The 41,480-nt window shown below is 74.3% G+C and carries 40 protein-coding genes; 19 read left to right on the forward strand and 21 right to left on the reverse strand.

Going from position 1 to position 41,480, the window contains the following annotated elements:
• Positions 1 to 154: 154 nt before the first annotated feature.
• A complete protein-coding gene (locus tag ACFVGO_RS03785; RefSeq protein WP_359904015.1) occupies positions 155 to 904 on the reverse strand; it encodes a site-specific DNA-methyltransferase in 750 nt (249 codons plus the stop codon).
• 1,128 nt (positions 905 to 2,032) lie between these two features.
• Between ACFVGO_RS03785 and ACFVGO_RS03790 the strand changes: the two genes are divergently transcribed.
• Positions 2,033 to 2,806, forward strand: a complete 774-nt coding sequence (locus tag ACFVGO_RS03790; protein ID WP_380544848.1) for a methyltransferase domain-containing protein — start codon at positions 2,033 to 2,035, stop codon at positions 2,804 to 2,806.
• A gap of 237 nt (positions 2,807 to 3,043) precedes the next feature.
• Here ACFVGO_RS03790 and ACFVGO_RS03795 read toward each other — a convergent pair whose 3' ends face one another.
• The 4 genes from ACFVGO_RS03795 to ACFVGO_RS03810 all read right to left on the reverse strand — a co-directional run bounded on the left by ACFVGO_RS03795 (position 3,044) and on the right by ACFVGO_RS03810 (position 6,778).
• On the reverse strand, positions 3,044 to 4,261 hold the full coding sequence (locus ACFVGO_RS03795; protein WP_359904010.1) for a glycosyltransferase: 1,218 nt from the start codon (positions 4,259 to 4,261) through the stop codon (positions 3,044 to 3,046).
• Positions 4,258 to 5,079, reverse strand: coding sequence for a MerR family transcriptional regulator (locus ACFVGO_RS03800; RefSeq protein ID WP_380544843.1), 822 nt, complete (start codon positions 5,077 to 5,079; stop codon positions 4,258 to 4,260). Before ACFVGO_RS03800 ends, ACFVGO_RS03795 begins: the two co-directional genes overlap by 4 nt.
• 114 nt (positions 5,080 to 5,193) lie before the next feature.
• Positions 5,194 to 6,312, reverse strand: a complete 1,119-nt coding sequence (locus ACFVGO_RS03805) for a DUF6745 domain-containing protein (protein WP_380630777.1) — start codon at positions 6,310 to 6,312, stop codon at positions 5,194 to 5,196.
• 139 nt (positions 6,313 to 6,451) lie between these two features.
• A complete protein-coding gene (locus ACFVGO_RS03810) occupies positions 6,452 to 6,778 on the reverse strand; it encodes a hypothetical protein (RefSeq protein WP_359904002.1) in 327 nt (108 codons plus the stop codon).
• A 201-nt stretch (positions 6,779 to 6,979) separates the two neighbouring features.
• Between ACFVGO_RS03810 and ACFVGO_RS03815 the strand changes: the two genes are divergently transcribed.
• The 7 genes from ACFVGO_RS03815 (at position 6,980) to ACFVGO_RS03845 (ending at position 13,906) form a co-directional block, all read left to right on the forward strand.
• Positions 6,980 to 7,957: an STM4015 family protein gene (locus ACFVGO_RS03815; protein ID WP_380630778.1), complete on the forward strand. Its 978-nt coding sequence runs from the start codon at positions 6,980 to 6,982 to the stop codon at positions 7,955 to 7,957.
• Positions 7,958 to 8,041: 84 nt separating this feature from the next.
• Positions 8,042 to 8,977, forward strand: a complete 936-nt coding sequence (locus ACFVGO_RS03820; RefSeq protein ID WP_359903996.1) for an STM4015 family protein — start codon at positions 8,042 to 8,044, stop codon at positions 8,975 to 8,977.
• Positions 8,978 to 8,992: 15 nt separating this feature from the next.
• Entirely contained in the window at positions 8,993 to 10,117 is a 1,125-nt protein-coding gene (locus ACFVGO_RS03825) for an STM4014 family protein (protein ID WP_380630779.1), read from the forward strand.
• Positions 10,118 to 10,248: 131 nt separating this feature from the next.
• On the forward strand, positions 10,249 to 11,091 hold the full coding sequence (locus ACFVGO_RS03830) for an STM4013/SEN3800 family hydrolase (protein ID WP_380630795.1): 843 nt from the start codon (positions 10,249 to 10,251) through the stop codon (positions 11,089 to 11,091).
• Positions 11,088 to 12,422, forward strand: coding sequence for an STM4012 family radical SAM protein (locus ACFVGO_RS03835; protein WP_380630780.1), 1,335 nt, complete (start codon positions 11,088 to 11,090; stop codon positions 12,420 to 12,422). The genes ACFVGO_RS03830 and ACFVGO_RS03835 overlap by 4 nt, the downstream gene beginning before the upstream one ends.
• A gap of 11 nt (positions 12,423 to 12,433) precedes the next feature.
• On the forward strand, positions 12,434 to 13,333 hold the full coding sequence (locus tag ACFVGO_RS03840; protein ID WP_380630781.1) for an STM4011 family radical SAM protein: 900 nt from the start codon (positions 12,434 to 12,436) through the stop codon (positions 13,331 to 13,333).
• Positions 13,334 to 13,525: 192 nt separating this feature from the next.
• Positions 13,526 to 13,906: a VOC family protein gene (locus ACFVGO_RS03845; protein ID WP_359903984.1), complete on the forward strand. Its 381-nt coding sequence runs from the start codon at positions 13,526 to 13,528 to the stop codon at positions 13,904 to 13,906.
• Positions 13,907 to 13,981: 75 nt separating this feature from the next.
• Here ACFVGO_RS03845 and ACFVGO_RS03850 read toward each other — a convergent pair whose 3' ends face one another.
• Positions 13,982 to 14,692 (reverse strand): rhomboid-like protein, encoded by a 711-nt coding sequence (locus tag ACFVGO_RS03850; RefSeq protein ID WP_380630782.1) that lies wholly within the window; start codon positions 14,690 to 14,692, stop codon positions 13,982 to 13,984.
• Positions 14,693 to 14,997: 305 nt separating this feature from the next.
• Here ACFVGO_RS03850 and ACFVGO_RS03855 point away from each other — a divergent pair, with 305 nt between their 5' ends.
• The 3 genes from ACFVGO_RS03855 to ACFVGO_RS03865 all read left to right on the forward strand — a co-directional run bounded on the left by ACFVGO_RS03855 (position 14,998) and on the right by ACFVGO_RS03865 (position 18,234).
• On the forward strand, positions 14,998 to 15,657 hold the full coding sequence (locus ACFVGO_RS03855) for a rhomboid-like protein (RefSeq protein WP_359903978.1): 660 nt from the start codon (positions 14,998 to 15,000) through the stop codon (positions 15,655 to 15,657).
• Between the two features lie 211 nt (positions 15,658 to 15,868).
• Positions 15,869 to 17,281: an argininosuccinate synthase gene (gene argG, locus ACFVGO_RS03860; protein ID WP_359903975.1), complete on the forward strand. Its 1,413-nt coding sequence runs from the start codon at positions 15,869 to 15,871 to the stop codon at positions 17,279 to 17,281.
• Positions 17,282 to 17,565: 284 nt separating this feature from the next.
• Complete coding sequence (locus ACFVGO_RS03865; protein WP_380630783.1) at positions 17,566 to 18,234, forward strand: GAP family protein; 669 nt, start codon at positions 17,566 to 17,568, stop codon at positions 18,232 to 18,234.
• Positions 18,235 to 18,347: 113 nt separating this feature from the next.
• On the opposite strand, the gene ACFVGO_RS03870 is transcribed toward ACFVGO_RS03865, so the two are convergent.
• The 3 genes from ACFVGO_RS03870 to ACFVGO_RS03880 form a co-directional block, all read right to left on the reverse strand.
• Complete coding sequence (locus tag ACFVGO_RS03870) at positions 18,348 to 19,157, reverse strand: hypothetical protein (protein ID WP_359903970.1); 810 nt, start codon at positions 19,155 to 19,157, stop codon at positions 18,348 to 18,350.
• A complete protein-coding gene (locus ACFVGO_RS03875; protein WP_359903967.1) occupies positions 19,154 to 19,726 on the reverse strand; it encodes a sigma-70 family RNA polymerase sigma factor in 573 nt (190 codons plus the stop codon). Before ACFVGO_RS03875 ends, ACFVGO_RS03870 begins: the two co-directional genes overlap by 4 nt.
• 355 nt (positions 19,727 to 20,081) lie before the next feature.
• Positions 20,082 to 20,555, reverse strand: a complete 474-nt coding sequence (locus ACFVGO_RS03880) for a MarR family winged helix-turn-helix transcriptional regulator (RefSeq protein WP_380630784.1) — start codon at positions 20,553 to 20,555, stop codon at positions 20,082 to 20,084.
• A 169-nt stretch (positions 20,556 to 20,724) separates the two neighbouring features.
• Here ACFVGO_RS03880 and ACFVGO_RS03885 point away from each other — a divergent pair, with 169 nt between their 5' ends.
• Positions 20,725 to 21,135, forward strand: coding sequence for an organic hydroperoxide resistance protein (locus ACFVGO_RS03885; RefSeq protein ID WP_355266881.1), 411 nt, complete (start codon positions 20,725 to 20,727; stop codon positions 21,133 to 21,135).
• Between the two features lie 177 nt (positions 21,136 to 21,312).
• Here the strand turns inward: ACFVGO_RS03885 and ACFVGO_RS03890 are convergent, their stop codons facing one another.
• Entirely contained in the window at positions 21,313 to 21,651 is a 339-nt protein-coding gene (locus ACFVGO_RS03890; RefSeq protein ID WP_380351588.1) for an SHOCT domain-containing protein, read from the reverse strand.
• Between the two features lie 152 nt (positions 21,652 to 21,803).
• Between ACFVGO_RS03890 and ACFVGO_RS03895 the strand changes: the two genes are divergently transcribed.
• Positions 21,804 to 22,370, forward strand: coding sequence for a hypothetical protein (locus ACFVGO_RS03895; protein ID WP_380630785.1), 567 nt, complete (start codon positions 21,804 to 21,806; stop codon positions 22,368 to 22,370).
• Positions 22,371 to 22,454: 84 nt separating this feature from the next.
• On the opposite strand, the gene ACFVGO_RS03900 is transcribed toward ACFVGO_RS03895, so the two are convergent.
• From ACFVGO_RS03900 to ACFVGO_RS03915, 4 genes are all read right to left on the reverse strand, one after another.
• Positions 22,455 to 23,105, reverse strand: a complete 651-nt coding sequence (locus ACFVGO_RS03900) for a beta-glucanase (protein ID WP_359903956.1) — start codon at positions 23,103 to 23,105, stop codon at positions 22,455 to 22,457.
• Between the two features lie 140 nt (positions 23,106 to 23,245).
• Positions 23,246 to 23,872: a CBS domain-containing protein gene (locus tag ACFVGO_RS03905; protein WP_359904120.1), complete on the reverse strand. Its 627-nt coding sequence runs from the start codon at positions 23,870 to 23,872 to the stop codon at positions 23,246 to 23,248.
• 295 nt (positions 23,873 to 24,167) lie between these two features.
• Entirely contained in the window at positions 24,168 to 25,250 is a 1,083-nt protein-coding gene (locus ACFVGO_RS03910; protein ID WP_380630786.1) for a substrate-binding domain-containing protein, read from the reverse strand.
• A gap of 266 nt (positions 25,251 to 25,516) precedes the next feature.
• Positions 25,517 to 26,725 carry an FAD-dependent monooxygenase gene (locus ACFVGO_RS03915; RefSeq protein ID WP_380630787.1) on the reverse strand — a complete coding sequence of 403 codons (1,209 nt, stop codon included), beginning with the start codon at positions 26,723 to 26,725 and terminating at the stop codon, positions 25,517 to 25,519.
• 121 nt (positions 26,726 to 26,846) lie between these two features.
• Here ACFVGO_RS03915 and ACFVGO_RS03920 point away from each other — a divergent pair, with 121 nt between their 5' ends.
• Together ACFVGO_RS03920 and ACFVGO_RS03925 are read left to right on the forward strand one after the other, a co-directional pair.
• Entirely contained in the window at positions 26,847 to 27,560 is a 714-nt protein-coding gene (locus tag ACFVGO_RS03920; RefSeq protein ID WP_359903948.1) for a TetR/AcrR family transcriptional regulator, read from the forward strand.
• A gap of 121 nt (positions 27,561 to 27,681) precedes the next feature.
• Positions 27,682 to 28,482: a HEAT repeat domain-containing protein gene (locus tag ACFVGO_RS03925; protein ID WP_359903945.1), complete on the forward strand. Its 801-nt coding sequence runs from the start codon at positions 27,682 to 27,684 to the stop codon at positions 28,480 to 28,482.
• 63 nt (positions 28,483 to 28,545) lie between these two features.
• On the opposite strand, the gene ACFVGO_RS03930 is transcribed toward ACFVGO_RS03925, so the two are convergent.
• The gene (locus tag ACFVGO_RS03930) at positions 28,546 to 28,911 is read right to left on the reverse strand and encodes a hypothetical protein (protein ID WP_380630788.1); all 366 of its coding nucleotides are present in this window, start codon (positions 28,909 to 28,911) and stop codon (positions 28,546 to 28,548) included.
• A gap of 271 nt (positions 28,912 to 29,182) precedes the next feature.
• Between ACFVGO_RS03930 and ACFVGO_RS03935 the strand changes: the two genes are divergently transcribed.
• Complete coding sequence (locus tag ACFVGO_RS03935; RefSeq protein ID WP_359903939.1) at positions 29,183 to 29,452, forward strand: GlsB/YeaQ/YmgE family stress response membrane protein; 270 nt, start codon at positions 29,183 to 29,185, stop codon at positions 29,450 to 29,452.
• A 77-nt stretch (positions 29,453 to 29,529) separates the two neighbouring features.
• Here ACFVGO_RS03935 and ACFVGO_RS03940 read toward each other — a convergent pair whose 3' ends face one another.
• Entirely contained in the window at positions 29,530 to 31,431 is a 1,902-nt protein-coding gene (locus ACFVGO_RS03940; protein ID WP_359904117.1) for an amino acid transporter, read from the reverse strand.
• A gap of 460 nt (positions 31,432 to 31,891) precedes the next feature.
• On the opposite strand from ACFVGO_RS03940, the gene ACFVGO_RS03945 reads away from it, so the two are divergent.
• Positions 31,892 to 33,484 (forward strand): N,N-dimethylformamidase beta subunit family domain-containing protein, encoded by a 1,593-nt coding sequence (locus ACFVGO_RS03945; RefSeq protein WP_380351597.1) that lies wholly within the window; start codon positions 31,892 to 31,894, stop codon positions 33,482 to 33,484.
• A gap of 10 nt (positions 33,485 to 33,494) precedes the next feature.
• Here the strand turns inward: ACFVGO_RS03945 and ACFVGO_RS03950 are convergent, their stop codons facing one another.
• Complete coding sequence (locus ACFVGO_RS03950) at positions 33,495 to 34,301, reverse strand: hypothetical protein (protein WP_380630789.1); 807 nt, start codon at positions 34,299 to 34,301, stop codon at positions 33,495 to 33,497.
• A gap of 158 nt (positions 34,302 to 34,459) precedes the next feature.
• On the opposite strand from ACFVGO_RS03950, the gene ACFVGO_RS03955 reads away from it, so the two are divergent.
• Positions 34,460 to 35,194 carry a polyprenol monophosphomannose synthase gene (locus tag ACFVGO_RS03955; RefSeq protein WP_359903933.1) on the forward strand — a complete coding sequence of 245 codons (735 nt, stop codon included), beginning with the start codon at positions 34,460 to 34,462 and terminating at the stop codon, positions 35,192 to 35,194.
• 99 nt (positions 35,195 to 35,293) lie between these two features.
• A complete protein-coding gene (locus tag ACFVGO_RS03960) occupies positions 35,294 to 36,544 on the forward strand; it encodes an aromatic acid exporter family protein (RefSeq protein ID WP_359903930.1) in 1,251 nt (416 codons plus the stop codon).
• Positions 36,545 to 36,621: 77 nt separating this feature from the next.
• Here ACFVGO_RS03960 and ACFVGO_RS03965 read toward each other — a convergent pair whose 3' ends face one another.
• The 4 genes from ACFVGO_RS03965 to ACFVGO_RS03980 all read right to left on the reverse strand — a co-directional run bounded on the left by ACFVGO_RS03965 (position 36,622) and on the right by ACFVGO_RS03980 (position 41,128).
• Positions 36,622 to 37,071, reverse strand: a complete 450-nt coding sequence (locus ACFVGO_RS03965) for an SRPBCC domain-containing protein (protein ID WP_380351600.1) — start codon at positions 37,069 to 37,071, stop codon at positions 36,622 to 36,624.
• Positions 37,072 to 37,075: 4 nt separating this feature from the next.
• On the reverse strand, positions 37,076 to 37,549 hold the full coding sequence (locus ACFVGO_RS03970) for a VOC family protein (protein WP_359903924.1): 474 nt from the start codon (positions 37,547 to 37,549) through the stop codon (positions 37,076 to 37,078).
• A gap of 90 nt (positions 37,550 to 37,639) precedes the next feature.
• A complete protein-coding gene (locus ACFVGO_RS03975; protein WP_380630790.1) occupies positions 37,640 to 39,649 on the reverse strand; it encodes a phosphocholine-specific phospholipase C in 2,010 nt (669 codons plus the stop codon).
• A gap of 45 nt (positions 39,650 to 39,694) precedes the next feature.
• Positions 39,695 to 41,128, reverse strand: a complete 1,434-nt coding sequence (locus tag ACFVGO_RS03980; protein WP_380351604.1) for an endonuclease/exonuclease/phosphatase family protein — start codon at positions 41,126 to 41,128, stop codon at positions 39,695 to 39,697.
• Positions 41,129 to 41,480 lie beyond the last annotated feature (352 nt).

Below are 41,480 nucleotides of genomic sequence, written 5' to 3' on the forward strand. Positions count from 1 at the left end.
GAGAAGAAACATCTTCGTGGGGGGACGGGGAGAAGGCGGTTCTGTGGGTCCGGGGGGTGGTCGGGGAGTCCGGAGGGACGGAGAAGGGCGGCTGGAGTTTGGTGCTCCAGCCGCCCTTTCGCGTCTGCGGGCCGTCGACCGGGACGGCCTCATGTCACGCCTCCGGTCCGGCGAGGGCGAAGTCGTCCTGGGTCAGCTCTGCTTGCAGGCGCTGTTCGGCGATCTCGGCGTAGTGCGGGGAGAGTTCGACGCCGACGAAGCGCCGGCCTTCGCGCAGGGCGGCGACGCCGGTGGAGCCGCTGCCGGTGAAGGGGTCGAGGACGGTGCCGCCTTCGGGGCAGATCTGGACAAGCTGCTGCATGATCTCCAGCGGCTTCTGGGTGATGTGGACGCGGTCCTTGCGGGGCTGGCTGGCGATGAAGTGGCCGGGCAGGTAGAGGTTGCGGCGGTTGTCGAGGGTGCCCTTGACGCCCCAGGTGATGAACTCGGCGGACTGCTTGAAGCCGCCCTTGCGAGGCCGGCTGGCGGGCTTGATCCACGGGATGGTGCCCTGCCAGGTCCAGCCGGCCATCTGGAGGGCGTCGCTGGTGGTGGGTTCCTGCCTCCAGTCGGAGAAGACCATGGCGACCGCGTGCTCGGCGCTGGCCCGGTAGGCCTCGGTGAGGAGTTCGGTGAGCCAGGAGCGGTAGGAGCGCTGGTCGCGGTTCTCGCCGGGGAAGGTCTTGAGGTCGTGGGCGGAACCGCTGGTGACGTACTTGGCGCGGGCGTCGCGGCTGGTGCGCTCGGAGCTGGTCCGGCCGCCGCTGTTGTACGGCGGGTCTGTGATGACCGCGTTGACGGATTCGTCGGGGAGGGTCTTCAGCACGGTGAGGGCGTCGCCTCGGTGGAGGGTGAAGTCGTTCACAGGGGCCTTCCTCGGGCAGGGGTGAGCCGACTCCGGGCGCACACCGTGGCGGCCGCCGGGAGTGCCGGTGGAGGGGACGGTAGTCGCGATCGGCGGCCGCGCCTAACGGCTGGCGCAAGGACATCGGGGCTTGTCGGGGCTCGTTTGGTGCGGCCGGAGTTCGCGTCTACTGTCTCGCCATGCCAACCGGGCAGCAGGCCAAGTCGGCCCGGCCCGAGGCGCATTGGCCCGCGCTGTCTCATCCAGGCGAGACCGCGCGACGGAGTGCGCGAACCTTCCCTACACCCCGAAGAGGGCCTCGTGTTCCAGCTGAGATCACGAGCGCGGCCGGCTGCCGCGCGTGACCCGAGACCGGCGTCCGGGAGCTACCGACTCCCCTGACCCGGGCCCGCCCTGAACGAGGGCGGTTTCACCACCGGCGCGGTGCCGGCGACTTCTTCGCACGAGGGGCCGGCACCGCGCTGTCCTACGAATCCCGCAAGGAGCCGCTGCGATGCAGCATGCCCTGGCACACCTGTGCCCTCATCCGCCTCCGCCGTCGTCCCAGTCCCGGTTCGGTGATTGGCGGGCGTCGTGAAGAAGGCGTTCGGCGTGCTCGTCGGGTTCGTCGCCTGCGGGCCGCTGACGCTGGCCCTGCCAGTGGTGATCGCCGGCGCGGGCAACGCTTCGGCGACGTCCGCCTCGTGTCCGCCCGGTGGCGGTCCGCAGGGTGTGGACAGCTCGGCCGTCGCAGCGCAGGTCGAGGCGATCCTGAAGGGCTCCAGTCCGCTCAGCGCTCCGAGCGTGGCGGGGCTGAGCAAGCCCGACGAGCAGATCCCCAATGCGAAGACCATCCAGGCCACCGGTGTCGCGATGCGCTCGCGCTGGCCGGGCCGGGCCGGGCCGGGCCGGTCGCCGCCGTCGCGGCGGAGCGGCAGAACCGGCAGGACCAGCGGAACCGGCGGCGGTCCGTCCGACCGGGCGTCACCGTCCGGTGTCCGTAACCTGCCCGCCCCTCGGTGGCCCCGGAAAACCGGTACTCCGTGCCAGTGTGCCCGGGCGAGGATAGCGCCGTGGCGGACGTACCGGTCGCCGCGCCCGCGCCGCGCCCACCTCCCGCCTCCCGCCTCCCTTGGAGACCCTGACGCCATGACCGACTCCGCCCTCGGCCGCTTCTACGACGCGTTCGCCGACGACTACCACCTCCTCTACGCCGACTGGAACGCCTCCGTCGCCCGCCAGGGCGCCGCGCTGGACGCCCTGATCCGCCGACACCTCGGTGACCGCCCGGCCGAGGTGCTGGACTGCGCCTGCGGCATCGGAACCCAGGCGATCGGCCTGGCCGCGCTCGGCCACCGCGTCACCGGCAGTGACCTCAGCCCGGTCTCCGCCGCCCGCGCCACCGCCGAGGCCGCCGAGCGCGGTATCCGGCTTCCCACCGCCGCCGCCGACATGCGGGAACTCCCCTTCCCGGACAGGCGGTTCGACGTCGTCGTCTGCGCCGACAACGCGCTGCCCCACCTGCTCACGGCCGAGGACGTCCGCGCCGCGCTCGGTGAGATGCGACGGGTCCTGCGTCCCGGCGGACTGGTGCTGGTCACCACCCGCCCGTACGACGAGCTGCGCCGCACCCGGCCCGCCTCCACCTCGCCGCAGACCGCCGACTACGAGGGCCGACGGTCGGTCCTCTTCCAGCTCTGGCAGTGGCGGGAGGACGGCGAGCGGTACGACCTGGAGCTCTTCCGTCTCCTTCCGGACGACGCCGGCGAGTGGCAGGTCGCGGTTCGCCGCTCCACCTACTGGGCGCTCACCCAGGACCAGCTGAGCGCCTTCGCCGCCGAGGCGGGCCTGTCCGGCATCCGCTGGGAGCAGCCCGTCGACACCGGCTTCTTCCAGCCCGTCCTGATCGCCCGGGCACCCTGACCTCCCGAAAGGCTCCGGTACGGTCCCCGGCGGCCGCAGCACGAGCGGCATCCCGACCATCCGCGCCACTCGGGCCTCGAACCCCCTCTCACCGCAGTGGCCGCGGGTCCGAGCGCCGGTCCGGGGCGCCGGGGACCACTGCGCTCCCGTGGCGCCGCAACTGCGCACCGCCGTGGTGCTCGACCGACTGGAGCGGGCCCTGGCCCGAGCCCCCGCGACGGCCCGTCCGCTCCTCCCCTACCGGCCCAATGCCGCCACCGCCTCCGCGACCCGGGCCGCGCCGTCCTCCTCCGCCATCGCGCGGGCCACCTCCTGCGCCCCTTCCCTCAGCCGCTGCTCCTCGACGGCCTGCCGGACGGCCTCCGCCAGCCGGTCGGCGGTCAGGTCGGCGAACCGCACCGGCGTGGTGGCGGCACCGAGCCGGGCGAGCCGACCGGCCCAGAACGGTTGGTCCGCCGTCACCGGGACGGGGACGCTCGGCACGCCCGCACGCAGGGCCGCGGCCGCCGTGCCCGCGCCCGCATGGTGCACGACCGCCGCCATGTGCGGGAACAGCCGGGCGTGCGGGAGCTCGCCGACGGTCAGCACGCCGTCGCCCTCCCCGGCGATCCCGGCCCAGCCGGCCTGCACCACGCCCCGGACGCCCGCCCGCCGCAGGGCCTCCACCGCGAGGGTGCTCAGCCGCTCGCCCTGCCCGGCCGCCATGCTGCCGAAGCCGATGAACACCGGTGGCGGTCCCTCCCGCAGGAAGTCCTCGACCTCGGCCGGGAGGCGGTGGTCGTCCGGTACGTACGGCCACCAGTTGCCGACCACCCGCAGTCCCTCCCGCCAGTCGGCCGGGCGCGGTACGACGGTCGGGCTGAAGCCGTGCAACACCGGCCAGCGCGCCCGTTCCACGGCCCGCCGGCGCGCGGTCTGGGAGAGCGCCGGGAGTCCGAGCCGCGACCGCATCCGGCGGGCGGCCTCGGCGTGCAGACGATCGACGACCCGCTGGCCGAGCGCCCCCGCCGCCCGGTTGCCCCAGCTCCCCAACGAGCGGCCGCCCCCGACGACCGGAGGGAACTCCCGTGTCGGCAGCGTGGGTTGCAGGTAGACCCCCAGGCTGGGAACGTCCATCGCCTCCGCGAGGTGCCAGCCCAGCGGCGCGGTGGTGGTGCTCAGCAGGAGCAGATCGGCGCCGGGTGCGGTGGCGTCCGCGAGGACGTCGCCCAGCTGCCCGATGAACGCCGCGGCCCGCGCGAGCAGTTCGGAGCGCCCGCGCGCGGGCCCGGCACCCGCGCCGCGTGGATCGACCGGGAGCGGCCGGAAGTCGAGGCCGCTGCCGGCCACCAGCTCGCGGAAGGCCTCGGGCGCCGCGAGCGCGACCTCGTGCCCCGCACCGCGCAGGTACGCCCCGAGCCCCGTGTAGGGGGCGACGTCGCCGTACGATCCGGCGGCCATGACGAGGATCCTCATCGGACCGCCCCGTCGACGTCGTTGCCGTCGTTGCTGTCGAGGTCGTTCGCGTCGCGCCGCTCGGCGTTGGCGCCGATGGCCGCACGGAGGTAGCCGGCCAGGCCCGGGCGCTGCTCGGCCGGCGGGACGACCAGGGCGAAGGCCCGGGCGTCCGCCTCGTAGTCGTCGGCGATCCGGCAGTGCATCTCCGGCGGGCAGGGTGTGAACCACCGGGTGATGTGCTGCCGGTGCCGCTCCGCGAGGTCCAGCACCGTCCGGTGGTCGACCGGCAGCCCCGCGTCGAAGGCCTCCAGCAGCCGGCCGCGCCACTCGGCGGCCTCCGCCATCAGCTGCTGCCAGTCCTCCTTGGAGTGGGTGGCGGCGCGGGCCAGGGCCTCCTGGTGGCTGTCCCGCTCGCCCCACTTGAGGTGGGCGTCGGCCGCGTAGCTGAGGTCGAAGACCACGTCCCCGAAGACCTCGAAGCGCTCCTGCGGCGTCAGCTCGACCCCGGTGCGCTGGACCTCGATGGCCCGCTCGGCGACGTCGACCAGCTTCTGCAGGCGTCCGATCTGCTCGGTGAGGGCCTGCCGCCTCGCCAGCAGGTGGTCGAGCGCGTTGGCCTGCGGGTCCGCCAGGATGTCGGCGATCTCGTCGAGCGGGAAGCCGAGCTCCCGGTAGAAGAGGATCTGCTGGAGCCTGGCGAGGTCCGCGCCGCTGTAGAGCCGGTAGCCGGCCGGGCTGCGCTCACTGGGCGCGAGCAGCCCGGACCGGTCGTAGTAGTGCAAGGTCCGGATCGTGACCCCGGCGAAGCCGGAGACCTGGCCCACCGACCAGCTCATGCGTCCCTCCGATCATCCGTTCGTTCACTGCGCCCCACCGTGCGGCCTGACGTGGGGTGAGGGTCAACACGCGCAGCTCAGGGGCCCGCTCCGGATGGCTGGAGGCATCCTGGGTCAGGTCTCGCGCTGCGGGTGGTAGGCGCTCTCGGGTATGCCGAAGGTCCAGGCGACCCCGGCTCGCGCGGTGCGGGTGCTCGGGGGGACGCGCAGCCAGTAGGTGCGGTGGGTGCCGTCCGGTTCGGGGGTGGAGTTGACCACCTCGACCATCACCACCGGCTCGTCCTCGGGCAGGACGATCCGCCAGAGCACCCCGGTCTCGTCCCGGTGGACGGGCTCGGCGCCGGAGTCGGCCAGGTAGCGCTCGTAGCCGTAGTGCTCCAGCAGGACCCGGCGCAGCTCGGCGTTCTCCTCGGTGCGGATCCGCTCGACGGTCACCTCGGCCAGGCCGGCCAGGAACTCCGGCGGGACGGGCATGCCGCGCCAGGCGTGCAGGGCGAAGCCGTCGGCGTACTCCAGGGCAGGCCCGTCCGCCCGGTCGAGCCGTCCGGCCTCGTCGCGGTGCAGGACGGCCGGCCGCTCGCTGAGCAGGACCACCTCCCGGTACGGCCACCACCAGCTGGCCTCCCGGGCCAGTTCGGCGAGCGGTGCGACGGCGTCGGCGCTCGCCCCGGCGGCCTCGAAGGCGGCGAACCACGGCGCGTCGTGCTGACCCCGCACGGCGTCCAGCAGGGCGAGCCGGACGGTGGTGCGGCGGTCCCGTGCCTCCTCGGCCACGGCGGCGTCGGCCTCCCGGTCGGCCTCGGGGGCGAGCCGGTCGAGCACGGCGTTGCGCAGTCGGTCGGCGAGCGGGGTGGTGACCGGTCCGAGCTCGCCACCGGTGAGCGCCCAGTGGCCCGCCCACCCGCTGGTGCCGACCTGCTCGACGGCCCGTCGACGGGCCTCCTCCCAGGGCCGGGTGCGCACGGCCTCGCGCACGCTCTGCGCGCCGGCGGCCCGCAGCTCCAGGGCCGCCTCGGTCGCGGCGAGCGGCGAGCCGAACCAGCGGACGGCCGCGGGCTCGGGCAGTCCGGCCGCCCGGTAGGCGGCCCGGACGGCACGCTCGGCCGCCGCCCTGTCCCCCGGCCCGGTGGCCGCCCCGGCCGCCCGCCAACGGGCCGTCGCCTCGGCCGGCCCGGGCAGCTCCCGCGCCTGCGCCCGGTCGCCGTGGGCCTCGTCGTGGATCACCGTTTCCATCCCTGCTCCGTTCCCGGCCGGGCTCCCCGCCCGGCCGTCCGTTCCCGTTCCCGTGCCGCGGCCCCGGCCGCGCCCTGCCCTCGTGCCCTGCCCTCGTGCCCTGCCCTCGTGCCGCCCCGTACGGCGGGCGGAGCGGCCGTCAGTCCGCGACCACCCGCACCGCGCCGGGCGCGTACTCGCGTTGGCGGACCACCCGGTACCAGCTCTTGGGCAGCGGTATCGCCGCGTGCTCCTCGTGCACCACCCGGCCGCCCTCGGGCAGGTGCAGCCAGCCCGCGCCGAACGGCCCGGTCTCGCGGCGCAGCTCGCCGGGGCCGACCACGGCGTGGGCGTGCCCGGTGACCTCGCCGAGCGCCAGCACCATCCGGCCCCGCGCGTCCCGGGGCTGCACGGCCAGCCCCGCCACCCGCGGCGGCACCGCGCTCTCCTCGACCGGCACGATCAGCACATCGCCCTGGCGGTACATCAGTCCTCCCTCGCCGTACGGCCGGACCCCGGCGGACGCCGGAACCCACGGCTCCGCCGCGTCTGCCGCGGTCACTCTCCGGAGCCAGGACCCGAACATAGAGCAAGGGTCTGACAACCCGCCCGGGCGGCGACCCGGCCGCCGGATTGTCAGTCCCGGCTGGTAGACAGTTGTTCGGCCCAGATCCCGGAGGAGCAGCGCATGACTGTCAACGACCACATCGAGCGGTTCCACGGTCTCCCCGTCTTCGACTTCGTGGAGGCCTTGGAGGAGGCCGAGGAGAAGGGCGGATCCGGCGCCGTCGAGCTGCCGGACGCGGCCTCGGCCGCCTGGAGGGTCAAGCTCGACTACGAGTCCGAGGCGACGTTCGCCGAGCGCTGGGAGCAGTTCCTCGGCGCCGTCGACACCGAGCGGGTCACCGCCCTGGTGATCGGCCAGTGGGCCCCGGACGAGCCGGACGGCTTCCAGGAGCCGATGGAGGCGATCGTCGCCGCCGCCGGCCGGCTGCCCGCCCTGCGCGCGCTGTTCGTCGGCGACATCACCTACGAGGAGTGCGAGATCTCCTGGATCCAGCAGTGCGACATCACGCCGCTGCTGACGGCCTTCCCGCGGCTGGCCGAGCTGGTGGTGCGCGGCGCCTCGCAGGACTGGGACGGCAAGGGCGGTCTGGCCCTGCGGCCGCTGCGGCACGAGGCGCTCAGGGCGCTGCGCTTCGAGGCCGGCGGCCTGCCGGGCTCGGTCGTGCGCTCGGTGGCCGGCTGCGACTTCCCGGCCCTGGAGCGGCTGGAGCTCTGGCTGGGCGTGGACAACTACGGCGGCGACGCGACGATGGCCGACGTCGCGCTGTTCCTGGACGGCACCCGCTTCCCCTCGCTGCGCCACCTCGGCCTCCAGAACAGCGAGTTCCAGGACGACATCGCGGCCGCCGTGGCGCACGCGCCCGTCGTCGCCGGGCTGGAGTCGCTCAACCTCTCGATGGGCGTACTGACCGATCAGGGCGCCACCGCCCTGCTGGAGGGCCAGCCCCTCACCCACCTGCGCTCCCTCGACCTGCACCACCACTACCTGACCGAGGAGATGCAGCAGCGCCTGCGCCAGGCCCTCACCGGGGTCGAGGTCGACCTCTCCGAGCCCGGCAAGCCCGACGACCGGTGGCGCTACGTGGCCGTGGCCGAGTAACCGTCACCTCCCGCACGCACCCGACCGCCCGTCCGCCCGCCCGCCCGCCCGACCACTCGACCACTCGACCCACCAGGATCCTCCATGACCGTCTCCCGCCACATCGAACGCTTCCACGAGCTGCCGGTCCACGAGTTCACGCCCGACGACGCCCGGCCGCGGCCCGCCGCGGGCGCCGTCGCCTGGCGGCTGTCCCTCGAGTACGGCTCCAAGCAGGACTTCGTCCAGCTCTGGCAGTCCTTCCTGGAGGAGGTCGACCCTGCCGGCGTCCGCGCCGTGGTGATCGGCGCCTGGTGGCAGGACGGCTACACGTCCGTACGCTCCGCCGTCGAGGCCGTCACGGCCGAGGCGCGGCGCCTGCCCGCCCTGGAGGCGCTGTTCCTCGGCGAGGTGACCTTCGACGAGTGCGAGATCTCCTGGTTGGAGATGGACGACGTCACCCCCTTGCTGAACGCCTTCCCCGGGCTGCGGTCGCTGGCCGTGCGCGGCGGCACGGACCTCGCCCTGGAGCCGGTGCGGCACGACCGGCTGACCAGCCTGCGCTTCGAGTCCGGCGGCCTTCCGGCGACCGTGGTGCGCGCGGTGGCCGGCTCCGAACTGCCCGCGCTGGAGCGCCTGACCCTCTGGCTCGGCGTGGACGAGTACGGCGGTGACGCGACGATGGACGACCTGGCACCGTTCCTGGACGGTTCCCGGCTGCCGAAGCTGCGCCACCTCGGGCTGGCCAACAGCGAACTCCAGGACGAGATCGCCGCCGCCCTCGCCCACGCCCCCGTGGTGGCCCGGCTGGAGTCGCTCGACATCTCCATGGGCGTGCTCTCCGACGAGGGCGCCACCACTCTGCTGGAGGGCCAGCCGCTCACCCACCTGCGCTCCCTCGACCTGCACCACCACTACCTGAGCGACGCGATGCAGGAACGTCTGCACGAGGCCCTGCCCGGGGTCGAGCTCGACCTGGACGACGCCGAGGCGGACGAGATGGACGACGAGGACGACCGCTACGTCTCGGTCTCCGAGTAGCCGGACACGGAGGCGATGACCGTGCGACTGACCGTCCTCGGCAACCCGGGGCACCGACGGGTGACGCTGTTCGCGGCCGCCGCCCGGGCCGCCGGACTGCCCGAGCCCGCCGTCCTGCCCTGGCTGGACGTGCTGCGCGGCCGGTACCGGCTGCCCGAGGGCGGCCTGCTGCGCATCGAGTCGCCCGGCGAGGAGCCCGAGGTCGACCTGCTGCTGCGCGGCCCGGCGCTCGGCCCCGGCTACGCGCCGACCAGGGTCGAGGGAACGGCCGTCTGGTACGCGGGGGTCATGGCCGCGCTGCGCGGGCTGGCCGCCCGGCCCGGCGTACGGCTGCTCGGCGATCCGGAGGAGATCGCCGTGATGTTCGACAAGCGCCGGGCGCACGCGCTGCTCACCGCGGCCGGGGTGCCGGTGCCCAGGGCGCTCGGCGGCGAGGTCACCGGCTGGGAGCACCTGCGCGAGCGCCTCGCCGCGGCCGGCCTGCACCGGGTCTTCGTCAAGCCGGCGCACGGCTCCTCCGCCTCCGGGGTGATGGCCCTGGAGTTCGGGCCGCGCGGACAAGTGCAGGCCACCACCTCGGTGGAGCTCACCGACGGCGGCCTGCACAACTCGCTGCGGGTGCGCCGCTACCGCGGCGAGCGGGAGGTCGCCGCGATCGTCGACGGCCTGGCACCGGACGGCCTGCACGTCGAGCAGTGGATCCCGAAGGCCTCGCAGTCGGGGCGCTCGGCGGACCTGCGGGTCGTGGTGGTCGCCGGCCGGGCCACCCACGCCGTGGTGCGCACCAGCACCCAGCCGATGACCAACCTGCACCTCGGCGGCGCCCGGGGCAGCATCGACCAGGTCCGGGAGGCCGCGGGGCCTGCCTGGCCGGCCCTGCTGGAGACGGCCGAGCGCGCGGCGGCCTGCTTCCCCGGCTCGCCGATGGTCGGCGTCGACGTGCTGCCCACGGCCGGCTGGCGGCGCGCCCTGGTCGGCGAGGTGAACGCCTTCGGCGACCTGCTCCCCCGCCTCACCGGCCTGCCCGGCGGCCCCGCCGAGGGCCTGGACACCTACGGCGCCCAGCTGGCCGCCCTCACCGCCCCCTCCCCGTCGTCGCCCGCGACGACGGACCACCAGATCACGGAACCCGCTCGATGAACCACCTGACCACCACCCCGGACCACGCCCCGACCCCGGCCCACATCCCGGCGCACGCCCCGGCTCCGGCCCACGCCCGGGCTCCGGACCACACTCCGGACCGCACCCCGACCCCCGCTCCCACCCCCGACATGAACGCCGTCGTCGGCAGCCACGACCTGCTGCTCGTCACCCTCGACACGCTCCGCTTCGACGTCGCCGAGGAACTGGCCGCCGCCGGCCGCATCCCGCACCTCGCCGCCGTCCTCCCCGGCGGCCGCTGGGAGCGCCGGCACGCGCCCGGCAGCTTCACCTACGCCTCCCACCAGGCGATCCTGGCCGGCTTCCTGCCGACCCCGGCCTCCCCGGACGGACCGCACCCGCGCCTGTTCGCGGCCCGCTTCGCCGGATCCGAGAGCACCGCCCCGCGCACCTGGGTCTTCGACGCCCCCGACCTGCCGACGGCCCTGGCCGCGGCGGGGTACCGCACGGTGTGCGTCGGCGGCGTGGGGTTCTTCAACAAGCAGGGCCCCCTGGGCTCGGTGCTCCCGGGCCTCTTCCAGGAGAGCCACTGGGCACCCGAGTCCGGCGTGGCCTCGCCGACGTCCTTCGAGGTGCAGGTCGCCCGGGCCGAGCGGGTCGCCGCCGAACAGCCCGCCGACCAGCCGCTGTTCCTCTTCCTGAACGTCTCGGCGCTGCACCAGCCGAACTGGTTCCACCTGCCCGGCGCCACCCGCGAGCACGGGGACTCGCGGGCCAGCCACGCCGCCGCCCTGGAGTACGTGGACGCGCACATCGGCCGGCTGTTCGCCGCGATGAGCGCCCGCCGCCCCTGCTTCGCGATCATCTGCTCCGACCACGGCACCGCCTACGGCGAGGACGGCTACACCGGGCACCGGATCGGCCACGAGGTGGTCTGGACGGTCCCGTACGCGCACTTCACCCTCCCCGCCCGACCGGCGGGCGCCGCCGCGACCTCCGAGGAGCCCGCATGACCACCGCGCCCCCGCGCCCGGACTCGCCGTACCAGTCGTACGTCTACGCGTACCCGCACAAGACGGCCTACCGCCCGCTGCCCGGACGTCCGCCGCTGCGCGAGCTGTGGGCCGGCGAGCCGCAGCACGCGCTCTCGCTCTACCTGCACATCCCGTTCTGCGAGGTCCGCTGCGGCTTCTGCAACCTGTTCACCCGGATCGGCAGCCCGGAGGGCCTGACCACGGCCTACCTGGACGCCTTGGAGCGCCAGGCCGCGGCGGTGCGCGCCGCGCTGGACGACGGGGCCCGGTTCGCGCTGGCCGCGTTCGGCGGCGGCACTCCCACCTATCTGACGGCCGGCGAGCTGGAACGGCTGTGCGACATCGCGGAGCGGCGGATGGGCGCCGACCTGCGGGCGGTGCCGCTCTCGGTGGAGGCCTCGCCCGCCACCGCGACCGCCGACCGGCTGGAGGTGCTGGCCGCCCGGGGCACCACCCGGCTGAGCCTGGGCGTGCAGTCCTTCGACGACGCCGAGGCGCGCTCCGCCGTCCGCCCGCAGAAGCGGGCCGAGGTGGAGGCCGCCCTCGGCCGGATCCGCGCGGCCGGGTTCCCGGTGCTCAACATCGACCTCATCTACGGCATCGACGGCCAGACCGAGGCGAGCTGGCTCCGCTCGCTGGACACCGCGCTCGCCTGGCTGCCCGAGGAGCTGTACCTCTACCCCCTGTACGTCCGCCCGCTGACCGGCCTGGCCCGGCGCGGGGAGCAGGAGAGCCGGTCCGCCTGGGACACCCGGCGGCTCGCGCTCTACCGGGCCGGCCGCGACCACCTGCTCGCCCACGGCTACCAGCAGGTGTCGATGCGGATGTTCCGCCGGGCCGCCTCCCCGCAGGCCGGGGCGGGCGAGTACGCCTGCCAGACCGACGGCATGGTCGGCCTGGGCTGCGGCGCCCGCTCCTACACCTCGCGGCTGCACTACTCCTTCGACTACGCGGTGAACGCCACCGAGGTGCGCGGCATCATCGACGACTACGTCGCCACCGAGGACTTCCACCGTGCCGAGGTGGGTCACTGGATGGGCGGTGCGGAGCCGCGCCGACGGCACCTGGTGCAGTCCCTGCTCCAGGCCGAGGGCATGCCGCTGGCGGACTACCGTGCCCGGTTCGGCGGGTCCCCGGCCGAGGACTTCCCGGCGGAGCTGGCCCGGTTCGCCGAGCGCGGCTGGCTCGCCGACGGCGACCCGGCGTTCCTGCGGCTCAGCCCGGAGGGCCTGGCGCACTCGGACGCCGTCGGGCCGATGCTGTTCTCGCCCGGGGTCCGGGCCCTGATGGCGGCGTACGAGGCGAAATGACCTTCCTCGGCATGCCCTCCGCCTCGCGGCCGCCGGAGGACGGCGCGCGGGACCTCACCCTGCTCTACCGCGGTCCGCTCTCCTCCTGCGACTACGACTGCCCGTACTGCCCGTTCGCCAAGCGGCGCGACAGCCCCGGACAACTGCGGGCCGACCGGGCCGCGTTGGAGCGCTTCACCGGCTGGGCCGCCGGGCGCGCGGGAACCGGCGACACCCTGTCGTTGCTGTTCACGCCCTGGGGCGAGGGGCTGGTGCGGTCCTGGTACCGCCGCGCGCTGGTCGAGCTGAGCCGCCTGCCGCACGTCCGCCGCGTCGCGATCCAGACCAACCTCAGCTGCCGCACGGGCTGGCTCGCCGAGGCCGACCTCGACGCACTCGCCCTCTGGGTCACCTTCCATCCCGGCCAGGTCACCCGTGACCGCTTCCTCGCCAAGTGCCGCGAGCTGGACGCACTCGGTGTGCGGTACAGCGTCGGTGTCGTCGGCCAGCCCGAGCACCTCGACGAGGCCGGCCGGCTGCGCGACGAGCTCTCCGAGGACGTCTACCTGTGGGTCAACGCCGCCGAGGGCCTCGACTACACCGACGCCGAGGCCGCCCGATGGGCCGCTCTCGACCCGCACTTCGGCTACAGCCGGCACGCCCATCCCAGCGCCGGGCTGCCGTGCCGCACCGGCGAGTCCGTGCTGTCGGTGGACGGCGACGGCACGGTGCGCCGCTGCCACTTCGTCCGGGACGTCCTCGGCAACCTGTACGACGGCAGCTACCGTGCCCGACTGCGGGCGCGGGCCTGTCCGTTGCCGGTCTGCGACTGTCACATCGGCTACGTCCACCTGGAGACCCTGCCGCTGTACGAGCTGTTCGGTGCGGGAGTGCTGGAACGCGTGCCGCACGGCTGGCCACGGGGCCGGTGACACCTCCGCGGCCGGCCGGCCACCCGGGGTGAAGGCCTCGCTTCGCCCGCGCCGCCGGGGTCACCTCGCTCCGGAGGCCGGCCCCGCATGACGTCCGGCAACCTCCCGCGCACGGTCCGAAGCCGTTCCGTGCCCACCGGGCGGTACGGCCCGCACATCCCTAGCCTGGTGACAGGGAGGAGGCGAAACACCATGCTTGGAGACGCTCCGCTGCAAGCAGTCATCCCCGCCGCCGATCTCACCCGCGCCAAGGCCTTCTACACCGACACCCTCGGTCTCAAGCTCGCCGAGGAGAGTGAGGAGGAGTTCGTCTGCGACACCGGCGGCACCCAGGTCACCGTCTACCACACCCCCAGCGGCGGTCAGGCCGCCCACACCCTGGCCAGCTTCAAGGTCGCCGACCTCGACACCGAGATGGCCGGCCTCCGCGACCGCGGGATCACCTTCGAGGAGTACGACTTCCCCGGTCTGAAGACCGTCAACGGCGTCGCCGAGGGCGAGGGCATGCGCGCGGCCTGGTTCAAGGACAGCGAAGGCAACATCCTCTGCGTGTCCCAGCGATTCGGCCGGTAGTAGTCCCGCCACCCGCCCGGTCGGCGGGCGGCCCCGCAAACCCGCCCGCCGACCCGTCCCATCGACGGCCGTCGGTCACCGTCGGCGCGCCCGCCGCCGGACCGTGCGGGCCGAGGCGACCGGGTCGAAGGAACCCGGGCGGTCGCGGGTCAGCGGGTAGCAGGCGAAGCCGATCAGGGCCGCGCTGAAGTGGCCGATGCTGGTGTAGTCCCGGCTCTGCAGCACGCCCAGTCCGTAGACCACCAACACCCCGGCCGCGTACAGGTACCGCCAGGGCCGGACGATCAGATAGGTGAGGACCGCGACCACTCCGGCCAGTGAATAGCTGACGCCGTAGTCCAGGGTGTAGACGGCGCTCGGCGAGGCCAGCCCGCGGTGGATCGCCCAGCCGAGCACGCCCTCGCTGAGGTACGTGGCGCCGACGTGCGCGAGCGCCGCCACCGAGATCCAGCGCAGCGTGCCGAGCCATCGTTCGGCGGGCACGTGGAAGAGGTTGTACAGCAGGAAGTAGGACAGCCAGCCGCCGCCCGCGATCCACAGGGCACTGGTCACCAGGACGCGGACCGGCGAGACCTGGAGGTGGTGGAGGTTGGTCGAACGCCGCTCCAGGATGCGGTCGGCGGTCGCCGGATCGACGTGCCGGATCACCTGCGTGGTGACGAGAAGGATCGCCAGCCAGATGTAGGTCCCCGGCGCGCGCCGGACGTAGGCCCACACCGCGTGGGCGGCACGCGCCCACCGGGGCCGCCGGTGTGCCTCGGGGCCCTTGACGGTGCTGCCGCCCATCGACGCCTCCTCGCGACACTCCTCACCATCCCCCTCACCCTCGCCCCCGCCCGGCCCCGCCGCCACCCGCCACCGGTCGCCGGGTCGCCGGGTCGCCGAGTCGCCGAGTCGCCGAGTCGCCCGCAACGACCTTCCACAACGACATGGCCGCACGGGAGAACCGCGCCTCCCGGCACCCCGCCTCCGGCCCCGGCGCCTTCCGGCCGTTCGCGTACGCTGACGCTCGGACCGTCCCGGCCGCGGCCTTCCCCCCGCGCACCGGGCGAGCCGGTTCCGGGAACCGCCGAACAAGGGCACCAGGCACGATGAGCGATCGCCTCGCCACGAGGACACCGACCGGCCCCGCGGCTTCCCGGCACCCCGCGCTGAGAGCCGCCGTCCGGCTGCGCCTCACCACGGCGTACGTCCTGCTGCTGACCGTGACGGCCTCCTGGCTGGCGAGCCAGGGCCATGCTGAGCGGGCCCGGTTCGTGCGGCACAACAGCAGCAACGTCCATCACATGGAAGTGGGCAAGTGGTGGACCCTGTTCACCAGTGGCCTCGTGGTCGACGGGGTCCCGTCCTGGGCGGGTATCGCGGCGGTCGCCGTCGTCCTGGGCCTGGCCGAGTGGCGCTGGGGTCCGGCCCGGGCCGGTGCGGTCTTCGTCTTCGGGCACCTGGGCGCCACCCTGCTCACCGAGGGCGCCATGTGGGTGATGCTGACGGCCCGCATCCCGGGCGCGCTCTCCCGCGCCCGGGACGTGGGCATCAGTTACGGCCTGGTCGCGACCGGTGCCTGCCTCCTCGCGCTCGGCCCGCGTCCGCTGCGTCGCTTCGGACTGTCGGCGCTCGCCGTGGCCCTGGCCGCCGCCTGGGCGCTGGATCAGCAGCTGGCCGACGCCGGCCACCTGGTCGCCCTCGGGCTGGGCACGCTCGCCTCCCGTACCGCCTGGCTGCGCACCCGGGCACCCGCCCCGACCCCCTGATCGGCGCCAACTACCCGTCGGGCCAAGCGAGTCGGCAGGATCACCGCCCGATACGCGGCGGCCGGGCAGCCCTCTGCGGCCACCCAGGCTTTCGTATGCTCTTGCATTACTCTGCAAATCTATGCCAGAGTTCGGGCATCGGATCGATTACGCCGAATCCCGTCACACATCGCTAGATCAGGGGCCCGCCATGCGGGTCAAGGGTGCATCCATGTCGAAGGTCTTGAGCAAGCTGCCGGTCGGTGAACGGATCGGCATCGCATTCTCCGGTGGGTTGGACACCTCCGTCGCCGTCGCGTGGATGCGCGAGCACGGTGCGTTCCCCTACGCCTACACGGCCGACATCGGCCAGTACGACGAGCCGAACCTCGCCGACGTCCCGGCCCGTGGCCGCGCGTACGGCGCCGAGCAGGCCCGGCTGGTCGACTGCCGGGCCGAGCTGGTCGAGGAGGGCCTGGCCGCCCTCGCCTGCGGCGCCTTCCACATCCGCTCCGCCGGGCAGACCTACTTCAACACCACCCCGCTCGGCCGCGCGGTGACCGGCACCCTGCTGGTGCGCGCCATGCAGGAGGACGGCGTCTCCATCTGGGGCGACGGCTCCACCTACAAGGGCAACGACATCGAGCGGTTCTACCGCTACGGCCTGCTGGCCAACCCCAACCTGCGGATCTACAAGCCGTGGCTGGACCAGGCCTTCGTCGACCAGCTCGGCGGCCGCAAGGAGATGTCCGAGTGGCTCGCCGAGCGCGACCTGCCGTACCGGGACTCCGCCGAGAAGGCCTACTCCACCGACGCCAACATCTGGGGCGCCACCCACGAGGCCAAGCGGCTGGAGTACCTGGACACCTCCCTGGAGATCGTCAGCCCGATCATGGGCGTGGCCTTCTGGGACCCCGAGGTCGAGATCCTGACCGAGGACGTCACCGTCGAGTTCGAGTTCGGCCGCCCGGTCCGGATCAACGGCCAGGAGTTCGCCGGCGCCGTCGACCTGGTCCGCGAGGCCAACACCATCGGCGGCCGGCACGGTCTGGGCATGTCGGACCAGATCGAGAACCGCATCATCGAGGCCAAGAGCCGGGGCATCTACGAGGCCCCCGGCATGGCGCTGCTGCACATCGCCTACGAGCGGCTGCTCAACGCCATCCACAACGAGGACACCATCGCCACGTACCACACCCAGGGCCGGCGGCTCGGCCGGCTGCTGTACGAGGGCCGCTGGTTCGACCCGCAGTCGCTGATGCTCCGGGACAGCATCCAGCGCTGGATCGGCCACCCGGTCACCGGCAGCGTCACCCTGCGGCTGCGGCGCGGCCAGGACTACTCGGTCCTCGACACCCAGGGCCCCCACTTCAGCTACCACCCGGAGAAGCTGTCGATGGAGCGCAGCGTCGACGCCGCGTTCGTCCCGGACGACCGCATCGGCCAGCTGACCATGCGCAACCTCGACATCGCCGACTCCCGCAGCAAGCTGGAGCAGTACGCGGTGCACGGCCAGCTGGCGCCGTGGAGCGGCCTGATCGGCGAGCTCGCCCCGGGCGGTGCGGCTCCCATCGCCGCCGGCAACGGTGACGAGAAGGACCCCACCGCGCTCGACCTCGCGGCGATCGAGTCCGGCACCGACTGACGCGGCCCGTGCCCGCGGAGGGCCGTCGCACCCCGGTGGTGCGGCGGCCCTCCGTCGCTCTCCGCCTCACCCTCCGCCCGCACCCGCCCGTCGGCGCCCACCCCCGCACCCGCCCGCACCCACACGTCGGCACCCTTCGGCGCCCCTCGGCGCCGATCCCCGCACCCGCCCGCACCCGCGCTCCGCTCCGCCCTCACCCGAACGGCGGCACCGGCCGTGCGCCGCCCGCCCGTCGGTAGCTGAATGGCGGACGGCGCCCGGCGGCGGGAAGGGCAGGTGCGGGGATGGGCGAGGCGATCGGCCCGATGCTGGCCTCCGCGGTGGCGGTCGCGCTCTCCCCGCTGCCGCTGATCGCCCTGCTCCTGATCCTCGCCTCACCGCGCGGCCGGGCCAACGGGATCGCCTTCACGGCCGGCTGGCTGCTCGGCCTGACCGCGGTGGTGGCCGCCGTCGTGGCGGCGGGAACCGCGTGGAACCCCACCGGCACCACGCCGACCTGGCCGTCCTGGCTGAAGCTCGCCCTCGGTGTCGTGCTCCTCCTGCTGGCCGCCCGGCAGTGGCGCGAGCGGCCGCGCCCCGGCCGGGTCACCGCCCCGCCGGTCTGGCTGCTCTCGATCGACCGGCTGTCCGCCGCCCGGTCCGCCGGTCTCGCCGTGGTCCTGGTCGTGACCCGTCCGAACACCCTCGTCCCGGCCGTCGGCGGGGCCGCCTCCATCGCCGCCGCCCCGACCGGTGGCCGGGAGGCGGCGGTGGCGGCCGCCGTGCTGGTGCTGCTCGGTTCGCTGGGCACCCTGGCGCCCTTCGCGGTCCACCTCCGGGCCGACGGCCGCACACGGCGCTCCCTCGGCGAGTTGCGGGCCTGGACGGCCACCCACAACGCGGCGATCATGGTCGTCGTCCCGCTGCTGCTCGGCGCGGAGTACCTGGGCGCCGCCGTTTCCGGGCTCACCTGACCCCTGCCCTCCCTCAGCCCCAGCCCCAGCCCCCAAGCCCCCCGGCCCGCATGCTCCCCCGCCCCAAGCCCGGCACGCGCCCCCACACCGGCCGCCCCGACAGCCGCACCCGGTCACCGGATCCGCACCACTCCCCGCCCCCGTACCGCCCGGACCGCCAACCGCCCGGGGTCGGCCCCCGGCCGCGCCGCGACCGCTTCCCGCACCGTCAGCAGGATCTCGCCGTCGTAGCGCTCCGCCAGCACCCGCGCCAGCTCCGCCGCCCCGCCCGGCCGGACGTCCGGCGCCAGCTCCGGCAGCCGGCCCGGGGCGCTGAGGTCCTGGGCCTGGGCCGCCCAGTGGGCCGCGTCGCACCGCTCGCCCTCGGCCGTGTAGTGCACCGCCAGGCAGTGCACGGCCAGCTGGTCCCCGTACTGGGCGGCTATCCGCCACCAGAAGACGCCGTCCGCCGTGCGCCCCATGCCGTACAGCAGGCAGCCCAGGGTGCGGAAGGCGGTCTTCTCGGCGAGTTCGAGGTCCAGGGCCAGCTCGCCCGGCTCCACCGCGCCCGCCACCCCCGCGCACAGGTGCCGCAGGTCGCGCCGCAGCTCCGCCCGCCCTCCGGCCCACCGGGTCTGCCCGGGGAGCGCCCCGGGACCGGGTCCCGCCCCCGGACCGGAGCCGGCGCCCGCCCCGGCGCCCGTGCCCAGCCCGGCGCCCGTCCCCGTCCCCGCCGCCGGTCCCGGGCTCGGCCCCGAGGCCGGCGCGTGCGGCGGCCGGGCACCGGCGGGCGGCCTGGCGGGGCGTTCGCGCACGGCCGGGGCGGGCCGCCGAGCGGCGGCGAGCCGCTCGGCCAGCCGACGCGTGAAGTCCACCGGATCGTGGTCGTCGAACTCGCGGGCCAGCTCACCGGCGTGCACGCGCAGCAGGTCCACGACCTTCATGTCCGCGCCCCGTCGTCGTCCGGGTGCTCCAACAGGTACTCCAGGTGGCGCCGTCCGAGGCTGTAGTAGGTGCGGGCGGTGGTGTGCGCGATGCCGAGGGACCGTCCGATGTCGTGGTAGGACAGTCCCGCCTGGCGCAGCCGCACCACGTCGGCCTGGACCGGGGCGGCCCGCGCGAGCTCCTCCATCGCCCAGTCCAGGGCGTCCAGTTCGGCGAGTTCGTTCAGCTCGTCCTGGCTGGTGTCGGGACGGCGCTGGGCGATCACCCGCAGTCGCTTGCGTTCGGTGCGGCGGCGCTCGCGCAGCACGTCCACGACCGCGTCCTTGACGATCTTGAAGGCGAAGGCCTGCGGATCGGGGCTGGCCAGGGCCCGGCGCCAGTTCTTGTAGAGCGTGGTGCCCGCGTTCTGGACGGCGTCCTGGGCGTCCTCACGGTGCCGCAGGCGCTGCTGGGCGTAACGGAGGTACCCGGAGTTCTCGCGAGTGAAGAAGGCCTCGAAGTCGTTCGGCAGGTCGCCGAGCGGGTCGGCTCGCAGGCCCCGCTCCTCGCCCGGCCCGGGAGTGCTCACGCGGCCCCCCTTTCATCGGTCGGCTGGCCGGCCCACCGGGTGGCACGCCGACGGCCCCTTGGGGGCTCGTGGTGTAACCGTCCGGGAGCTCCGGGTTGTTGACCGGATCGGGCGGACAATTGCCGAACGTTTCCGTTCACTTCCGAACAGCGTGGCTGACCTGGCGCTTCGCCCTCACGAGCCCGGCCCGAGGGGCAACAATGTGACCCAGATCACAGGGTGCGGGAGGGTGGCTTGACAAGCCCCACGACCGCACCCCCGACCCCCACGCCCCACCGGCCCGGCCCACCGGCCCACCCATCCACCGGACCCCCGGCGGGCCGCCCCCGCGCACGGACACGGGCCGCTTCGCCCCCTACGGAGCCGGCTCCACCTCCGCCGCGTCCAGCGCGGCGGTCACCCGGTCCAGCAGTCCGCGCAGCGCGGCCAGGTCCTCGACCGGCAGCCCGGTCGCCGCGAGCAGCCGGCGCGGGACCTGCCCGGCCCGCTCACGCAGCGCCGACCCCTCGGGGGTCGGCCGGACGGTGACCGACCGCTCGTCCTCCGCACTCCGCTCGCGGCACACCAGTCCGGCCGCCTCCAGTCGCTTGAGCAGCGGGGAGAGCGTCCCGGAGTCCAGCCGCAGCCGCTCGCCGATCCGCTTGACGGGAAGCTCGCCCTCCTCCCACAGCACCAGCATCACCAGGTACTGCGGGTAGGTCAGCCCGAGGTCCCGCAGCAGCACCCGGTACACGCCCCCGAAGGCGCGGGAGGCCGCGTTGAGCGAGAAGCAGATCTGCCGGTCGAGGCGGAGCAGCTCCTCGTCGGCCATGCCGGAATGGGTGGTCATGGACCCATGGTACCGATCACCATCACGCCATTGAGTTGTGCGCAATTGAATTGCGTGCTCTACTGGTCTCAGCGCAGCGACGACCCAGCGGCCGCCGCGAAGCACGCCGGACCGGCAACCGCCCGGACCACCGGCCGCAGGAACACCCAGGACCTGAAGGGACGCCACCATGGACGCGCTCTACACCGCAGCCGCCACCGCCAACGGCCGGGAGGGCCGTGCCGTCAGCTCCGACGGACAGCTGGACCTCGCCCTCGCCATGCCGCCCGCGCTCGGTGGCAGCGGCCAGGGCACCAACCCCGAGCAGCTCTTCGCCGCCGGCTACGCCGCCTGCTTCGCCAGCGCCCTCGGCCTGGTCGGCCGGCAGGCCCGGGTGGACACCAGCGAGGTCTCGGTGACCGCCGAGGTGTCCATCGGCAAGGACGGGGCCGGCTTCGGCCTCGCCGTCGTGCTGCGCGTCGAGCTGCCCGAGTCCCTCGCGGGCGAGACCGGCGAGCTGCTGGTCAAGCAGGCGCACGAGGTCTGCCCGTACTCCCGCGCCACCCGGGGCAACATCCCGGTCGAGCTGGTCGTCGAGTAGGCACCCGGCCATCGGCCGGTCACCGACACCCCCCGACCCCCCGACCGGCCGACCACGGCCCCGCCCCCCGGCGACGGAGCGGGCCCGCCGCACCCGAAGTGCGGCAGGCCCGCTCCGTGTCGCCCCGGGGTCGATCGCCGCCGGGCTCGATCGCCGCCGGACCGATCGGCACCGGGATCAATCGCCACCCGGCCCGTTCGCCGAACGCAGCGTCTCCAGTCGGTGCCGGTACTCCTCCGCGTCGATCTCACCCCGGGCGAACCGCTCCGCGAGCACCTGCTCCGGTGGCGTCCCCCAGCCCCCTTGGCCCCCCTGCCCCGCCTGGCCCCAGCCCTGCGGGCCGCCCGCGCCCGGAGCCGCCCGACCGGGCGGGATCGGCTGCCGCGAGCGCGAGAAGTAGCGGAACAGGGCCACGGCCAGGAGCACGGCGATCACCAGGAGCAGCAGCGTCCCGAACGCCATCAGCCCCATGCCCCAGCCACCCACGACGTGGTCGTGTCCGTGCCAGTACCTCATCAGGACCTCCTCCTCCGGCCCCCGTCGGGGCCCGCCGAGGTGAGCAGCGCCTACCACCATCGTGCGCCCGCCACCGGTGAAAGCGGCATGAGGGAAGCCTGAGAAAACGGTCCGGTGCCCGGCGCGGCGCCCACCGGGGTAGCGTGCCGCTCGTGACCCACCATCCGCCGCCCGTGTCCCACCCCGAGTGGCCCACGGCTCACCAGCCACCCACGGCCTTCCGGCCGCCGGACGACGACCGCTCCCCCGAGCAGCTCGTCGCCGCCGGGGTGCTGCGGCGCCACCCGGACCCGCGCCCCGTCCCGTCGCTCGGCCACTCCCCGATCGGCTACGTCACCACCGCGCTCTGGGCCGAGCTCACCGCCCTCGCCATCGCGCCGGCCGCCGCCGAGAGCACCGCCGCCGCGCTGCTGCGCGCGCTCGCCGACCGCGCCGTGGACGCGGCGCTCGCCCCGGGCAACGAGCGCGCCCCGCGTGACGACCTGTACGTGACCGACCCCGCCCACATCGGCCCGCACCGCCGGGCGGTCTGGTTCCAGCGTTCCGGCCGGCCCGGCCCACCGGGCGCGAACGGCCTGTACGGCCAGAACGGCCGGAACGGTCCGCAGGGCCTGTACGGCCCACGCGATCCGCACACCCTGCTCACCCCGCTCGACCCGCGCGGCGGGTACGCCCCGCGCGGCCCGATCGCCGCCGCCTTCGCACCCCGCGAACCGTAGGCACCCGACGAGTCGCAGGAGCCCCACGGAGCGCCGTCACCTCGGGCACCCGTGAGCCCGCCCGCCCGCTCGGCGCCCGCCCGCTCAGCGTTCGACCCGGAGGCCGCGGCAGACCCAGCTGAGCCGGTCCGGCCCGCCGTAGGGCGGCCGGTCGTGGTACGTCCCGTCCGCCACCGACATGTTGACGATCAGGTACGCGTGCCAACCGGACCCGACGCCGTGCAGGTCCGCGTAGACCAGCTCGTCCTCCACGTACCAGTCCACCGAGTTCGCGCCGAGCACCACCCGCAGATCGAAGGTCGCCCCCGGCCCGATCCCGGAGCCCGCGCCGTGCCAGTACCGGTAGCCGCCCCGAACGTGGTTGGAGATCTCCAGCAGGTCGGGGTTGTCCGGGTGGTACTCGAAGACGTCCACCTCGTTGCCGCCGTCCCGCCAGGTCCAGATCGCCGGCCAGGCGCCGAGCTCGACGGGCAGTGTCACGCTCGCCGACAGCACGTCCCCGGCACGGAGCTGGAAGCCGTCCGGACTGCCCTCGGTGGTCAGCAGGTTGCAGCTCCACAGCCCGCCGCTGTGCCGCCGGACGGCCGCGAACACCCCGTCGGGGCAGTAGTCGCGGTTGAGGTAGTCGAGTTTGTGGTCGCTCCGGTTGGTCGGCCCCATCCGGGGATAGGCGCTGCTGCGCCCGGCGATCCACTGACTGGTCGAAGTGAAGTCCGCGTCGAACACGACTGCCACGGCCGCCTCCCCGAAGCTCCGCCGTCCCGGCAGTCCGCACTGACGGGCACACAGGGTGAGTTACCCGATACCCTCCGCAGTATGCGAAGCGGATCGTTCGGGTCCGGGACGAACGTGCGAATCGGGGGCGGCGCGGCCGGTCAGCCGACCGGCGCCGCCCCTTCGGCCCCGAGCCGGTCGGTCACCGAGACCACCCCGTCCACCGAGCGGCACAGGTTGAGCACGATCGGCACCAGGTGTTGCTCGGGCACGGTGCCGCTGAGCACCACCCGCCCCTGGTTGACCTCCACCCCGACCTGCGCCGGGCTGACCCCGTCGATCCGGCCGAGCACCTCCTCGACGATCTCGCGCCGGATCACCACGTCCTCGCGCAGGAACACCCGCAGCAGGTCGCCGCGGCTGACCATGCCGATGACCCGCCCCTCCTCGTCCAGCACCGGCAGCCGCTTCAGGCCGTGCCGGCTCATGAGCCGCGCCGCCGCGACGATGCTGGTGTCCGGTGTGGTGCAGACCGGTTGCGCCGTCATCAGATCGGCCGCGGTCACCTCGCCGTTCGGGCCGGCCTGCGCCGACTCGGGCGCGGGCAGCAGGCTGGCCGGGTCCTCCTGCGCGGCCAGGGTCCGCAGCAGGTCGGCCTCCGAGACCACGCCGAGCGGGCGCGCCTCCGGGTCCACCACCGGCACGCCGGTGATGTCGTACTCGCTCAGCAGCGTCACGATCTCCCGGAATCCGGTCTCGGGGGAGACCAGGACGACGGGGCTGGTCATCACGGATTCGACGGTGGCATGCCGCACGCCGGTTCACCTCGTCCAACGATCCTGCTCCGACCGGACGCGGATCGTCCCGGCCGGTACCGGCAGCATCGCTCGCGGCGGCGCCGATCGCCAGGGGCCAAGGGGCCGAACGGGTGGGACCTTGGGCCCCCGCCCGCGAACACGTTCCCGACACCCCCGCCCGTGAACACGTTCCCGACACCCCGGCCCGCGAGCACGCTCCCGGCACCGGGTCCGCCGGGGCCGCACCCCCGGCCGCACATCCCCCGGCACCACGCCCCCGACGGGATCACGCGTGCACGGTCGTCCCGCAGGCGAAGGAGCCCATCGGCAGGAAGCCGTGGCTCCGGACGTCCGCCTCGGCGACCGGGGAGGTGCAGAACCAGCCCTCCGGGCCGAACACGTTCCGCAGCGCCCGGCCCTGCGTGCCGACGCCCCTCCAGTCGCCGTCCCGCACCCCGAGGTAGAGGACCCGGCCGTACCAGCTCTGGAGGAGGTACTCGCTGATCTCACCGCCGTCCGTCGGGGCCACTCCGTCCAGGTTCTTCGGCACCAGCACCCCGGGGTCGTCGCCCGGCTTACGGTGCCCGCCGGTCACCTGGCCGAGCCAGCGGCCGACCGAGTACGGGACGATCGCGTTCGGATCGTGCAGGACCGCGTCCTCGCCCTGGTCGTCCGCGACACCGGAGGTCACGCACGGGCCCGCGTAGAAGGCACCCGGATCGCCGCCGTTCACGGCGCCGGACGCGAAGGCGGTCATCTCGTCGGAGGTGTAGGTCGATCGGCGGTAGCTGGAAGTCGAGGAGAAGTAGCCGGGCACCACCGGCCTGATCGTCGCGTCCGGCAGCCGGGAGTCGATCTGCCGCCAGTTGGTGATGTCGCAGGCGTAGATCGACCGCAGCTGGAAGCTCGTCAGGTTGTTCGGCGCGTTGCCACCCGCCGGGGCCGCCCAGGTCACCGCGTCCTTCACGAACGGGATGAAGTCGATCGAGATCGGGTCGGTCTGCTGCGGCGGCCGGCTCAGCCGGACGAAGTCGACCGTGGCGCCGGTGTTGGCCACCAGGGTGTTCAGGGCCTGCTTGGTGTTGGTCGGCCGGAAGACGGTGGTGGCCCCCGCCTTGGAGGTGATCGTGCCGGATCCCCGGGCGTCCCAGCTGTACAGCCGGGGTGAGGTGGTGTCCCCGGCCGCCGCGAGCGAGGCGTTGTAGTCCGCCGCGAGCTTGTTGAGGAGCGCGTCGGCGGCGGGGGCGCCCATGCCGACCAGGTCGGTGCCGACGGGCGCCGGAGGGTCGGCGGCAGCGGGGGCGGCCGTGGCGAGGGCGAACGCGGCGGCCAGTGCGGCGGCGCCGGCCCGGGTGGCGAGGCGAGGCATGCGGGGTCCCTGGAAGGTCGGCGGGGCGGTACCGGGATCCTCCGGGGTCCGGGCCCTCCACGACAGCCCCGCCGAACCGGGCGGGCGGGCAGACCCCCTGCTCGGCGGCGGGAGGGCGGCCGCCGCTCGTCGAACGTTCTTCCAGCGGTGGCCCGCCGGATGTCCGTCGTACGTCCGCCGGCCACCCGGGAGGGCGCGGCCGTCGCACGATCGACTCGCGGGACCGTCCGGGTGGAGGCTCCTGGTGCCGCACCGGGTGTCGCCGGTCAGCCGGCGAGTTCCCTCGGACGGCGCGACTCGCGCTCGTAGTCCGGCAGTTCGACGCTGCTGACCCGCTTTCCCAGCTCCAGCATCCGCTCCAGCGCCCAGCGCCGGTTGAGCAGCGCGTTGCGGAACCGCAGGCCCGCGGCCGTGCGCGGGGCGAGGAACGGCCCGGTCCGGTCCCCGCCCTTCTGGCAGCCCTGCGCGTAGCCGCGCAGCAGCTGCTCGTACCGCCCGAAGGCGGCCCGGTGGTCGCCGCGCGCCCGGGCCAGCTCGCCCGCCAGGACGTACGCGGCCACCACCGCCGTGCCGGTGCCCATACCGCCGATGGTCGCCCCGCAGGCGGCGTCGCCGATCAGGGCGATCCGGCCGGTCGACCAGGCGGGCACGTCGGCGCGGCTGATCGAGTCGAAGTACAGCTCGGGGGCGGCGTCCAGGCTCTCCAGCAGCTGCGGCACCCGCCAGCCGAGGCCCGTGAAGGCGGCCCGGACCAGGGCCTTCTGCCGCGCCGGGTCGTGGCGGTCGTGGCGGTCGTGGCGCAGCTCGGGCGAGGCGAAGAGGCAGAACGCGCCGGCCCGGTCCGGGTCGCGGTGGGCGGCGCCGACGGACATCAGCCGGCCGGGGGCGTTGAGGCCGACCGCGCCCGTCGGCAGCCCGAGGTCGTTGGGCAGCTGCCAGGTGGCCGCGTAGTAGCCGAGGTGGCGGACGTAGCGCCGCTCGGGGCCGAAGGCGAGCCGGCGGACGGTGGAGTGCAGCCCGTCGGCGCCGATCACCAGGTCGAACTCGCGTGGTGCCGCGTGCCGGAAGGTGACCCGGACTCCGCCCGGGGTCTCCTCCAGTGCGGTGACCGAGTCGCCGAAGACGTACTCGGCGCGGGCGCTGCTGTGCCGGTGGAGCAGTTGGGCGAGTTCCCCGCGCGGGACCTCCAGGTCGCCGCCGGCGAATTCGGCGGGCAGGTGCAGCAGTCGGCGCCCGTCGGGGCCCACGAAGGTCATCGGGCTGCCGCCGGTGCCGAGCGTGCGCAGTTCCTCCAGGACTCCCATCCGCTCCAGCACGGTCAGGTGGGTGCGGCCGCGGAAGTCGACGTCCTGGCCGCCGTCGCGCAGTGCGGGGGCCAGCTCGACCACGGTCACCTCGAAGCCGTACCGGCCCAGCCAGTGGGCCAGCGCGGGGCCGGCGATGCTCGCGCCCGAGATCAGGACCTTGGTGCTCATGGAAACCACTCCGTCCGGGAATCAGAAAACTGTGTCTCGCGGACACTGTTCGTTGCTGTGTACGGTAGACACAGTTGGCCTGGAAGGACAACCCCCCAGGCCGCGGCCCAGGACGGAGCGGATGATGGCCGAGGCGGCGAACGACACGGTGCGACTGCTCTGGGGGCCGCCGGCCAGACCCACCCGGGGGCCGAAGCCGGCCCTGAGCCTGGAGCGGATCGCCGCGGCCGGGGTCGAGGTCGCCGACGCGGAGGGACTCGCCTCGGTCTCCATGCAGAAGGTGGCCGGACTGCTCGACTTCACCAAGATGTCGCTCTACCGCTACGTCCCCGGCAAGGCCGAACTGATCGCCCTGATGGTCGAGTCGGCCGTCGACGCGCCCCCGGACGCCTCGGAGGGGGCCGACTGGCGGGATCAACTCACCGCCTGGGCCCACCACTTGGCCGAGTCCTTCGCCCGCCACCCGTGGCTGCTGGACGCCACCGTCGGCGCGCGGGTCATCGGCCCGAAGGAACTCTCCTGGCTGGAAGGGGTGGTGACGGCACTCGACGGCCACGGGCTGACCGGCCCCGAACGGATGGACGCCGCCGTCCTGCTCACCGGGCACGTACGCGGGATCGCCGCGCAGGCCCGCGCCGCCGGGTCGGCCGCCACCCCCGAGGCCGAACTCCTCGCCGCCCTCGGCACCGTGGTCCGGGAGCACGCCGACCGCTTCCCCGCGGTCGCCGCCGCCATGGCCGATCCGGGCGGCCGCGACCAGGCGCTGGAGTTCGGCCTGGAGCGCATCCTGGACGGACTGGCCGCCCTGATCGAGCGCCGCGCGGACACCGCCTGACGCGTGCGGACACCGCCTGACCCGCGGGGCCTCCCCGGACCGCCGGGCCGCCTGCCCGCCCGGCGGTGGCACCCGGAAAATCGCTCGGAGCGCCGACGGTCGCTCGCTAGGATCGCGCCCCATGGCGATGTTCGTGCACCTGACCGCCGCGGCGAACGCGCCGCGCATCCGCCGCGCCGGGATCCGCGCCGACAGCCGGGGCCAGGGCGGCGCGCGCGGGGTGTACTGCTTCCCCGTGCTGCCCTCGTACACGCTGACCCACCAGTGGCTGCGCGAGCTGGCCCGGTTCGGCCCCAAGGGCGCGCTGGTCGCGGTGCACCTCCGGCTGGACGACGAGCAGGAGGTCCTGGCCGGCCACTACCGCGACCGGGCCCGGGGCGTCCAGCAGCCGCTGCGCGCGGCCGAGGCGGTCCGGCGGATCGGCGCACTGGCCGACCCGCGCGGCTGGGAGGTGTTCCTGCCGCGCGCGGTGGGCGCCCGCGAGGTGCACCGGGTCCGCGCCGTGCCGCAGGTCACCGGCTGGCGCTACGTGCCGGGCGCCCACGGCACCCGGCCCTGCACCTGTCAGGGCTGCCGGATCTACGGCGAGTACGGCGGCCGCCGGCTGCGCGAGCGCCACCCGCACCCGCTGGACGGCCCGCCGCCGCCCGTGCCCGTGCTGCTCGCGCGGATCGCGGCGGCCGGCGAACCGGGCGACCCGGCCGAACTGCGCTCCGCGCTGCACTGGTTCGGACTGCGCCGGCGCGGCCCGGTGGACCGGCTCGCCCGGCTGGCCTCCCATCCGGCCCCGGAGGTGCGCGAGGACCTGGTTCGGGCCGTCGGCCGCTGGTCCACCCCGGGCGTCGCCGAACTGCTGGACGGCCTGGCGGAGGATCCGCACCCGCGGGTCCGCGAGGCCGTCGCGGCGGTCCGGGACCTCTGAGGTCCCGGCCGGGTTCGGGCCCCGGCGCCGGATCGCGCGTCGGCGCCGGGTCGTGCGTCGGCGTCAGGAGACGCGCTTGAGCTGCCAGGAGTTCTTCTCCAGGCTCGGCACCGCGGAGTACTGACAGCCGGAGCTGTAGAAGGTGCTCACGATCGTCCAGCCGGCCGGCGGCCAGGTGGAGGCGCAGGCGTTGACGACGGTGCCGACCGGGTAGCCGGTGAGCTGCATGATCTTCTTGGTGTTCGGGGTGAACCCGGAGCCGCAGCCGGCGCTGTTCCACCACTGGACGTCCACGAAGCCGGTCGGCGTCAGCGAGGAGGAGCAGCTGGTGCTGGTGTCGCCGGGCGCGGCCTGGGCCGTCCCCATGGTGAGGGTGAGCGCGGCGGCGGCGCAGCCCATGGTCAGCGCGGCGGAACGAAGTCGAATCACGGGGGTCGGCTCCTCTCGGCGACGCGGCACGTCCGCGTCCCGCCCATTCCTATCCGTGCGGCCGCGACGGCGGACAGCGGATTTCCGGCCCGACCTGCGGCGGGTTCTCTCCCGTCCCGGCCGGGAGCGGCCCGGTGGCACGCCGCCGACCTGCGCGGTCCCCGGTCGACGTGCCCGTTCGCCCGATCCGGGTGATCATGGGACGAACCGCGTCATCGGCGATTCGGCGCACCGGGCCGTCGGCCCGGGTGCGCCCGGAAGGTGGACTGCGATGTTCCAGCTCCTGTGGATTCTGCTCATCGGCTTCGTGCTGGGCGTGATCGCCAAACTCATCCTGCGCGGACCGCAGTCGATCCCCTGGTGGCTGACCATGCTGCTCGGCGCCGCCGGGGCCTGGCTCGGCAACGCCGTCTCCGGCTGGATCGGTGTCCGCCACACCTCGGGGATCGACTGGATCCGCCACATCCTGCAGATCGTCTTCGCCGTGGCCCTGGTGGCCTTCGTCGCCCCCGCGTGGAGCAGATCCCACCAGAACCGCTGAGCGGCCGACGCGCCGTTCCGTCCCGAAGCCGAGAGGGCCCGGTCACGCGCCGTGCGGGCCGCCGTCGGCCGGGCCGTTCAGCCCACGTGGACGGCCGGCCGGCGTGAGCGGTCCGGCTCGGCCTCGCGCAGCACCTCGCGGGTGACCGGGGCGATCTCGCCCTGTCCGAACAGGAAGAACCGCAGGAACTGGGCGAACGGGTTGCCCTCGGTCCATTCGAAGTAGATGTGCGGCTGCTGCCCGGTGAGGTCGCGCACCCGGAGCAGCAGGGCCGCCAGGGCGTTGGGCACGCTGGAGCTCTCCAGGGTGAGCACCCGGTAGCGGTCGTGCAGCACCTCGCCGCGCACGGTCAGTTCGGCCTCGAAGTCGGACGGGTCGAGCACGGTGACCTCGACGAAGACCAGGTCGTCCTCGGCCGGGATGTCGTTGTCCCGCCGGATCTGGTGGATCTTGTCACGGTACTCGGCGAGGTCGCGGCTGTTCGGTTCGTTGGCGATCAGCCGCAGCGGGCGGTGGGTGTAGTCCCGGACGAACCGTTCCGCGACGTCGTCCAGCACCACGTCGGTGACGCGCAGTTCGAAGGCGCGCTTGAGCCGGGAGAGGAACGAGACCAGCATGATGCCCGCGATGAAGCAGGCGCCGATCTTGACCCCGTCCGGCCGCTCGGCGATGTTCACCGCCGTGGTGTAGAGGAACACCGCGGCGATCACCGCGAAGCCGGCCCGCCAGCGGCGCTGCCCGGCCTTGTGGGCGGCGATGGTGACGGCGATGGCGGCGGAGCTGATCAGCACCAGCACGCCGGTCGCGTAGGCGCCGCCCTGGGCGTCCACGTTGGCGTCGAAGATCCAGGTCACCAGGAAGGCGATCAGGGTGAGCACGACGACGGTCGGCCGCACCGCGCGGGCCCAGTGCGGGGCCATGCCGTAGCGGGGCAGGTAGCGCGGCATCAGGTTGAGCAGCCCGGCCATCGCGGAGGCCCCGGCGAACCAGAGGATGGCGATCGTGGAGAGGTCGTAGACGCTGCCGAAGGTGCTGCCCAGGTACTCGTGGGCGAGGAAGGCGAGCGCCCGACCGTTGGCCTGGCCGCCGGGCTCGAACTGGTCCGGCGGGATGAGCAGCGTGGTGATGAAGCTGGTGGTGATCAGGAAGACGCTCATGATCGCGGCGGCGGTGGTCAGCAGCTTGCGGGCGCCGCGGATCCGGCCGGTGGGCTTCTCCTCGGTGTCGTCCGGGTCGCCCTCGATGTGCGGCATCACGGCGACGCCGGTCTCGAAGCCGGACAGGCCGAGCGCCAGCTTCGGGAAGACGATCAGCGCGACGCCGATCATCGCGATCGCGTTGCCGTGCTCCACGGTCAGCGCGTCCGTCCACTCGGTGAACAGCTGCGGCTCGCTGAACACGTGCCACAGCCCGTTGGCCACCACCACGACGTTGAGCGAGAGGTACACCGCGACCAGCACCACGGCCAGGCCGATCGCCTCGCTGAAGCCCTTGAGGAAGACGGCGCCGAGCAGCGCGATCATGATCATGGTCAGCATGATCTGCTTGCCGGTCAGCGCGTCGTGCAGGTGCGGGTTCTCCACCAGGTGCGCGCTGGCGTCGGCGGCGGACAGGGTGATGGTGATCATGAAGTCGGTGGCGGCGAAACCCAGCAGGGTGAGCACGAAGAGCTTGCCCTGCCAGAAGGACAGCAGCCGTTCCAGCATCGCGATCGAACCCTGGCCGTGCGGGCTCTCCTGGGCCACCCTCCGGTAGACCGGCAGCGCGCCCAGCAGGGTGACGGCCACCAGCACGATGGTCGCCAGCGGCGAGACCAGCCCGGCCGCGAGCGCGGCGATGCCGGGCTGGTAGCCGAGCGTGGAGAAGTAGTCCAGGCCGGTCAGGCACATGACCCGCCACCAGCGCCGGCCCTCCTCGTGCGGAACCTCGGCGTGCGGGCCGGGGTGCTGCTTGGCCTTTTCGGCCAGGCCCTCCAGCATCCAGGCCCGGAACCGCCCGCGCCGGGAGTCCTGCCCCGCCCCCGCTTCGGCCGACCCCGACGAAACCACGTGCACCCCTGTCCACGACTCGGCCGGGCGCGGACGGCTCCGGACCCCCTGCGGCCGCCGGACGGCGCGCCTGGTCAGGCTAGGGGACCGGCCCGCCGGGGCAGGGCGACCGCGCCGGTCGACACACCCGGGTGCGCCCGTACGGCCCTGCCCGGTCGCGGGCCGTCCCCGGCCGCCTTCGCCGGCGCCCCGCGGCGCCCCTGTGGCGCCCCCACGGAGCCCGGCGACGGCTGCGGCCCGGCGCGGCGGCCCGCACGGGCCTCGCGAAACACGCGAGGATGTCCGCGCGGCCGACCCACCGGACCGGCGGCCCCCAGCGCGCCGCCACCGACCGGGTCGACGCGCCCACGGCCCCGGACACGGGCACGCACGAGGAAACACGGAGGTCGCGGTGGCGGAGCCGAGCCGGCGCAGGATTCTGGGCCTGGGCCTGATGGCGGCCGCCGTCACCTCCTGCGGCCACCCCCGCCCGGCCCCGGCCCCGGCCGCCGCCGCGCAGCCGTCCGCCGCGGCGGCCACGGCGGCCTCCTCCGCCCCGAGCGCCCCCGGCAGCCCGGCCCCCGACGGGCACACCGGGCCGACGAGCGAGCGCTCCCGCCCCGGCAACCCCGACTGGGAGATCACCGACCCCGGCCCGGACGACGCCATCGCGGGCTTCGCCGACCGGGTCAGCGTCCTGCCCGGCGAGCCCTTCGGCCTGCACGTCTCCACCCCGGCCGCGGCCTTCACCGTCTCCGCCTACCGGATGGGCTGGTACGACGGCGCCCGCGCCCGGCTGGTCTGGCGCCGCGAGCACGTCCCGGGCAGCCGGCAGGCCGCGCCGCACGTGGACCCGGAGACCCGCACCGTGCTGACCGGCTGGCAGCGCACCCTCGCGGTGGACACCGCCGGCTGGCCCGAGGGCGCCTACCTGCTGCGCCTGGACGCCGAGGACGGTTCCGGCCGGCGCTACGTCCCGCTCACCGTCCGCTCGGCGAGCACCGCCGGCAGGACCGTGATCATGAGCGCCCCGGCGACCTGGCAGGCCTACAACGAGTGGGGCGGCTACAGCCTCTACAACGGCCCGACCGGCGGCCTGGCCACCCGCTCGCTGAAGGCCGTCTTCGACCGTCCGTACGACTACGACCACGGCGCCGGGCTGTTCCTGGTCTACGAGGCGCCCCTGGTAGCCCTCGCCGAGCGGCTCGGCCTGCCGCTCGCCTACACCACCGGCATCGACGTGGCCCGCGAGCCCGGCCTGCTGACCGGGGCCGCCGCCGTCCTGTCGCTCGGCCACGACGAGTACTGGTCGCCCGAGCAGCGGGCCAACGTGGTCGCCGCCCGCGACGCCGGGACCAACCTGGCGATCCTGGGCGCCAACTGCTGCTTCCGCCGGGTCCGGTTCGAGCCGACCGACCTCGGGCCGGACCGCACGGTGGTCTGCTACAAGGACGCCTGGGCACAGGACCCGGGCCACCTGTCGGGCGCCCCGGCGACCACCGACTTCCGGGCCGGCCCGGGCGCCGACCCGGAGAGCTCGATGCTCGGCGTCATCTACGACGGCTACCCGGTGGACGCCCCGTACGTGGTCACCTCGCCCGGGCACTGGGCCTTCGAGGGAACGGGCGTCGCGGCCGGGGCCTCGTTCCCGCACCTGGTCGGGGTCGAGTACGACCGGGTGGACACCGGCTTCCCCACCCCGCGCCCGATCGAGGTGATCGCCCACTCCCCCGTGGTCTGCGACGGCCGCCGCTCCCACTCCGACACCGCCTACTGCACCGTGCCGGGCGGCGCCGGGGTGTTCGCCACCGGGACGATGCGCTGGGTCGAGGCGCTGGACGCCCGCGGCCCCGGCGGCGGCAGGGCCGACCACGGCATCGACGCGCACGCCGGGGACCTGGTCCGCCAGGTCACCGAGAACGTCCTGCGCGCCTTCGCCGCCGGCCCGGCCGGCCGGGCCCGCCCGGCCCAGGACAACCTCGCCGCCGTCTACGGCACGGCGTAGCGGGGGCGGCTCAGCCGGTGGCCGGCGGGGTGAACGTCTCCGCGGGGCCGAAGTCCGAGACGCGTTCCTTCGTCACGACCGGCTTGCCGGCGACCACCGCCGACTGCTCGCTGCGGACGGTCCGGCCGAGCCGGTCGATCCACAGCTCGCAGTCGGCCGCGTCCGTGCCCTCGTTCTGCCGCCCGACCCCGTAGCTCGGGTCCGCGCGGCGCAGCTCGGCCGGTGAGAGCCGGGCGCTCAGGTGGAACACCGGCACGCCCGCCTCGGTCTCCATGCCCTTGCGGGCGGCGGGCCCGGCGTCCAGCAGGACCTTGGCGTAGCCGTCGTCGTCGTATGCGCCGACCCCGGCGCTCGCCGGGGGCTTCTGATCAGTCGTCCACCGGGTCTCACCGTTCTCCTTGTTCCGCCGGTAGACGGCCTGGTCGATGATCACCCTCTCCTCCCAGGCCAGGACGGAGGACCCGCGGACCATCTTCGCCTCCGTACGGGATCCCTCGGCCGGAGTGTTGTGGTTCGACCGGCCGGTGACGGTGGTCAGCTCCTTCTCTCCGCCCTCGCCCCTCTCGACGGTCATCTCAAGGGTCGCGGCGTACGGCTCCCGGGCGCGGTGGGCGATCGCGACCGCGGGGTCGAAGGCTCCGGTCGCGTCGGCCGGTGCGCCCGTGGCGTCGGCCGGTGCGGCGGTGGCGCCGGCGGACGCTCCGGCCGTGGGGGCGGCCTTCGGCGGAGCGGCGCCGTCGGCGCCGCAGCCGGTCAGCGTGGCCAGTGCGAGGACCAGGGCGGTGACGGGCAGAGCGGTGCTGCGACGAATCGTCAAGGAGGGCTCCGGGTCGGCGTTCGGAAAGGGCGGCGGCAGCCTCCCACATCGGCCCATCGCGGTCGAACGGGTTTCCGCCCCGGCCGGGGCGGGAGCCGGCCGCCACGCCGGATAGACTCGCACGGTCCCATCCGGAGCAGGCACGAGGGAAACAGAACATGGTCGAGGCCTCCCCCAAGGTCGTTGTGGTCGTCCCCACGTACAACGAGCGGGAGAACCTCCCGGTCCTCGCGGGCATGCTCGCGGAGCTTCCGGTGCCCAACCTGCACCTGCTGGTGGTCGACGACAACTCCCCCGACGGCACCGGCGAGATCGCCGACAAGCTGGCCGCGGACTCCGGCGGCACCGTGGGCGTGCTGCACCGCACCGAGAAGGACGGCCTCGGCCGCGCCTACCTGGCCGGCATGGCCAAGGCCCTGGACGAGGGCGCCGACGTGGTGGTGCAGATGGACGCCGACCTGTCCCACCCGGCCTCGGTGATACCCGTGATGGTCGAGACGCTGCTCGCCGACGACACCGCCGTGGTGCTGGGCTCGCGCTACGTCCCCGGCGGCTCGACCGCCGAGGAGTGGCCCTGGCACCGCAAGGCGCTGTCCGCCTGGGCGAACTTCTACGTCAACGCGATCCTGAGCCTCGGGGTCAGGGACGCCACCGCCGGGTTCAAGGCCTGGCGCGCGAGCGCCCTGCGCGCCATCGACCTGCCGACCGTGCAGAGCAACGGCTACTCGTTCCAGGTCGAGATGAACTACCGGGTCGTCAAGCAGGGCCTGTCGATCCGCGAGGTGCCGATCCGTTTCGAGGAGCGGATCGAGGGCGCCTCGAAGATGAGCATGGGTGTGCAGGTCGAGTCCGCGCTGGCCCCCTGGAAGCTGCGCTTCAACCGCGACAGCTAGCGGGCCCCGGCGGCGCGCCGGCCGGCCCGATGCGGGCGTACGGGTGCCGGAGTGCCCCGGGAGCGGTGTGAACGGCGGATGCGGGGAAAGAAGGGCGACATGGCCCTTCTCCCGGAGTCCCTCGCGGACCTGGTCCGCCGCAGCGCCCGAGAACCCTTCGTGGTCCAGACCGTCCGGGCCACCGTGGCGGCCACCATCGCCTACGCGGTGGCGACGCAGCTGAGCAGCGAGCCCGCCCCGCTGACGGCGCCGCTGACCGCGCTGCTGGTCGTCCAGGTCACCGTCTACTCGACGCTGAAGACCAGCATCCGCCGGGTCAACTCGGTGGTGGTCGGGGTGCTGATCGCGATCGGGTTCAGCGCCGTGGTCGGGCTCTCCTGGTGGAGCCTCGGGCTGATCATCCTGGCCTCGCTGGTCGTCGGCCGGTTCGTCCGGGTCGAGGAGTTCGTCCAGGAGGTCGCGATCAGCGCGATGCTGATCCTGGGCGTGACCAAGCTGGCCTCGCAGGCCTGGGACCGGGTGCTGGAGACGCTCATCGGCGCCGCCGTCGGCCTGCTGTTCAACCTGCTGTTCGCGCCGCCGGTCTGGGTGGACACCGCCGGGGAGTCGATCGAGGACCTCGCCCGGCGGGCCCGCCAGCTGCTCCTGGACATCTCCGAGGAACTGGGCCGCCCCACCCCGGTGGCCCGGGCCGCCGAACGGCTGCACGAGGCCCGGCGGCTGGACCAGGCGATCGCCGACGTGGACGCGGCGCTGCGCCAGGCGGAGGACAGCCTGCGCTTCAACCCGCGGATCAGCGAGGGGCTGCTGTCCCGGCTGGTGCTGCGCACCGGGCTGGACACCCTGGAGATCTGCGTCGTGGTGATCCGGGTGCTGGCCCGCTCGCTGACCGACCTGGCCAAGCGGCGCGCGCCCGGTGAACGGCTCTTCCCGCCGGACGTCGCGTCGGGGCTGGAGGAGCTGCTGGCGCACGTGGGCGACGCGATGGTGAGCTACGCGGTGCTGGTGACCACGCAGGTGAGCCGCAACGCGGAGGAGGCCGAGGACAGGCTGACCGCCGAGCTGGCGGCGGCCTGGGCCTGCCGGGAGAACGTCGCCCAGGTGCTGCTGCGCAAGGTCCAGGAGCACCCGGAGGCCTGGCAGTTGCACGGTTCGATACTGGCCGAGGTGGACCGCATCCTGGACGAGATGGACCTGGAGCACCGCAGCCGGCGGCTGATGGAGGAGCTGGACCGGGCCTCGGTGGCGAACCGGGAGCGGTTCTCCCGCTACGCCGCGCTGCGCCGCCTGCTGCGCGGCGAGCGGGCCCGCGGCGGCCGGTCCGCCACCGCGGAGCGCCCGGCGGCGTAGGGCGCTCCGCCGTGGCGGACACGCCCCGGCCGGGCGCCGTTCGCCACGGGCCGAGGGTCAGGGCCAGGGGGCAGGGGTCAGGGCATCAGCCAGGGCTGCTGCGGCAGCGGGTGGCCGGTCTCCAGGTAGGTCTTGAGGTTGGCGAGCACCGCCGACCAGCCCTGTTCGGCGTCCGCCCGGGCGGCCTCGTCGGCGAGGTCCACGTGGGTGACGGTGAGCCGGGTGAGGTCCTGCCAGCCCTGGAGCTCGAAGGTGACCCGGGAGGGGAAGGCGGCGTGCTGCTCCTGCGGGCCGGCCCAGGTGGTGACCAGCAGGTGCGGGCGGTCGACCGCCTCGACGGTGCCGATGACGTCGGCGGTCCCGGAGCCGTCGGTCCGCTGGTGTTCCCAGGGCGCGCCGAGCAGCCAGGTGGAGACGTTGCGGTGGCCCCAGTAGAGGCCGGACTCGTCGGCGTTGGTGAGCGCGTGCCAGACCCGCTCGGGGGTGGCCCGCAGGTAGGTGATGCCGCGGTGGCCGAAGGCGGTCACGGCCTCACCCCTGCGCCGCGTCGAGCAGCGGCTGGATCTCGATCTTCTGCATCCGCAGCATGGCCGCGAAGACGCGGTCCGCTTTGGCCCGGTCCTCGCCCGCGACCAGGTCGAGCAGCACCCGGGGGGTGATCTGCCAGGAGAGGCCGTAGCGGTCCTTGAGCCAGCCGCACGGACCCGGCTGACCGCCGTCCGCGGTGAGCTCCGCCCAGAGCCGGTCGACCTCCTGCTGGTCCTCGCACTCCACCTGGAGCGAGATCGCCTCGGTGAAGTGGAACGCCGGACCGCCGTTGAGGGCCGTGTACTCGCGGCCGGCGAGCTCGAACTCGACGGTCATCACCGAGCCCGCCGGGCCGGGGCCGGTCTCGCCGTACCGGTTGGTCCTGGTGACCCGGGAGTCCGGGAACAGGGTGGTGTAGAAGGCGACGGCCTCTTCGGCCCGGTCGTCGAACCAGAGGAAGGTGGTGATCTTCTGCATGCGCCCGACGGTAACGGCGGGCTCCGGCACGGCGGCCGAGCCACGGCCGGGGGTCACCGGATCGGCGCCCCCGGCCGGGCCGGCCGGGGCTCAGTGCACCCAGCCCGCGTAGCGCTGGACGAAGCGCTGACCGGTGTGGGCGGTCACGACGACGTCGTAGCGGCCCTGCTTGTCCAGCGGCCAGGCCAGGTCGGCCTGCTTGCCGGGCTTGACGTGGACGGTCTGCGCGGTGCCCGCGAAGTCGTTGGGCGCGGCGGTGAAGGCCACGTCGGTCATCCCGTCGTTGGCCACCTGGAGGGTGAGCCCGCGGTTGCCGCGCAGGTCGGCGGTGACGATCGGCACGCCGATGTCGTTCTGGCCGTCCTGGCCGTCGCGCACCACGGTGCCGGCGAAGCGTCGGACGAAGCCGTCCGGGCCGTGCACGGTGAAGTCGTAGCGGCCGCCGGTGGCGGCGGCGTCCCAGACGTAGCGGGCGGTGGCTCCGGGGGCGACGGTGTACGGGGTGCCGGCGAAGGGGAGCAGGATGTTCGGGTAGACGGTGTACGGGAAGGCCACCGAGCCGTCGTTGCTCATCGTGCAGGTGACCCTGCCGGTCTTCCGGTCCACCTCGACGTCGGCCCACGGCTGGTACGGAAGCGGCCGGTGCGGGCGTTCGCCGCGCTCCTGGACCGGCATCGCCTGGGCGCCGACCGCCGGCAGCGCGACGCCGGGCAGCTTGGTGCCCGCGTCGGCCCTGGCCATCAGGGCCTTGGTGTCGGGCAGCGCCGGGATCGAGTGCTCGGGGGCGGCGAAGTCGAAGCAGCTGGTGAGGTCGCCGCAGACGGCCCGGCGCCAGGCCGAGATGTTGGGCTCGGCCACCCCGGTGACCAGCTCCATGAAGCGCAGCACCGACGTGTGGTCGAAGACCTGGGAGTTGACCCAGCCGCCGCGCGACCAGGGCGAGATCACCCAGAGCGGCACCCGGTTGCCGAGGCCGATGGCCCGTCCCTGGGTGAACTCCTCGGGGGTGCCCGGCTCGGGGGTGGGCGGGACCATGTGGTCGAAGTAGCCGTCGTTCTCGTCGTACATCACCAGGAAGACGGTGTGCTGCCAGACCTCCGGGTTGGACATCAGCGACTGCAGGGCCTGGTCGACCCAGTGCGCGCCGTAGGCCGGACCGGCCTCCGGGTGCTCGGAGAACAGGTAGGGCGCGACCAGCCAGGAGACGGTCGGCAGGGTGCCGTCCTTGCAGTGGCGGTCGAAGTCGGCGGGGTCGAACTTCGTCATCGCGTTGACGTACCGCGGGTCGTCGTGCGGGAACTCGTGGAACTGCTTGAAGTAGGAGAGCGCGTTGTCGTCGTAGTCGCCGGTGCGGTCGTCCTTGCTGGGGTTGTGGTAGACGCGCCAGCTGACGCCGGCCGCTTCCAGGCGCTCGGCGTAGGTGGTCCAGTCGGCGACGGGGTTGTCGGTGACCGGGGTGTTGTCGATCCACGGGCCGGTGGTGCCGTCCCGGCCGGGGCCGGCGGTACCGGTCCACAGGTAGAGGCGGTTGGGGTCGGTGGGGCCGGCCAGCGAGGTGAAGTAGGCGTCGCAGACGGTGAACGCGTCGGCCAGGGCGTACTGGTAGGGGATGTCGTCGCGGGTGAAGTAGCCCATGGTGCGCTCGCCCTTGGCGGCGATCCACTTGTTCATCGCACCGTTGTTGATGGCCTGGTGGCCGGTGGCCCAGTCGTGCGGGAGGCCGCCGGCGTTCTGGGCGTTGTACTTGGCGGTGTCCATCCGGTAGGGCAGCATCGCGCCGCCGTCGCCGCGCCGGCTGTCGGGCTGGCGGAAGACGTCGGTGCCGTCCGGGAATTGGAGCGCCTGCTTGTCGCCGAAGCCGCGGACGCCGGCCAGGGTGCCGAAGTAGTGGTCGAAGGAACGGTTCTCCTGCATCAGGACGACGACGTGCCTGACGTCCTTGATGGTCCCGGTGAGCGGGGCGGCGGGCTTGGCACCGGCGGCGGGGGCGGGGGCCGGGACCGGGGCGGCGGCGGCCTGGGTGGCCGCCAGACCGGTCAGGGCGGTGGCGCCGGCGGCCGCGGTGGCGCCGACGAAGGTGCGGCGGGAGAGCTCGGGCATGACGAACTGGCCTCTCGGAGCTGGGGGGGTGGGGAGCCGGGGAGCTCAGAGCCGGAAGGTGGCGACCGCGGCGGCGGTGTCGGAGGGCCACTCGTTGGCGGCGGAGCCGGGCTCGGGCTGCGGCCAGTCGGCGACCAGGGTGTGCGCCTCGACCAGCTTCAGCGGGCCCGCGTACTGGACGTAGTCGACGCGGTCCTGCGGCTCCGGACGGTCGCCGCGCCGCTTGCGGGTGGGCGACCAGGTGTTGCCGGGGGCCTTGACCGGGTCGGGGCACTCCTCGCGGAAGGTGTCGGTCAGTCCGGCCCCCTGGAGGGCCGCGGTGACCGGCCAGGCGAGCGCGCCGACGCCCTGGTGGGCGGCGGCGGTGGCGGCCGTCCAGTCGCGGTGCGAGGGCGAGGAGAGCGCGCCGGCCAGCACCACCGGGGTGCGCCGGGCGATGTCGGTGCGGACGGCGGCCGCCAGCGCCCGGGCCTGCCGCAGCCGCAGCGAGCCGTTCTCGGCGGCCTCCACCTCGGCGGCGCTCCGCCCGTCCTGGACGGCGTACGGGCCGTAGCCCGCCTCGTCCAGGTGCGCGGCCCAGAAGCGGACGCTGCGGCCGCCGGGCAGTCGCAGGGTGGCCGCGGCGGCGGGCAGTTCGGCGGTCGGGGCGGTGACGTCGGTGAGCGGGTGGCGGCTGAGGATGCCGACGCTGCCCGGGCTCTGGTAGGCGTACCAGCCGAGGGCGTCGGCCAGGGTCCTGGCCCGCTCCCCCGCGGTCTCCTGCAGGGCGAGCACGTCCAGGCCCTGGGCGAGGACCACGCGCAACTGCTTCTCCAGCGCGTCGGTGTGGGCCGAGCCCGCGTCGTGCAGGTTCCAGCTGGCGGCCTTGAGGCGCAGCGGTGCGGCCGGGTCCGCCACCGGGACCAGGACGGTGACGGTGTCGGTGGCACCCGTGCTGTCCTTGACGCCGACGACCACCGGCTCGGGGTTCTTGCCGGCGGCGGGGGCGGTGCCGGTGAGCGTGCCGTCGGCGCTGACGGAGGCCCAGGCCGGGCCGCCGACCTTGCGGTAGGTGGCGGAGCCGGCCGGGTTGCCGGCCGGGCGGGACCAGAGGCCGCCGAGCCGGACCGTCACGGCGGCGCCCGGGGCGACGGGCGTGGCGGTGAACGCGTCCACGGCGGCGTGCGGGCGGACGACGGCGGGCTTGGGGCGGAAGGAGAACGGCTCGGTCCTGGCGAGGATGCCGTAGCCGTCCTTGGCGAGCAGGTAGGCGGTGTACGGGCCGCCGGTCAGCGCGGAGGTGTCGAGCTGGACGTCGCCCGAGGTGCCCGGGGTGTACTTCCACAGCAGCGAGCCGCCGTTGCCGGGCTGGCGGCCGCCGTCGTAGATGCCGACCCAGTTCTTGGCGTCGGGGGCGTCGGTGGTCCACTGGAAGGTGAGCCGGTCGCCTTCGGTGGGGTTGGTGGAGGAACTGAGCGTCAGGGCGCTGCCTGCGGCCACGGTTGTCCTGTCCGCCGCCCGGGACCGGGCCGCCGGGGGACGGTTCGCCGGGGCCGGGTACGGCTGGTCACGGAGGCTGGGAGAAGGGAGCTCGCGCAGTTGGCTGTACAACTGCGGGCGGCCTCATTCACCCGAAGGCCGGCGACCGGCGCATGAACGAAGCATGACGGGGCGTCGGGCGGTGCGGGAACTTCGGTGGGCGCACCTGCGGACATGCGACGGGGGTCGCGGTGGACCGGTCCACCGCGACCCCCGTCGGGGGATGTTCTCGGGGTGTGGGGTGCCGGGCAGGCGAGGGGGGGGGAGAGGTTTTTCAAGGCGGCGTGAAGCAGGGGAAGCGGATCCTTGTCAA

Source organism: Kitasatospora sp. NPDC057738, assembly GCF_042798815.1.
Classification (GTDB): domain Bacteria; phylum Actinomycetota; class Actinomycetes; order Streptomycetales; family Streptomycetaceae; genus Kitasatospora; species Kitasatospora lactacystinica.

Excerpts from the sequence above, each read along its gene's own strand:
- ACFVGO_RS03920 (WP_359903948.1), top strand. The coding sequence starts at position 26,847 with ATGATGGCCGAGGCGGCGAACGACACGGTGCGACTGCTCTGGGGGCCG.
- ACFVGO_RS03820 (WP_359903996.1), top strand. The coding sequence starts at position 8,042 with ATGACCGTCTCCCGCCACATCGAACGCTTCCACGAGCTGCCGGTCCAC.
- ACFVGO_RS03805 (WP_380630777.1), bottom strand. The coding sequence starts at position 6,312 with ATGGAAACGGTGATCCACGACGAGGCCCACGGCGACCGGGCGCAGGCG.
- ACFVGO_RS03915 (WP_380630787.1), bottom strand. The coding sequence starts at position 26,725 with ATGAGCACCAAGGTCCTGATCTCGGGCGCGAGCATCGCCGGCCCCGCG.
- ACFVGO_RS03925 (WP_359903945.1), top strand. The coding sequence starts at position 27,682 with ATGGCGATGTTCGTGCACCTGACCGCCGCGGCGAACGCGCCGCGCATC.
- ACFVGO_RS03850 (WP_380630782.1), bottom strand. The coding sequence starts at position 14,692 with ATGGGCGGCAGCACCGTCAAGGGCCCCGAGGCACACCGGCGGCCCCGG.
- ACFVGO_RS03840 (WP_380630781.1), top strand. The coding sequence starts at position 12,434 with ATGCCCTCCGCCTCGCGGCCGCCGGAGGACGGCGCGCGGGACCTCACC.
- ACFVGO_RS03800 (WP_380544843.1), bottom strand. The coding sequence starts at position 5,079 with ATGAGCTGGTCGGTGGGCCAGGTCTCCGGCTTCGCCGGGGTCACGATC.
- ACFVGO_RS03855 (WP_359903978.1), top strand. The coding sequence starts at position 14,998 with ATGAGCGATCGCCTCGCCACGAGGACACCGACCGGCCCCGCGGCTTCC.
- ACFVGO_RS03815 (WP_380630778.1), top strand. The coding sequence starts at position 6,980 with ATGACTGTCAACGACCACATCGAGCGGTTCCACGGTCTCCCCGTCTTC.
- ACFVGO_RS03810 (WP_359904002.1), bottom strand. The coding sequence starts at position 6,778 with ATGTACCGCCAGGGCGATGTGCTGATCGTGCCGGTCGAGGAGAGCGCG.
- ACFVGO_RS03970 (WP_359903924.1), bottom strand. The coding sequence starts at position 37,549 with ATGCAGAAGATCACCACCTTCCTCTGGTTCGACGACCGGGCCGAAGAG.
- ACFVGO_RS03905 (WP_359904120.1), bottom strand. The coding sequence starts at position 23,872 with ATGACCAGCCCCGTCGTCCTGGTCTCCCCCGAGACCGGATTCCGGGAG.
- ACFVGO_RS03870 (WP_359903970.1), bottom strand. The coding sequence starts at position 19,157 with ATGAAGGTCGTGGACCTGCTGCGCGTGCACGCCGGTGAGCTGGCCCGC.
- ACFVGO_RS03880 (WP_380630784.1), bottom strand. The coding sequence starts at position 20,555 with ATGACCACCCATTCCGGCATGGCCGACGAGGAGCTGCTCCGCCTCGAC.
- ACFVGO_RS03955 (WP_359903933.1), top strand. The coding sequence starts at position 34,460 with ATGGTCGAGGCCTCCCCCAAGGTCGTTGTGGTCGTCCCCACGTACAAC.
- ACFVGO_RS03835 (WP_380630780.1), top strand. The coding sequence starts at position 11,088 with ATGACCACCGCGCCCCCGCGCCCGGACTCGCCGTACCAGTCGTACGTC.
- ACFVGO_RS03935 (WP_359903939.1), top strand. The coding sequence starts at position 29,183 with ATGTTCCAGCTCCTGTGGATTCTGCTCATCGGCTTCGTGCTGGGCGTG.
- ACFVGO_RS03830 (WP_380630795.1), top strand. The coding sequence starts at position 10,249 with ATGAACGCCGTCGTCGGCAGCCACGACCTGCTGCTCGTCACCCTCGAC.
- ACFVGO_RS03795 (WP_359904010.1), bottom strand. The coding sequence starts at position 4,261 with ATGAGGATCCTCGTCATGGCCGCCGGATCGTACGGCGACGTCGCCCCC.
- ACFVGO_RS03865 (WP_380630783.1), top strand. The coding sequence starts at position 17,566 with ATGGGCGAGGCGATCGGCCCGATGCTGGCCTCCGCGGTGGCGGTCGCG.
- ACFVGO_RS03790 (WP_380544848.1), top strand. The coding sequence starts at position 2,033 with ATGACCGACTCCGCCCTCGGCCGCTTCTACGACGCGTTCGCCGACGAC.
- ACFVGO_RS03890 (WP_380351588.1), bottom strand. The coding sequence starts at position 21,651 with ATGAGGTACTGGCACGGACACGACCACGTCGTGGGTGGCTGGGGCATG.
- ACFVGO_RS03975 (WP_380630790.1), bottom strand. The coding sequence starts at position 39,649 with ATGCCCGAGCTCTCCCGCCGCACCTTCGTCGGCGCCACCGCGGCCGCC.
- argG (WP_359903975.1), top strand. The coding sequence starts at position 15,869 with ATGTCGAAGGTCTTGAGCAAGCTGCCGGTCGGTGAACGGATCGGCATC.
- ACFVGO_RS03845 (WP_359903984.1), top strand. The coding sequence starts at position 13,526 with ATGCTTGGAGACGCTCCGCTGCAAGCAGTCATCCCCGCCGCCGATCTC.
- ACFVGO_RS03825 (WP_380630779.1), top strand. The coding sequence starts at position 8,993 with ATGACCGTGCGACTGACCGTCCTCGGCAACCCGGGGCACCGACGGGTG.
- ACFVGO_RS03910 (WP_380630786.1), bottom strand. The coding sequence starts at position 25,250 with ATGCCTCGCCTCGCCACCCGGGCCGGCGCCGCCGCACTGGCCGCCGCG.
- ACFVGO_RS03960 (WP_359903930.1), top strand. The coding sequence starts at position 35,294 with ATGGCCCTTCTCCCGGAGTCCCTCGCGGACCTGGTCCGCCGCAGCGCC.
- ACFVGO_RS03885 (WP_355266881.1), top strand. The coding sequence starts at position 20,725 with ATGGACGCGCTCTACACCGCAGCCGCCACCGCCAACGGCCGGGAGGGC.
- ACFVGO_RS03940 (WP_359904117.1), bottom strand. The coding sequence starts at position 31,431 with ATGCTGGAGGGCCTGGCCGAAAAGGCCAAGCAGCACCCCGGCCCGCAC.